Source organism: Streptomyces sp. MUM 203J (genome assembly GCF_022414595.1).
In the GTDB taxonomy this organism is placed as follows: Bacteria; Actinomycetota; Actinomycetes; order Streptomycetales; family Streptomycetaceae; genus Streptomyces.
Map to the genome: position 1 here is coordinate 1 of NZ_JADWYO010000043.1, position 51587 is coordinate 51587.

Genomic DNA, 51587 nt, shown 5'->3' on the forward strand with positions numbered 1-51587 from the left:
CGCCCCGGACTGTGGGCGTACTCCGGCACCGGCGTCGCGCGTCCGGCGCGGCACCTCGCGCGGCTCCGTGCCGCCCACCGGCGTGGCGCGGCCGGGTTCCCGGTCGCGGACCGACGTTCCGTCGGCGCTGTGCCGGACGCCCCGGCGGGCCGGGGTGAGTGCCGGCCGCCGCGGGGACCCCGGCCCGTCCGGTGTGTCCGCCGCCGTCGGGGAGCCGCTCACAGCTTCCGGCCTTCCTTCGTGTCACGGCCGTCCACGAACGTGGTGACGACCTCGATGTCCGCGATCCGGGAGGTGTCGACGCGGCGCGGGTCGTCGCCCAGGACGACGAGGTCGGCGCGCTTCCCGGGGGCGAGGGAGCCCGCGCTGTCGTCCCAGCGGCAGGCGGCGGCTCCGGCGACGGTGTACGCGTACAGCGCCTCGTCGACGGTGACGGCCTCGTCGGGCCCGATCGGCCGGCCCGAGGAGGAGGCCCGTTCGACCATGAACTGGACGGCCCGCAGCGGAGCTCCGTCGGTCACCGGCCGGTCGGAGCTGCCGACCAGGGGGACGCCGTGGTCGAGGAACCCCCGGCCCCGGTACATCCAGGGCGCCCGCTCGGGGCCCATGACCGCCGCGTAGTCGTCGCCGAAGGAGTGCAGGAACGCGGGCTGGACGACGGCGCTGACGCCGAGTCGGGCGAAGCGCGGCAGCTGGTCGGGCCGGATGAGCCCGGCGTGTTCGATCCGGTGACGGGCGTCCGGGCGGGACCTCAGCCGCTGGGCCCGCTCCAGGGCGTCGAGGGCGAGGTCGGCGGCGCGGTCCCCGATGGCGTGGACGGCGAGCTGCCATCCGGCGAGGTGGCCGTCCACGATCAGTTCGGTGAGCCGCCCCGGGTCGTCCTGGAGCTGCCCGGTGTGGCTCGTACCCTCGTACGGAGAGGTCAGCGCGGCCGTGCGGGCCATCATGCCGCCGTCGGTGTAGACCTTCAGCGCGCCGACGGACAGCCAGTCGTCCCCGAACCCGGTCCGCAGCCCGAGGTCCAGCGCCCGCGGGATCCCGTCCGCGTGGTGCGCGTCGCGTGGGCGCAGGGTGTCGGCGGCGGCCATGAGCTGGACCCGCAGCGGCAGGCGGCCCCGGTCCCGCAGTAGCTGGTAGGCGCCCAGCTCGACGGGGCTGTGGCCCAGCAGACCGCCGCCGACTCCTGCCTCCGCGCAGGCGGTCACGCCCTCGGCCAGGCAGACGCGGCCCGCGTGCTCGATGGCGTCGGCCAGCTCCTCCTGCGAGTAGGGCAGCCGGAGCCTCCGGACGGCGCTCATGGCGCTCTCCACCAGGACGCCGTCCTCGTGCGGCACCTCGGCCGGTAGCAGGTCCAGGACCGCGCTGTTGACGACGCAGGCGTGCCCCGAGTCGTGCATCAGGAACACCTTGCGGCCGCGGCCGACCCGGTCCAGCTCTGCGGCGGTGAGATGGCGTCCCAGTGCCCGCTGGTCGTATCCGCCGAGGTCCACCCAACTGCCGGGGGCCTTGCGGGAGGTGGCCTCGTCGACGACCGCGAGGACGTCGTCGGCGTTCTCGCAGGGCGCGACACTGGGGCTGCCCGCCTTGAGCCCGGCCCAGGCGAGGTGGACGTGACTGTCGATGAAACCAGGGAGCACGGTGGCGCCTTGGAGGTCGACGACCTCGCGGGCGGGGAGGCCTGTGACGGTGTCGTCGAGCCCGACGATCCGGCCGTGCCAGATGCCGAGGTCGTGGGCCACCGGGTGGCGCGGGTCCATCGTGAGGATGCGGGCGTTGGTGAGCCTGGTGCAGAGCATGGGCGTCCGTCCGTCGGTGGTGTCTTCTTCCCGTCCCGCCCTTGCCCGTTCGGGGTGCCGCCCCCACCGGTCCCCGCGCCCCTCCCGGTACGGGAGGAGCGGAAGCCCCGGCCCGTCCGGGGTTCGGGGACGGGCGCCGCCGGGCGCTCCGGAGCCCGAGGCGGAGCGCCGGGAGCACACGCCGGCCCCGCCCGCTGCTCGGGGGCGGGACCCGTTCAGGCCCGGACGGGGGATCTGGGAGCGGAGCCCCCGGCCTCGGCGAGGGACGGGGCGGGGGACTCCGCTGCGGCGTACCGCCTGGGCGCGGCCGGGACCATCAGGGGGGTGCCCGTCTCCGGGTCCGGGATGATCCGGCAGGGCAGGCCGAACACGTCCTCGACCAGCTCCGCCGTCATGACGCCCGCCGGGGCGCCCTGCGCCGCGACGACGCCGCCGGGGCGCATCACGATCAGGTGAGTGGCGTACCGGCAGGCCTGGTTGAGGTCGTGGAGGACCGCGACGACCGTGTGACCCTGCTCCGAGTGCAGCCGGGCGCACAGGTCGAGCACCTCGACCTGGTGGGCGATGTCGAGGTAGGTCGTGGGCTCGTCGAGCAGCAGGACAGAGGTCTGCTGGGCCAGCACCATGGACAGCCAGACGCGCTGCCGCTGCCCGCCGGAGAGGTCGTCGACGGGACGGTCCGCGAGTTCGAGGACACCCGTCTGCCGCATGGCGTCGGCCACGGCGGTCTCGTCCTCGGCGGACCACTGCCTGAGCAGCCGCTGGTGCGGGTAGCGGCCACGGGCCACGAGGTCCCCGACGGTGATGCCGCCGGGCGCGGTGGAGGACTGCGGGAGGAGTCCGAGGCGGCGGGCGACCTCGCGGGAGCGGTACGAGGAGATGGCGGCGCCGTCCAGGTAGACCTGTCCGGCTTGCGGTTTCAGCATCCGCGCCAGGGCCTTGAGGAGCGTGGACTTGCCGCAGGCGTTCGGCCCGATGATCACCGTGAAGGAGTGGTCGGGGATGGCGACGCTGAGGTCCTGCGCGACGCTCCGCTGGTCGTACGACAGCGTCAGGCTCTCGGCGCGCAGCCGGGATTCGGGGGTGGGCGTTCCAGTCATGCGCGGCTCTTTCGCGACTCGGAGATCAGCAGCCAGATGAGGTACAGCCCGCCGACGCAGCCGGTCGCCGTGCCGACCGGGAGCAGCGCGGGGGCGAAGAGACGCTGCACGGCGAGGTCGCTCAGCGCGAGCATGAGCGCGCCCGTCAGGGCTGACGGCAGCAGCGCGGGTCCGGCGGAACGGGTGAGGGTGCGGGCGACCTGGGGCGCGGCCAGGGCGACGAACCAGATGGGGCCGGTGACGGCGGTGGCGAAGGCGGCCAGGGCGACGCTGATGACGAGCAGGGCCGTGCGGGTGCGGGACACGTCGACGCCGAGCGCCATGGCCGTGGTGTCGCCCATCTCGACCATCGACAGGCGCCGGGACAGGAGGAACGCGAGCGGCAGCAGCACGGCGACGGCGGTGCCGATGGCGGCGGCGTGCAGCCACAGCCGGTTGCCGAGGCTGCCGATCAGCCAGGCCTGCGCCTCCAGGGCCTCCTGGAAGGTGGCCCTGGTGATCAGGTACGAGTTGACGGCGAGGAGCAGCGCGCTGACGCCGATGCCGATGACGACCAGACGGAAGCCCTGGAGGCCCCGGCCGATCATGAGGAGGTGGACGGCGAGGGCGGTGGCGAGGCCGCCGACGAGGGCGCCGAGCGCGATCTGGGTCATGCTGCCGTGCAGCAGGATGATGACGACCAGGGCGCCCACGGCGGAGCCGTTGGTGAAGCCGATGATGTCGGGGCTGCCCAGCGGGTTGCCGGTGAGGCTCTGCAGGATGGCACCGCTCACGGCGAGTGCCGCGCCGACGCAGAGCGCGGTCACCAGGCGCGGCATGCGCAGGGTGTTGACGACGAAGTCCGCGATCGGCGACCCGCTGCCGGTGAGGGCCTGGAGGACCTCACCGGCGGACAGGTCGATGTCGCCGGTGGCCAGGGTGACGCCCATGACGGCGACGAGAACGGCGGCCAGGGCGGCGGTGATGACGACGGCCCGGCCCTGGACGCGCAGCGAGACGGCGCCCGAGCGGGTGCGCAGGACCCGGCCGCTGACGACGCGTGGCGGGACCGGGCCGTGCTTCTCGGAGACGGAGGCGTTCTCCTCCCGTACGGCAGTCACAGCATGACCAGCTTTCGGCGGCGGCACAGCGCGATGAACAGGGGGGCGCCGAGGAACGCGGTGACGATCCCGACCTGCACCTCGCCGGGCGCGCCGAGCACGCGGCCCAGCACGTCCGAGCCGATGAGCAGGACCGGTGCGAGCAGCATCGAGTACGCGAACACCCAGCGCTGGTCGGATCCGACGACGAACCGGGCGACATGCGGCACGGCGAGGCCGACGAAGCCGATCGGTCCGGCGGCGGCGGTGGCCGCGCCGCACAGCAGCATCACGGCGAGGGCTCCGGCGGCGCGGGTCCGGCCGACGTTCACACCCAGGGCGCGCCCCACCTGGTCGCCCATGGCGAGGGCGTTCAGGGACGGGGCGAGGAGCAGGGCGATGAGGAGGCCCGTGGCGATGAACGGCAGGGCCATGAGCACGATGTCGTAGTAGCGGCCCGCGAGGGAGCCGACCGTCCAGAAGCGGAACGCGTCGAACGCCTCGGGGTCCATCAGCAGGACAGCCCAGTTGAAGGCGTACAGCACGGCGGTCACGGCGGCGCCCGCGACGACGAGCCGTTCGGGGGTGGCGAGTTTCCGGCCGGAGGAGCCGAGCAGGAACACGCCCACGGACGCGGCGGCGGCGCCGACGAGCGCGAACCAGACGTAGCCGAGGGGAGTCGCGATGCCGAGGAAGGAGATGGCGACCACCACTCCGGCGGAGGCGCCGAGGTTGACGCCGAGCATGCCGGGGTCCGCCAGCGGGTTGCGGGTCAGGGCCTGCATCAGGGCGCCGGACAGGCCGAGGGCCAGCCCGACCAGGAGGCCGAGGAGCGTGCGGGGGACGCGGTAGTCGTGGATGACGGTGGAATTCTCGGACGCGTCGGGGTGCCAGAGGAGGTCCCAGGTCTGGGTGAACGGGATGCCCCTGGTGCCGATCCAGATGCTGGTGAGCGACACGAGGACGAGCGCGGCGAGCGGGACCAGCAGGCCGAGGCCGCGCCAGGCCACAGCGGCCGGGCGTGCCGTTGGTGCGGCGGGGGCCGCCTGGGCTTCGACCGACAACGACAACTCCCCCTGGCGGCGGTTCACCTACGGCGCGAGATACAACTTAGGTGAGGCTAACCGTACATCCGCGAGCAGGTCAACGCGGGACCCCCGCGAACCCTTGGCGTGCATTTTGATTAAGGTAGGCTTACCTAACTACCAACCCTGTTCTTGTGGAGGCACCGCATGCCCGATGGCGGAGTGACGGGGGGCGGCGTCCTCCGGAGAGCGATCGGTGACCAAAGCCGCCGGATCGCCGGAGCATCGCTCCTCGGCATGGCCCACCAGGGGTGCGAAGCCCTCGTCCCGGTCGTCATCGGACTCGTCATCGACGAGGCGGTGGCGACCGGTTCGTCCGGGGCCCTGCTGCGCTGGCTGCTCGTCCTGGCCGTGCTGTTCCTGATCCTGTCCACCTGCTACCGGAACTCGGCGCGGCTCACCGAGGGGGCCGGCGAGCGGGCCGCTCACCGTGTCCGGCTCGACCTGGGTGCCCGGGTGCTCGACCCGCGCGGCGGCGCCGACGCGGGGCGGCTGCCCGGTGCGCTGACCGCCGTCGCGACCGGGGACGCCCGCCGGGTGGGCTCGGTCGCCTCCGCGCTGCCCTACGCGATGTCGGCGGTCGCCGGACTGGCCATCAGTGCCGTCGCGCTGCTCCGCATCTCGGTGCCGCTCGGCCTGCTCGTGCTGCTCGGTGTGCCGCCGCTGCTGTGGATCGGTCACCGGATCAGCCGCCCGCTGGAACGGCGCAGCGAGGCCGAGCAGGAGCATGCTGCGCACGCCTCGGGAGTCGCCGCCGACCTGGTGTCCGGGCTGCGCGTCCTGAAGGGAATCGGCGCCGAACCCGCGGCGGTCGCCCGCTACCGGGGCACCAGCCGCACCTCGCTGGCCGCCGCGCTGCGGGCGGCCGGCAGCCGGGCCTGGCACGACGGGGCCATCCTCGCCCTGACCGGCATCTTCATCGCCGTCATCGGCCTGGTCGGCGCCCATCTGGCGATGCGCGGCTCGATCAGCGTGGGCGACCTGGTGGCGGCGGTGGGCCTGGCCCAGTATCTGCTCGGCCCGTTCCAGCTCCTCACGTATGTGAACGGGGAGTTCGCGCAGGGCCGTGCCTCCGCCGACCGGATCGCGGAGGTGCTGGCCTCCCCGCCCTCCGTCACGGCGGGGGCAGCCGCGCTGCCCGAGCCGGTGGCCGGGCGGCTGCGGCTGCGCGGGGTCGCGCAGGGCGCGCTGCGCGGCGTGGACCTGGACATCGCGCCCGGCAGCCTGGTCGGAGTGGTCGCCAGGGACCCGGCCGCGGCGAACGACCTTCTGCTGTGTCTGGGCCGCGAACTCGACCCCGCCGAGGGGACCGTCGAGCTGGACGGAGTACGGCTGCGAGACCTCGACCCCGGTGACGTGCGGCGCGCGATCCTGGTCGCCCACCATGACGCCGACCTGTTCGAGAGCAGTCTGCGGGACAACGTCCGGGCCGGAGCACACGGTTCCGGGGACTCCGTGGACATCGCGCCCGCGCTGGCGGCCTCGGCGGCGGACGATGTCGCGCACGCTCTCCCGCAGGGCGTGGACACCGTCCTCACCGAGCGCGGCCGGTCCCTGTCCGGCGGCCAGCGCCAGCGCGTGGCCCTCGCCCGGGCACTGGCGGCCGATCCGCCGGTGCTGGTCGTGCACGACCCGACGACCGCCGTGGACACGGTCACCGAGGCCCGAATCTCCGCACGCCTGCGGGAGCTGCGGCGGGGCCGCACGACGCTCCTCGTCACCACCAGCCCCGCGCTGCTCGCCGGCGCGGACCGGGTGCTGATGCTGGAGGACGGCGCGGTGACGGCTGAGGGCAGCCATCCGGACCTGGTCGCCGCCCACGAGACGTACCGTTCGGCGGTGCTGGCATGACGGATCCGTACGACCGCACAGACGCAGCCGCGCAGGCGAAGGACGAAGAGGGACTGACCCCGATGAGCGAACCGAGCGGAGCCGCCGCGGCCGAGCGTGAGCTGCTGCCCACGGCCACCGGTGCCGAGACCTTCTCGGTCGTACGGGGCCTGCTGCGCCGTCACCGGATGCTGACGGCGGGCGCGGTGAGCGTGCTGGTCGTCGGCACCGGCATCGGGCTGCTGACGGCCCCGCTGCTGGGACATGTCGTCGACCTGGTGGTGGGGCGGAAGGGCGCGGCGGCGCTGACCGTGCCGATGGTGCTGCTGCTCACGGTGGCCGTGGCCCGGGGCGTCGCGACGGCGATCGGCAAGTCCCTGGTGGCACGGCTCGGCGAGACCGTCCTCGCGGACCTGCGGGAGCGGTTCATCGCGCGGGCGCTGCGGCTGCCCCTGGAGCGGGTCGAGAAGGCCGGATCGGGCGACCTGACGTCCCGGGTGACGGGCGATGTGACGCTCATCGCGAAGGCGGTGCGGCAGGCGCTGCCCGAGTTCACCAGCGCGTTCCTCACCATCGTCCTGACCCTGGCGGGCCTCGCGGTCCTCGACTGGCGGTTCCTGGCAGCCGTGCTGGTCGCGGTGCCGGTGCACGTGCTGACCGTGCGCTGGTACATCCCGCGCGCCGCGACGGTCTACGCGGCGCACCGGGTGGCGACCGGCGCGCTCCAGCACCAGCTCCTCGACAGTGTCGGCGGGGTGCGTACGGTGCGGGCGTTCCGCCTGGGCGGGCGTCACGCGGAGCAGCTCGAGCGGCGGTCGGGCGAGGCCGTGGACCTGGCGGCGCGCGGAATGCGGCTGGTGTCGGGCTTCTTCTCCCGTCTGAACGTGGCCGAGTTCATCGGCATGGCCTCGATCCTCGTGACCGGCTTCCTGCTGGTCGACGCCGGGGCGGTGAGCATCGGCACGGCGACCGCGGCGGCGCTGTACTTCCACGGGCTGTTCAACCCGATCAACGCCGCGCTGTTCCTGATCGACGACGCCCAGTCGGCCGGGGCGAGCCTGGCGCGGCTGGTGGGCGTGTCGGGGCTGCCCTCGGAGCGGGAGCCGGAGCGGCGGACGGTGCCGGCGGACGGATCCGTGAAGGTGTCGGGCCTGGGTCACGCGTACGTGGACGGCCATCCGGTGCTGCGCGGAGTCGACCTGGAGGTACGGGCGGGGGAACGGGTCGCGCTGGTCGGTGCGAGCGGCGCGGGCAAGACCACGCTGGCGAAGCTGATCGCGGGCGTGCACGAGCCGTCGCGCGGCTCGATCTCCCTGGGCGGGGTGGACGCGAGGGAGCTGGGCCCCTCAGGCGTCCGCCGGGCGGTGACCCTGATCAGCCAGGAGGTCCATGTGTTCGCCGGCCCGCTGGCCGAGGACCTGCGGCTGGCCCGCCCCGAGGCGACCGACGAGGAACTGCGCGCGGCGCTGGACCGCGTCGGGGCGCTGGAGTGGGTGGACGCGCTGCCCGAGGGGACGGCGACGGTCGTGGGCGAGGGCGGTCACCGGCTGACGGTGACCCAGGCGCAGCATCTGGCGCTGGCGCGGCTGGTGCTGACCGATCCGCCTGTCGCGATCCTGGACGAGGCGACGGCGGACGCGGGCAGTGCGGGGGCGCGGGTCCTGGAGACCGCCGCACTGCGCGCCCTGGAAGGACGCACGGGCCTGATGGTGGCGCACCGCCTTCCCCAGGCCGCCACGGCGGACCGTGTGGTCGTGCTGGACCGGGGCCGTGTGGTGGAGACCGGGACGCATGACGGACTGGTCGCCGCGGGCGGGCGGTACGCGGAACTGTGGTCCGCGTGGTCGGCCAGCCGCCGCGAACCGGCTGTGCCGGCGTAGCCCACCCACGGGGCTGCGCCCCGCCTCCAAGGCCCCCGCCCCGAACCCGGCGGGGGCCTTGTCCTGCCCGGCCACGGAGCAGCCCTCTCCACTGGTACCCGAAATTCGTACGACACTGGTACCGTTTTTCCGTACGACTCGGAAAGAGGTGCCGCTCATGACCATAAGCGCCAGCGAGGCCCGCAAGGACCTCTTCCCGCTGATCAAGCGCGTCAACGACGACCACGTACCGGTGCGCATCAGCTCCAAGAGCGGTGACGCCGTCCTGATGTCCGCCGAGGACTACGACTCCTGGCAGGAGACCGTCTATCTGCTGCGCTCCCCCGAGAACGCACGTCGCCTGATGGAGGCCGTCGCCCGTGACCGCGCCGGGGCGCCCACGGTCACCAGGACGATGGAGGAGCTGCAAGCCATGGTGGGTGACGAGTGAGGAGCGTCCACTTCGACCCGGCGGGCTGGGAGGACTTCCTGTTCTGGATGGCCTCGGACCGCAAGGTCGCCCGCAGGATCGCCCGGATGATCGGCGAGATCCAGCGCACCCCCTTCACCGGCATCGGCAAGCCCGAGCCCCTGAAGGACGGCCTGTCCGGCTACTGGTCGCGCCGCATCGACGACGAGCACCGGCTCGTCTACCGGGTGGACGAGAAGGAAGTCAAGATCCTCAAGGCCCGCTACCACTACTGACCCGTACACGCACACACGCCGTCGCCCGTGGAGAATGATCTCCACGGGCGGCGGCGTGCGGGGCGCGGGTGTCAGGACTGCGCGGCTGTCAGGCTGGCCGGCCGGAGGTCGGTCCAGTGGGACTCGACGTACTCCAGGCAGGCCTCCCGCGGCTCCGGGCCGAAGGCCGTGCGCCACCCGGCGGGAACCTCCGCGAAGGACGGCCAGAGCGAGTGCTGGTTCTCGTCGTTGACCAGGACCAGGAACGTCCCCTGCGGGTCCTCGAACGGGTTCGTGCTCATTCGGTGTCACTCCTTGTGGAAATCGCGGTCAGCCGCAGTTCGGGTTCGGCCGCCACGGTGTGCAGCAGCCTCAGAATTTCGTCGGCCAGTCGCCTGGCCCCGGCCTCGCTCAGCAGGTCCGTCGCGTGGATCAGCCCGCAGTGGACGGGGCCGTCGCCGCGCGGCTCGTAGAAGCTGAGGGTCAGCCGGGCACGGACGGCGCCCGTCGGTACGGCCTCCAGGGAGCCGATGCCGCCCTCAAGCTGTTCCAGGTCCGCCTGTTCATGGTGGACGACCATGACCTGCGGGCCCTCGGGGGCGAGCCCGGCGGCCTTCACCACCTCCTCGAACGGGACCTCCTGGCGGTCCAGGGCGCTCAGTGTCGTCTCCCGGACCCGTGCCAGCAGTTCCGCGAACGTCGGGTCGCCCGCCGTGTCGGTGCGCAGCACCACGGTGTTGAAGAAGCAGCCCACCAGGTCGGCCAGCTGGTCGTCGGCGCGGCCGGCGACCATCGTACCGATCGGAAGATCGGTTCCCGCGCCCCGGGCGGTGAGCACCGCCGCCAGCGCGGAGTGCAGCACCATGAACATGCTGGTGCCGGTCGCCCGGGCCAGGTCGTCGACCGCGGCGTGGAGCTTCTCGTCCAGGACGAAGCCCACATGCCCGACGCCGGGCCGTGCGCCGCCGTCCGTCGGCAGCGAGGGCACCGGCGGCGCACCCTTCAGCGCCCGCCTCCAGTACGCGAGCTGCTTCCCGCCCCGGCTCTCCGGATCGTCCAGGTCGCCCAGGACCCGGCGGGCCCAGCCCGCGTAGTCGGTGTACGTGACGGGCAGCGGCTCCCAGGCGGGTGCCGTGCCGGAGACCCGGGCCGCGTACGCCGCCGTCAGGTCCCGGAACAGCGGGACCACCGACCACTCGTCGACCGCCAGGTAGTGCATGGCCAGCAGCATCGCCTGCGTCCCGTCCGGCGCCGTCAGCAGGTGGGCCCGCAGCGGGGCCTCCCGCTCCAGGTCGGGCGTCTGTCCGGCCAGCTCGGCCAGCCGGGCGTCCAGGTCCGCGCACCGCTGCACGGTGAGGGCCGGACCCTCCACGGCCTGGTGCCATACCCGGCCGTCCCGCTCCGCGAACGCCGTACGCAGCGGCTCATGGCGGTTCACCACATCGGCCAGCGCGGCCGACAGGGCCTCGGCGTCCACACCGCCGGCCGTCGCGCGCAGCACCAGAGCGTGGTCGAAGCGCGGCGCGCGCCGGTAGCCGTCCCACTGCCGGCGCTGGACCGGCGCCGCCACCGGCAGGCCCGGCTCCCGCTCGCCGGCGCGCAGTGCGGGGCGGGCCCGCCCCGCACCCTCCAGCTTGCCCGCGAGCCCGGCCACGGTCAGTGCGTCGAACACGTCACGGATGCTCAGCTCCACCCCGAACTCGGCGCGGATCCGGCCCAGGAGCCGCATCGACGCCATGGAGTGGCCGCCCAGCGCGAAGAAGTTGTCGTGGACGCCGACCCGGTCCAGCCTGAGGATCTCGCAGAACAGGTCCGCCAGCCTCGCCTGGGTGCCGGTCGCCGGGGCCGCGTCGCCGGTCATCGCGGACCAGTCGGGCGCGGGCAGCGCCTTGCGGTCAAGTTTGCCGTTGGGTGTCAGCGGCAGCGGGCCGTCCAGCGGCACGACCAGCGCGGGGACCATGTACTCGGGCAGGGCGCCCGCCACGTGTGCGCGCACCTCCCGGGTGTCCAGCCCGCCCGCCTCGGGCACCGTGTAGGCGACCAGGCGCACGATGTCGCCGTCCCGGTCGGGCAGCACGGTGGCCTGGGCCACCGACGGGTGCGACACCAGTGCCGCCTCGATCTCGCCCAGTTCGATGCGGAAGCCCCGCACCTTCACCTGGGTGTCGACCCGGCCGAGGAAGTCCAGGTTCCCGTCGGCGCGCCAGCGGGCGCGGTCGCCGGTCCGGTACATGCGGCTGCCGGGCGGGCCGTACGGGTCGGCCACGAACCGCTCCGACGTGAGCCCCGGCCTGCCGAGGTAGCCGCGGGCGAGACCACGTCCGGAGACGTACAGCTCGCCCGCCACACCGGGCGGCACCGGCCGCAGGTGCTCGTCGAGCACGTAGGCGCGGGTGTTGGGGTCCGGGCGGCCGATCGGCACCCGGCCGGAGGGCCGGCCGCCGTGCTCGCGTGCGGCCCACAGAGTGGAGTTGACGGTCGCCTCCGTCAGGCCGTACGCGCAGATGAGGTGCGCGGTGGTGCCGAAACGCCCGAACAGGTCCGGCGGCACGGTCTCCGTGCCGACGAGGACGGTCGAGCCCTCGGGCAGGGTGCAGCCGGGCGGCAGCGCCGACACCAGGGACGGCGGGAGGATCATGTGGGTGATCCGCTGATCCGCGAGGAAGTCGGTCAGCGCCGGTCCGGCGACCCGGGCCTCTTCGGTGATGAGGACGAGCCGTCCGCCGTGGCACAGCGCCATGGCCAGTTCGAAGACGAAGACGTCGAAGCCGATCGAGGCGAACTGCAGGACACGGCTGTCGTGTTCGAGGCCCATCCGGTCGACCGCGGTGGCGACCAGGCTGGAGATGCCCTCGTGCGGGACGACGACCCCCTTGGGCCTGCCCGTCGAGCCGGAGGTGTAGATCACATAGGCGGCCTGGTCCAGGAGGACCGTGCCGTTCCCGGGGGCCGTCGCTGGCAGGGCGGCCAGCTCGGCGGCCACCGGCGGCTCGTCGAGCAGGACGACCGGGACGCCCGGCAGCGCCGGGATCTTCCCGGAGACGGGCTCGGTGCCGACGACCAGCGCCGCGCCCGAGTCCTCGATCATGTACGTGAGCCGGTCCCCCGGGTGGACCAGGTCCAGCGGCAGGAACGCCGCGCCCAGCTTGAGCGCGGCCAGCACCGTGGCCACCATGTCCGCCGAGCGGGGCACGGCGACGCCGACCACGCTCTCGGCCCTCACGCCCCGAGCGGCCAGCAGCCGGGCGAGCCGGTTGGCTCGGGCGTCGAGCTGCGCGTACGTCACCGAGCCGGACTGCTCGACGACCGCGACCGCGTCGGGCCGCTCGGCCAGCCGTCGCGCGAACAGGGCCGGGAACGTGGCCTCGTCCACCTCACGCGCGGTGGCGTTGAAGTCCTCCAGGACCAGCTCCCGCTCGTCGGCGGCGAGCACCGGCACCTCCGACACCGGCCGCCCGGGAGCGGCGACGACCGCCGCGGCCAGCGCCCGCAGCCGCTCGCCGAGCCGCTCCGCGGTCTCCTGGTCGAACAGCTCGGTGGCGAACTCCAGGCGGCAGACGAGGGATCCCCCGGCGCCGTCGGCGGAGGTGTGCTCGGTGAAGCTGAACACCAGGTCGAACTTGGCCGAGCCGATCCGGAACGGCACGTACTCGGCTCGCAGAGAAGGCAGTTCGAACCCGTCGCCGGTGCGGGCGTGGTAGCCGACCATGACCTGGAACAGCGGGTTCCGGGACAGTGAGCGGGTCGGGTTGACCTTCTCCACGACCGCCTCGAACGGTACGTCCGCGTGCGAGAACGCGGCCAGGTCGGTCTCCCGGACCCGGGCGAGCAGGTCGGTGAAGCTCGGGTCTCCGCTCAGGTCGGTGCGCAGCACCAGAGTGTTGACGAAGAAGCCGACCAGATCGTCCAACGCCTCGTCGCCGCGCCCGGCGATGGGCGAGCCGAGCGGGATGTCCGTCCCGGCGCCGAGGCGGTGCAGCAGGGCGGCGACGGCGGCGTGCACCACCATGAACATGCTGGCGCCGGTCTCCCGGGCGAGCCGCTTCAGGCCCTCGTGCACTTCGGGGTCGAACGGGATGTCCAGTTCGGCGCCGGAGAAGGACGGCCGCGCCGGACGCGGCCGGTCCGTGGGCAGTTCCAGTTCCTCCGGGGCGCCGTCCAGGGCCGTCCGCCAGTACTCCAGCTGGCGGGCGGCCAGGCTCTCCTTGTCCGCGGGGTCACCGAGCAGCCGCTGCTGCCACAGCGCGTAGTCGGCGTACTGGACGGCCAGCGGCTCCCAGCCGGGCGCCGCGCCCGCGGCACGGGCCTCGTAAGCGGTGGCCAGGTCCCGCAGGAACGGACGGTCGGACCACTCGTCGGTCGTGATGTGGTGCAGCAGCAGGACGACGACATGGTCCTCCGGCGCCAGCTCCACGACGGTCGCGCGCAGCGGCAGTTCGGCGGAGAGGTCGAAGGGCCGGCTGACCGCCGCGTCGACGATGCCCGGTATCTCGCCCTCGTCGGCGCGGAGGTACGTCACCTCGGGCCGCGCCCCGTCGGCGGGCAGCACCCGCTGGCAGACCTCGCCGTCCCGCTCCGTGAACACGGTGCGCAGCGCCTCATGACGGACCGTCACATCGGCCAGGGCCCTGCTCCACGCGTCGACATCGAGGGCGCCGCGCAGCCGCATGACCAGCGGGAAGTTGTACGCGGCGGAGGTGTCCTCCATCTGCTGGACGACCCACAGCCGCTGCTGGGCGTGGGACAGCGGCAGTTCGGCGGGCCGCTCCGCGGCGGTGAGAGCCGGGCGGGCGGCGCCGCCGGAGCGGGCCACGCGCTCGACGAGTTCCGCGACGGTCGGCGCCTCGAACAGGTCCCGGATGGCGAGTTCGGCGTCGAGGGCGGTGCGGGCGCGGCTGACGAGGCGGGTGGCCAGCAGGGAGTGGCCGCCCAGCTCGAAGAAGTCGCTGTCGATGCCGACGCCGCCCCCGGGCAGGCCCAGCACCTCCGCGAACAGGGCGCAGAGCGTCTCCTCCTGCGGCGTGCGCGGGGCGCGGCCGGTGCCCCCTGGACTGCTGAGGAGGGCGGGGGCGGGCAGGGCCCGTACGTCCAGCTTGCCGTTCACGGTCAGTGGCAGGGTGTCCACCGCGACGAGCGCCGACGGCACCATGTAGTCGGGCAGGCCCGTCTTCAGGTGGTCGCGCAGCGCCTGGAGCAGTTCGTCGCCCACGGCCTGGTCCGCGTCGGGTACGAAGTAGCCGACCAGCCGCTTCGTCCCGGTCGCCTCGTTCACGACGACGGCGGCGTGCGCGACCGCGTCGTGGGAGGAGAGGGCCGTGGCGATCTCGCCCAGCTCGACGCGGTAGCCGCGGATCTTGACCTGGTCGTCGGTGCGGCCGAGGAAGTCCAGCAGGCCGTCGGGCCGCTGCCGTACGAGGTCGCCGGTGCGGTACATGCGCTCCCCGGGCTCCCCGAAGGGGTCCGCGACGAACCGTTCGGCGGTCAGGCCCGGCCGGTCGTGGTAGCCGCGGGCCAGGCCGGTCCCGGCGATGTACAGCTCGCCGGGGCAGCCGGGCGGGACCGGGCGCAGCATCGCGTCCAGCACGTAGGCGCGGGTGTTGCGGATGGGCAGGCCGACGGTCGGGGAGGCGCTGTCGGCGGTCGAGCCGCCGAGGGTGTTGATGGTGTACTCGGTCGGCCCGTACAGGTTGTAGCCGTAGGTGCCCTCGGTGTCGCGCAGCCGGGTCCACACGGTGTCGGAGACGGCCTCGCCGCCGAGCAGGACCAGGGCCGGGCGGTGCTTCCCCGCTGCCTCGTCCTGATCGAGCAGGCCCTCCTCGATGAGGAGCTGGGCGTAGGTCGGGGTGACGTTCACGACGTCGACACGGTGCCTGTCGCAGTAGGCGACCAGGGCTTCGGCGTCACGGCGCAGCTCCTCGTCGCAGACGTGCACCTCGTGGCCCTCGACCAGCCAGAGCAGCTCCTCCCACGACATGTCGAAGGCGAAGGAAACGGTGTGCGCGATGCGCAGCCGCCGTCCGCCCGCCGAGGCGATGGCCGGGTCGAAGATCTCCTTCTGGTGGTTGAGCTGCATGTTCGTCAGGCCCCGGTAGGGGGTGACGACGCCCTTGGGACGGCCGGTGGAGCCGGAGGTGTAGATGACGTACGCGGGATGCTCCAGCCGGTCCGCGGTCCCGTGCGCGAACGCGGGCCGTTCGGCGTCCGTGACGGCCTCGCCGGACAGTGCGGCCAGCTCGGCGGCCACGGTCGCGTCGTCCAGGAGGAGTTCGGGCGCCGCCGGGCCCCCGGCTCCGCGCAGAGCCGGGGCCACGGCGGTGGTGGACACCAGGCACAGCGGGCCCGTGTCCTCGGCCATCATCCGCAGCCGGTCGGCCGGGTGGTCCAGGTCCATCGGCAGGTACGCGGCGCCGGTCCGCAGTACGGCGAACAGCGCGGCCACCATGTCGATGGAGCGCGGCAGCGCCAGTGCGACGACCTTCTCCGGGCCCGCGCCGCGGGCCAGCAGCAGCCGGGCGAGCCGGTTGATGTGCGCGTCGAGTTCCGCGTAGGTGAGGGCTCGGTCACCGAACACGAGCGCCACGGCGTCCGGGGTGCGGGCGACCTGCGTGGCGAGCATGTCGGCGATCGTCTCGTTCGGCACCGGCTCGCGGCTGCCCGCCCAGCCGGCCTCCAGGGACCGCCGCTCGGCGGGCAGCAGCAGATCCACACCCGCCCACGTGGCGGAGGCGCCGTCCGGCGCCGCCAGGGCGGCGGCGATCCGTTCCAGCACCTGTGCGAACCGGGCGAGGATCGTGATGGCCGCGTCCGCGTCGAACAGGTCGGGCCGGGCCGCCAGCGTGACCCGGAGCCGGGTCTCGGGTGTGACGATCAGGGTGAGCGGGAAGTGGGTGCCGTCCACGTTCGACACATCGGTGATGCCGTGCCGCTGCCGCAGCGCGGCGGCCCGGTCCTCGCCGTCGGCCGAGCGGAGCACGAACAGCGTGTCGAAGAGGCGGCGGTGGCCGGTCTCCTGCTGGAGGGTGCCGAGGCCCACGTACTCGTACGGCATGACGGCGGCGCGCTCGGACTGCATCCGGCGCAGCAGGGCGAGCAGCGGCTCGTCCGGGGCGAGGGAGACCCGGGCGGGGACGGTGTTGAGGAACATGCCGATGATGCCGGCGACGTTCGGCACGTCGGCGGGCCGTCCGGCGACCGCTGTGCCGAAGGTGACGTCGGCGCGGCCGGTCATGGCGGAGAGGACCATGCCCCAGGCCGCGTTGAGGACCGTGTTCAGGGTGAGCCCGTGCCGCCGGGCGAGGGTGCGCAGCCGGTCGCTGGTCTCCCTGGTGAGGACGGTGTCGTGGTCGACGGGGATCACCGGGCCCGCGTCGCGGCCGGCCGGGGCGACCAGGGTGGGCTCGTCGATCCCGGCGAGCGCCTCGCGCCAGGCGGCGGTGGCCCGTTCGGTGTCCTGGCCGTCCAGCCAGGCGAGGTAGTCGCGGTAAGAGCCGGGGGCGGGCAGTCCGGTGGTGTCGCCGGCCCGCTCGTACAGGGTGAACAGCTCCTCCAGGAACAGCCACGCGGACCAGCCGTCCCACAGGATCAGATGGTGGGTGACGACGAGCCGGTCCCGGCCGTCGGCGAGCCGGATGAGCTGGAGGCGGCACAGCGGCGGCGCGGAGAGGTCGAAGCGCTGCCGCCGGTCGGCCGCCAGCAGCTCGTCCACGCAGGTGCGCTGTTCGTCGGCGGACAGGCCGGACAGGTCGGTCTCGACGAGCGGGATCCCGGCGCCGTCCGCGATGAACTGCACGGGCTGGGGCAGTCCGTCGCTGGTGAACCCGGCACGCAGGCTGGTGTTCCGCTCCAGCAGCGCACGGCAGGCGGCGCGCAGCCGGTCCGCGTCGAGGCGGCGGTCGAAGTCCAGGGTCTCCTGGGAGAGGTAGACGTCGAGGGCGTCACCCGCGTCGTAGGTGGCGTGGAAGTACATGCCCTCCTGGAGCGGGGACAGCGGCCAGATGTCCGCGACGGGCAGCCCGGCGGCGGCCTCCACGCGGGCGGTCTCCTCCTCCGTCAGCTCCGGTCCGCCCAGCGGGGGTTCCGCCGGGGGCTCCGGGGCGGGCGAGGCGGCGGTCAGCTGGGCCAGCAGGGCCTGGAGGGCGGGGTCGACGGCGGCGCCGGACCGCTGTTGCCGGGCGAGCATCTCCTGGAGCGCGGCGGCGGCCTGGCCCGCGTCGGCGGCGGACACGGTCACGCCGTCGGCGGGGGCCTCGGCGGCGGGTTCGGGAGCCGTCTCGGCGGCCGCCGCGGCGAGCGCGGCGGGCGTCCGGTGCTCGAACACGTCACGCGGGCTGATGGTCAGTCCTCTCTCACGGGCCTGGGTGGCGACGGCGATCGACGTGAGGCTGTCGCCGCCGAGCACGAAGAAGTCGTCGTCCGCGCCGATCCCCGGCAGGCCGAGGACGGTGGTGAAGATCTCGCACAGGGCCTGCTCCCGCTCGCCGCGGGGCGCCCGGCCACCCGTCCTCGGGGCGACGGAGGGCGACGGCAGGGCGTTCTGGTCGAGCTTGCCGCTGGGCGACAGGGGCAGGGCGTCGAGCGGCAGGACCGCGCTCGGCACCACGGCCGCGGGCAGCACGTCGGCAAGCGCCTCGCGCAGGGCGTCCTGGTCCAGCGGTCCGGCGGACGGGACCGCGTATCCGAGGAGTGCGCCGTCCCGCACGATGACGGCGGCGCGGGCGACACCCGGAAGCGCGGCGAGCGCGGCCTCGATCTCGCCCAGTTCGATCCGGTTGCCGCGGATCTTCACCTGGCGGTCGGTGCGGCCGAGGTACTCGACCGCGCCGTCGGTGCGGCGGCGCACCAGGTCGCCGGTGCGGTACATGCGGGTGCCGGGCTCGCCGTACGGGTCGGCCACGAACCGCTCGGCGGTCAGGGCGTGCCGGTCGTGGTAGCCGCGTGCCAGCTGGACACCCGCGAGGTACAGCTCGCCGGGCACGCCGTCGGGGACGGGACGCAGGAAGGAGTCCAGCACGTACAGGCGGGTGTTCCACACCGGGCGGCCGATCGGTACGGCGAGCCCGTCGCCGCCCTCGTAGGGGAAGTACGTGACGTCGACGGCGGCCTCCGTGGGGCCGTACAGGTTGTGCAGCGGCACCGGGCCGCGCCCGTGGCGGGCGGTCAGCTCGGTCCAGCGCCGCGCGTCCGGGCCGGTGAGCGCCTCGCCGCTGCAGAACACCCTGCGCAGGCTCGCCGCCCAGTCGGGGAGGTCGGCGACCTCCATGACCTGGACGAACGCGGCCAGCATGGACGGCACGAAGTGCATCGTGGTGACGCGCTCGGCGCGGATCAGCCCGGCCAGGTAGGCGGGGTCGCGGTGGCCGTCGGGCCGGGCGAGGACGACGGTCGCGCCCTCGACGAGGGCCCAGAAGAACTCCCACACCGACACGTCGAAGCTGGACGGGGTCTTCTGGAGGATCCGGTCGTCGGGACCGAGCCCGTACTCGGCCTGCATCCAGGCGAGGCGGTTGACGATGGCCCGGTGGGTGACGGCGACGCCCTTGGGGCGGCCGGTGGAGCCGGACGTGTAGATCACGTACGCGGGGTGGTCGGGCCCGGCCTGGGCGGAGGCGGGCGCGTCCGGCACGTCCTCGTCGTGGTCGGCCATCACGTGGTCGAGGCCCGGCAGGCCGGGCAGCCGGCCGGCCGCGTCGGCCGTCGTGACGACGGTGCGGGCGCCGGAGTCGGCCAGCATGAACGCGACCCGGTCGGACGGGTAGTCCAGGTCGACCGGCAGGTAGGCGGCGCCGGCCTTGTGGACGCCGAGCAGCGCGACCATCAGCTCTGCCGAGCGGGGCACCGCGACCGCGACGAACTGCTCCGGTCCCGCGCCGCGCGCCCGCAGCCGCCGGGCCAGGGCCTCCGCGCGCCGGTCGAGTTCCGCGTACGACAGGGTCGTGCCCTCGCACACCACGGCGGGCGCGTCGGGGGTCCGGGCGGCCTGGGCGGCGAACAGGGAGGCGAGCGTGGCGTCCGGATCGGGCAGCGGCTGCGCGGTGTCGTTCAGCGCGGCGAGCCGCTCGCGCTCCCGCTCGGACAGGAGCGCGACCCGGGCGACCGGGCGGGCCGGATCGTCGGCGAGGGTGCGCAGGAGGGCCTCGAAGCGGGCGGCGAGGACCGCCACGGCCGACGTGTCGAGCCGGGCCGCGTCGTACCTGAACCGGAGCGCCAGGTGGCCGTCGCGCGGCTCGACGATCAGGGCGAGCGGATAGTGGACGGCGTCGTACACCTCCACGCCGGTGACCGGGGACTCCCCGTCGGCGGCTGAGCCGGTGCCAGGGTGGTTCTCGAACACCACGAGGGTCTCGAACAGCTCCTCGCCGCCGGAGCCGGACGCGAGGCGCTGGATCTCCGCGAGCCCGAGGTGCTGGTGGTCCAGCAGGGCCGCGTGCTCGTCCTGGACGCGCCGCAGCAGTTCGGTCAGGCTCTCCCCGGCGTGCAGGGTGACGCGGGCGGGCACGGTGTTGATGAACAGGCCCACCGCCGCGTCCAGGCCGTCGACCTCGGTGGTGCGGCCGGACACCGTGGTGCCGAACACCAGGTCCCGGCTGCCGGTCAGGCCGCCCAGCAGCAGCGCCCAGGCGCCGTGGACGACGGTGCTGAGGGTGAGGCCGTGGGCCCGGGCGCAGGCGGCGACCTCGGCGCTGAGGTCCTCGGGCAGCCGGACGTCGACGTGCTCGGGCCGTGCGGTCGCCGTACCGGCACCGGCGTCCGTGACGAGTGCGCCGGGCAGCCGGGTGGGCTCGTCCAGCCCGGCCAGGGCCTGCCGCCAGGCATCCCGGGCCGCGTCCCGGTCCCGGCCGGCGAGCCAGGCCAGGTAGGGCTCCGGGGGGACGGGGGCGGGCAGCGCCTCGCCCCGGCAGGCCGCGCTCAGTTCGCGCAGCAGCACGGACACCGACCAGCCGTCCGCGATGATGTGGTGCAGGGTCAGCAGCAGCCGCCGGCGCTGCCCGTCCCGCACCAGTGTGGCCCGCATCAGCGGCGGCTGCGCGAGGTCGAAGCCCAGGGCCCGGTCCTCCCTCAGCAGTTCCTCCAGCGGTGTCCGCGCCGTGTCTGCCTCCTGCCACGGCAGCACCACCCGGTCGGCCAGCCGCTGCACCACCCGCCCGCCGGGGAGCTGGCGGAACGCGGCCCGCAGGAGGGCGTGCCGCTCCAGCAGCCGCTGGAGCGCCTGGCGCAGCCGCTCCGGGTCCACCGTGTCCGCCAGGTCCAGCAGTTCCTGCACGACGTACAGGTCGGCGGCGTCCTGGTCGAACCGCGCGTGGAAGAAGAAGCCCTCCTGGAGGGGGGACACCGGCAGGGCGTCGGCGTCGAGCCGCACCGCCGGGGCGGCCGGTGCCGGGCGGGCCTCCCCCGCGGCCCGGGCCAGGGCCGCGACGGTCCGGTGCCGGAACACGTCACGCGGGGTGAGCGCGAGCCCGGCCTCGCGGGCGCGGTTCACCAGCTGGATGGCGACGATGCTGTCGCCGCCGAGTTCGAAGAAGCTGTCGTGGACGCCGACCGCCGGCAGCCCGAGAACGTCCGCGAACAGTGCGGCGAGCGCTGTTTCGGCGGGGGTGGTGGGCGTGTCGTCGCCGGCCATGGCGGTCCACTGCGGGGCCGGCAGCGCACGGGCGTCGAGCTTGCCGTTGGGGGTGAGCGGCAGCGGCCCGTCGAGGCGTACGAGGGCGGACGGCGCCATGTAGTCGGGCAGGGTGTCCGCGATCCGGGTGCGGGCGCCGGCCACGGCGGCGTCGGCGTCCACGCCCGTCTCGGGCACCAGGTAGGCCACGAGCCGCCTGGCCTCGCGATGGTCCTCGCGGACGAGGACGGCGGCCTGGGCGATGCCCGGGCAGGCCATGAAGGCGCTCTCGATCTCGCCGGGTTCGATCCGGTGTCCGCGGATCTTGATCTGGCCGTCGGCGCGGCCGAGGAACTCCAGGTTGCCGTCGGCGCTCCAGCGGACGCGGTCGCCGGTGCGGTACATGCGGGCGCCGGGCTCGTCGGCGTACGGGTCCGCGACGAACCGCTCGGCGGTGAGCCCGGGGCGGCCCAGGTAGCCGCGGGCGAGGCCGCGCCCGGAGACGTACAGCTCGCCCTCGGCTCCGGTCGGCACGGGGCGCAGGGCCGAGTCGAGCACGTAGGTGCGGGTGTTGGGGTCGGGCACGCCGATGGGCGCGGGTCCGGGCCGCCCGGCGTCCGCGAGCCACAGCGTCGAGTTGACGGTCGCCTCGGTGAGGCCGTAGGCGACGACGACCTGGAGGCGGTCGGACCAGCGGGCGATCAGTTCGCTCGGCACGGCCTCGGTGCCGACGATCAGGACGGCGCCCTCGGGGAGTTCGCAGTCCTGTGGGAGTGCCGAGACGAGGGACGGCGGCAGGATCATGTGGGTGGCGCGGTGGCGGGCGATGTAGTCGGTGAGGGCGGGCCCGGCGACACGGCGCTCGGTGGGCACGACGACGGTCCGGCCGCCGACGCACAGCGACATGATCAGGTCCCAGACGGTGACGTCGAAGCCGACCGACGCGAACTGCACCACGCGGCTGTCGGCGGTGACGCCGATGCGCTCGGTGGCGGTGGCGACGAGGCTGCCGACTCCGTCGTGGGTGACGACGACGCCCTTGGGGCGGCCGGTGGAGCCCGAGGTGTAGATGACGTACGCGGCCCGGTCCAGGCCGATGGAGAGACCCGGGTCCGACGGGTCCTGCGCGGTCAGGGCGTCGGCCGTGGACGGTTCGTCGAGCAGGAGGCGGGCGACGCCCGGGGTGCCGGGCAGCGCGGCCGACAGCTCGCGGGTGGTGACGACGGTACGGGCTCCGGCGTCGTGCAGCATGTAGGCGATGCGGTCCTGCGGGTGGTCGGCGTCCAGGGGCAGGTAGGCCGCCCCGGCCTTCATCACGGCCAGCAGGGAGACGACGAGTGCGGGCGAGCGCGGCACGGCGACACCGACGACGTCCTCGGCGCGCACGCCCCGGGCGACGAGGATCCGGGCGAGGCGGTTGGCGGCGGCGTTCAGCTCCTCGTACGTCAGCTCGTCGTCCTCGCAGACCAGCGCGACGGCGTCGGGGGCGCGGCGCACCTGCCGCTCGAAGGCGTCGGGCCAGCTCAGCTCGGGCGACTCGCTCGGGGACACGCCGAACTCGCCGAGCAGCCGGTCGCGTTCCGCAGCGGAGGTGAGGTCGAGGTGGCCGACCGGCCGGTCCGGGTCGTCGGCCAGCGCGTCCAGCAGGGTGAGGAAACGCCGCTCGTGGTCCCGCAGGACGTCCTCGTCGCAGGCTGCGGCGTCGGCGTCCAGGTGCACGCGGATGCCGCGCCCGCCGTCGGCCTCGGCGAAGCTCACGGCCAGGTCGCTGACCGGGCCCAGCCAGACCGGGCGCAGTTCGGCGGTGTGGTCCGCGAACCGCATGTCCTCGGGGCGGGGCAGCACGTTGACGGTCGGGCCGACCAGTTCCTGCACGCCGTCGGGCAGGCCCAGTTCGCGGGCCAGGTCCTCGGCCCGGTAGCGGCCGTGGGTGACGGCGGCGGCGATCTCGCGGTGTGTGTGGCCGAGGAGTTCGGTTCCGGTGGTGCCGGGGCGGACGGTGAGGCGCAGGGGCACGATGTTCGACACCATGCCGGGGACGGCGGCCGACACGTCGTCCCGGCGGGCGGCGACGGGCAGGCCGAGCACGAGGTCCTGTTCGCCGCTCGTACGGTGCAGGTAGGCGGCGACGGCGGCGACGAGGAGGCGGGAGGTACGCACTCCCGCGCGCCGCGCGGCGGTGTCGAGCCGGGCGGTGTGGTCGGCGGTCAGCTCGACGGTGCGGCGCAGGCGGCGGGTCATGGCCGCGGGGGCGCGCTCGACGAGGCGGACCGGCTCGGGGCGGCCGGCCATGCGGTCGAGCCAGTAGGCGCGGTCCTGCTGGTGCTGTGCGGAGGCGCGGTAGTCGCGGTCGGCGGCGACGAGCCGGGGCAGTGCCCAGTCGACGGCGGCGGGCTGCCGGCCCTCGGCGGCGGCGGTGTAGAGCTCTCCGGCGCGGCGGGTGATGAGGGCGACGCCCATGCCGTCGGTGGTGATGTGGTGGTAGCGCTGGTACCAGAGAACGCGGTCGTCCGCGAGGCGCAGTACGGCCTGGGCGAAGAGCGGGCCGCGGGCGAGGTCTACGGGCCGCTCGCGGTCGGCGGCCATCCAGTCGGCGGCGGCGCGCTCGGGGTCCCCGGCGGAGCGCAGGTCGACGGTGGTGACGTCGGCGGCTGCGGGCACAGGGGTCTGGCGGGGACCGCCGTCGGCGGAGGTGACGGTGACGTGGAGGCACTCGGCCTCGGTCACGGCCTGCCGTACGGCGGCGGTGAGCCGGTGGAGGTCGAGGGTGCCGCGCAGCTCCAGGGCGAAGACGATGTTGTAGGCCGTGCTGTCCGGCTCGATCTGCTGGGCGAGCCAGACGCCCGACTGGCCGCCCGTGACGGGTATGCCGGAAGCGGACGTGTGGTCCGACTCGACGTCAAACATCGTTCGTGGGGCCTTTCCCTGGTGGTGCGTCGGTGAGTACGGCGGGGGTCGCGGCGTGAGGTGGGGGACGGCGTGTGTCCCGCCCGTCCGCGGGGCCGGTGGGCGGACGGGCGGGACACACGGTCAGGAGGGGCCGGGGCCTACTTGATGTCGGCCAGCAGCGGCTCGATCTGGTCGAGCGCGTAGGGGATCGACAGGACCGTGTTGAAGGAGAACGCGGCGCCGATGTCCGGGTCCTGGTAGGGCACGAACAGGTCGCGCTTCTCCTGGTTGACCTTCAGCTTCTTGTACAGCGGCTCGGCCTTGATGCGGTCGTTGGCCTCGGTGCTGGAGGTGACCCAGACGAGCCGGTCGACATCGAGGACGTTGAGCTTCTCGGCGCTCAGCTCGGCGACGTTCCAGCCGGGCTTGGCCATCGAGTCGATCTCGGGCTTGAGCTTGAAGCCCAGCTCGTTGAAGAAGATCGCCTTGGGGTCGGTCTTGGTGAAGGCCGAGTACTTGCCGGCCTCGAAGCTGTCGGCCACGGCGATGGTCATCCGGGCGTACTCGGGGTGCTTGTCCCGTGCGGCCTTGAAGCGTGCGTCGACGTCCGCGATCAGCTTCTCGGTCTCGGCGTCCTTGCCGAGTGCCTTGCCGATCTGCTGGGTCATGACCTGCCAGGGGGCACCGTAGTCGGGGTGGTCCTTGGGCTGGGCGACGACCTTGGTGAACTTCGAGAGGGTGTCGTACTGCTCCTTCTTCATGCCCGAGTACTGGGCGATGACGAGGTCCGGCTTCAGTGCGGCGATCTTCTCGATGTTGTACTCGTCGCGCTCACCGACGATCTCGGGCTTTGCGCCGCCCCACTTCTCCTCCGCCCACGGCCACTTGCCGTACGGGTCCTCCTTGAACCAGTCGACGGCACCGACCGGCTTGACGCCGAGGGCCAGCACGGCGTCCTGGTCGGAGAGGCCGAGGGTGACGATCTTCTTCGGCTCGGTGTCGACGGTGGTGGAACCGTACTTGTGCTCGACGGTCACCGGGAAGGCGCCGGACTCGGTGCCGGCCTTGGCGGTGCTGTCGGCGGCGGGCTTGGCGGACTTGTCGTCACCGCCCCCACAGGCGGTCAGGGCGAGTGCGGCAGCGGCGGCGACGGCCACGCGGGGTACGTTTCTGACGAGTCGCGTCAGCGCGGGGCGTGTACCAGTGGACACGGATGTTCCTTTCGCGGGGGTTTCACTGTGCGATGCCCCGCCCGCCCGGTATGACGGCGCTACCGGGCCGGGCGCGGCAGTGGGGGGGGGTGAGGACGGAAGGACGAGCGGCGGCGCCCGCCGTCAGCGGGCGGTGCCGACCGGGCGGGCCTCGTCGCCGGCGGCCTTGAGGTCGCGGTCGACGATCGAGTCCAGGATCTCCCCGACGCGGATTGCGGTGTTGGAGAGCAGGGCCGAGGTGATGCCGTGGGTGTGCTCGGTGCCGCCCTGGAGGTAGATGCCGCAGCGCAGCGCGTCGTCGGTGGTCACGCGGTAGTCGCGGGCGACGCGGACACGGCCGTGCTCGTCGCGGTGGCAGCGGTCCGCGACCGGTCCGAGAAGGCCGAGCGGGTCGGCGGGGCTGTAGCCGGTGGCGTAGACGACCACGTCGGCGTCGAGGGTGCTCTCCTCGCCGGTGACGAGGGAGGTGACGGTGGCGCGGACGCCGTCCGGGCCCTCCTCGACGCCGGTCACGCGGGACACGTTCACGAAGCGCAGCCGCTCGGTGCCGAGGACCTTTTCCTGGTACGCCTGCCGGTACAGGTCGTCGATCAGGTCGATGTCCACCACGGAGTAGTTGGTGTTGCCGTGGTAGTCCATCAGCTTGCGCTTGACGGCTTCGGGGGCGGCGAAGTACTCGTCGACGGCCGTCGGGTCGAAGATGCGGTTGGCGAAACTGCTGTCGTCGGCGGGGCTGTAGCCGTAGCGGGAGAAGACGGAGACGACCTCGGCCTCGGGGAAACGGCGGTGCAGGTAGGCGACGTTCTCGGCGGCGCTCTGCCCGGCGCCGACGACGACGAAGCGGGAGGGATCGGCGCCCTCAAGGGAGCCGACCTTGCCGAGCAGCTCGGAGTTGTGCCAGACGCGCTCTCCGCGCTCGACGCCCTCGGGCATGAGGGGGCGCAGTCCGGTGCCTATGACGAGGTTGCGGGCCCGGTGGACGACGGTCTCGGTGCCGGAGCGGGCGGTGACGTCCAGGTACTCGATGACGCCGTCGCGGACGACGGGTTCGACGGCGACGACCTCGTGGCCGTACGAGACCATGTCGTCGACCTTGGCGGCGGCCCACTCGAAGTAGTCGTGGAACTCGACGCGCAGCGGGAAGAGGTTCTTGTGGTTGACGAAGTCGACGAGACGGCCGCGCTCCTGGAGGTAGCACAGGAAGCTGTACTCGCTGGCCGGGTTCCGCAGCGTCACCAGGTCCTTGAGGAAGGACACCTGCATGGTGGCGTCGTCGATGAGCATGCCCCGGTGCCAGCCGAAGTCCGCCTGGCGCTCGAAGAAGTGGGCCGTGACCGCCTCCTGCCTGCCGACGCGTGCGTTGTGCTCGCTGAGCGCTATGGCCATGGCCACATTGGACGGGCCGAAGCCGATGCCAATGAGGTCGTGGATCAGAGGTGCGTCGCCAGGAAGAACCTGAGACATGTCACTCCCATCGTGCGGGACAGCCGCCTGCCGGGCGCGGGGCCTCTCAGGCGTGGGGATACAGGGAGCCCAGGACACACCGGTGAACGGCGGCCGAGCGGAACTTAGGTAAAGCTAACCTGATCTGGCCACGCTGTCGACGCGGACAAAACAGACAATTCGTAGATCACTTCCCCAAACGAGCCGCGAAACATGGCGCGTTGCACCCTTAGGTAAGGCTTGCTTTACTTGACCCCGTCCCATCGCTCTTCTGAGGAGGAACCCCATGCGGGTCGTCATGTTCGGTTATCAGACCTGGGGCCATCGCACCCTGCAAGCGCTCCTGGACTCCGAGCACGACGTGGTGACGGTGGTGACGCACCCCAAGAGCGAGCACGCGTACGAGAAGATCTGGAGCGACTCGGTCGCGGAGCTGGCCGAGGAGCACGGCGTTCCGGTCGTCATCCGCAACCGGCCGGATGACGACGAGCTGTTCCAGATCCTCAAGGACGCCGACCCGGACATCATCGTGGCCAACAACTGGCGCACGTGGATCCCGCCGCGCGTCTACACGCTCCCGCGCCGGGGAACGCTCAACGTGCACGACTCGCTGCTGCCCAAGTACGCCGGGTTCTCCCCCATCATCTGGGCCCTCGTCAACGGCGAGCAGGAGGTGGGCGTCACCGCGCACATGATGGACGAGGAGCTGGACGCGGGCGACATCGTGCTCCAGCAGGCGGTCGCCGTCGGGCCGAAGGACACGGCGACCGATCTGTTCCACAAGACGGTCGGCCTCATCGCCCCGGTCACCATCGGCGCGCTCGATCTGATCGCCTCCGGGCAGACCGAGTTCACCAGGCAGGACCGCTCCCAGGCCACGTTCTTCCACAAGCGGGCCGAGGAGGACATCCGGGTGAACTGGGACTGGCCGGCGGAGGACCTGGAGCGGCTGGTGCGGGCGCAGTCGGCGCCGTACCCGCAGGCGTTCACGTACCACAGGGGCAAGCGCCTCGAGATCGTCTCCGCCGTGGTGTCCCAGGGGCGCTACGGGGGGACACCGGGGCGGATCTTCTACCGCGAGGGCGAGGGCGTCGTCATCGTCGCCGGTGCGGATGCCCGCACGGGGCGCAACCACGGGCTGGCCGTCACACGCGTCCGCACGGAGGACGGCCGTGAGCTGCCCGCGACGGAGTACTTCACGTCCATGGGCGGCTACCTGACCGCCCGCCCCTGAACCGGCCGGGCGCCGGAGGGGGTGATGCCCAGCCCCTCCGGCGCCTGGGGAGGAGTGCTGCCGCACTCCTGCGGCAGGCGGTCCGCCAGGGCGTGGCACCGGTCCGGGGGCGGAACCCCCAGGGGGTCAGCGGACCGGTGGGGTCACCCCGCCCTGGTGGGCCTGCTCGGCGTCGGCCGCCTGGTAGATCCGGCCCTTGAACCCCTCCGGGTCCGGCACGTGCCGCAACGTGAGCATGCCCTGCTCCGACGCGGACTGGATGGTCAGCGTGCCCTCCCGGAGGATCCGCTCCCACAGCGTGGCGCGGAACGACACGTCGTTCACCCGGACCAGCGGGATGCTGCGGCCGGTCTTCGTCAGGAAGCCGCTGCGCTTGTAGATCCGCTTGGTGGTCAGGACGTAGACCGTGCCGCGCCACTGGAGCAGCGGGATCAGCCAGAGCCAGAGGGAGGCGGCCAGCGCGAGGCCGAGGACCGCGTACACAGCGACACGGCCCCAGTCCTCACCGCTCGGGACGGCCCAGAGGAGCGCTCCCGCGACGGTCCAGGTGACCGCGAGCAGCACGAACTCACCGACGAGCTCCGTCCAGTGCTGACGCGTGGCGTACACCAGTTCTTCGTCTTCGGCGAGATAGCGATGCGCGTAGTGCATGCGCGGCATCCTGACACACCCGCTTCCCGCGGGCGCGCCCGGCCCGCCGTCAGCCCGTCGCGGGGGGACGGCGGGCCGGGCCACCGGACCGGCTCCCGGTCAGTGCGCCGTGCCCGTGTGCCAGACCACCCGGCCGTCCGACGCGTACAGGACCACGTTGCCGTCGGCCTGGACGGACAGGGTCGCGCCCGGGTTGCCGCTGGTGCGGGACTTCCAGACGGGCTGGTCGGCCGCCTCGGTCAGGACGATGTCGCCGTCCTCCTGGAAGGTCATGCGCACCGCTCCCGTACCCGCCGTGCCGGACTCCCACCGCTGCCAGCCGGTCTCATCGAGCACGACGAGGTTGCCGTCGGGCCGCATCACGAGCCTGGCCCGGCCCGCGTCCACGGAGTCATGACCGCCGCCACCGAGGGTGAAGGGGGGCTGGAGGTTTCTGGTGCCGCCCTCCTCTTCTTCGAGCCTGCCGTCCGCGAGCCGGCCGAGGGTGGACAGGGAGGGCGCGAAGGCGTACACGGCGCCCTCGGTCCGGACGAACTGGGCGAAGGAGACGGGGGTGCCCTTGAAGTTCACCACGGTGTCGGAGCCGATGTCCGGGTCGTTGCCGACCTTCGGGTTCCGCGGCGGGAAGTCCGGGTCGTTGACCCAGTCCTTCTGGATGAACTCGAACTGCCGGACCAGATCGCTCTGGTAGCAGACGAAGACCAGGCCGCGCCGGGCGTCCGGGCCGTTCCCCTCACCCGCCGCCGGGTCGAACGGCAGCCCGTAGGGAACTCCGCGCCGCATGATCCGGCGGCTATCCAGGTCGCCCTTCTCCGGGACCTGCCTCCCGTCGATGACGAGGCCGTCACGGGGGTTGGTCTTGCGCAGGTGGGAGAACAACGGGGTGATCTCGCCTTCGGGATCGTCCTCGTACGAGATCTGGTTGTCCCGTCCGGCCTCCGCGTCGGACGGCGCGTCGGCGTGCGGGCACTTGTGCAGCGGGGTGCCGGAGCGCCAGCGGCCGACCACCCGCGCGGCCAGCCACTCGGTCGTAGCCTCGGGAGGCACCGCCTCCGCCTTCTCCAGCTCCTTCACCCGCTGGGCGATCTGGGCCCACCAGCCGGGCACGTCCTGGGCGAGTCGTCTGATCACCTGGAAGGAGCCGCCCCGCGCCCACTCGGGCAGGCCGTGCGGGCGGTCCCCGACACGCGGCTCGCCGACGACGAACTCGCCCGCCGGAATCAGCCGGGTACCGGGGTGCCCCCTGACCCACTCGGGGTTCTCCGGGTCGGGCTCGTCGAACCCGATGACCCCGGGCTCGCTGATGCCGTCCTTGAAGCCGAAGTGTTCTTTGCCCCTGCGTTCCCCCTCCAGGGTCGCCCCGTCCTGCTCGAAGACGATCACGATCTTGTGCTCGGCTGCTTCCTGCCGCTCCTGGCCGAGGGCCGTCCGCAGGTCCTGGGGCCGGTCGGCGGCGATGGTGAGCACGGCGTGGACGGTCTGGCCCCTGCCGTTGCCGAAGAGCCACTTCTCCGGCGAGTTGTCGCCGGAGTCCCCGAGCATTCCGGCCCGGTGGGCGGGCCCCTGGACGAACGCCTCCTGGCTGCTGCCCCGCGGGACGGACGGGAAGGGCTCCTTGCCGCCGGTGAGGGTCTTCAGGCCCTCGTAGGTGAAGCCGATGCCCCGCCAGAGGGCGTTGAGCTTCACCGGGTCGTCGCCGCCGGAGTGGCTGCGGGCCCTGCTGAACTCGGCGTTGAAGGAGGCCACCTGGCGCGTCGTGGCGATCCTCGGGCGCAGCCGCTTCAGCCACACGCGGGCGCGGGTCTCGTCCTCGAACTTCAGGAAGAGCAGCTGGACGTGGTCCTTCCTGAAGCCGGCGAGGATGTCGCCCTGGATCTCGGCGCTGCGGCGCAGCGGCAGGTCGGTCGTGGTCTGGCCGGTCACGTCCTCATCCCTTCGGCCGGAAGGAGACCCACCGCGCGATGCTCGGGGTGCCCTCCTCGCTGAGCAGGAACAGCATGTAGTTGGACTCGATGCGCTCGAAGGAGAACAGCAGCACCTTGCCGGTCGGCAGCATCGCCACGTGGACGCCGAAGTCCGGCGAGCCGAAGTACTCCCTGAACGCCCCGAACTCGGCGGGGTCAAAGGCGGCGTTGTGCCTGGTCTGGGACTCGGTCAGCGCTTTGAACCGGGCTGTGCGCGTGGACTGCGGGTAGTCCTCGACGAGGGCCTGCGCGGCACGGCGCTGCCGGGCGTGCTCCTCGGCGTGCTCCCTGCCGATGGCCTCGGCCTCGCCCGGTACGGCGCCGGAACCTGCGGTGTGTCCGGCGCCGCCCTGTGCGCTGCCGTGGTCGTGGCCGCCGTGCGCGGTGGCCGGTACGGCGGAGAGCAGGCCGGTGGCGGTGACGGCCAGGACGACGGCGCAGGTCGGCATCAGGGCGGCGGAACGCCTGGGACGTGGGGGACGGATGGGTTCGGGCCTGCGTCTTCTCCGGGGAGCGGATGGGGTGCGGGGAGACGTCAGCGAAAACCCGAGCGAACACTGACAGTGATAGCGAACCGCGATCCGTAGTGATTCGCGTGGGCACCCCGACCTCTTCGCCCGATCGGAGTGGCGCATCCGCGCACCCCCGCCGCCCCGGGATCCGCCCACGCGACGGGTCGCGCATCCCGCGCCCCGGCCGAGAGAACCCACGAACGGGCGATCCCGCCAACGGCGCGCCGGCGCGGCGGAGGCAGGGTCGCGCCGGAGCCGTACAGCGCACACCCCTTGCCTATTGGTATGGACCAATGCCAGGCTCTGAGGGACGCCGCACATGAGGTCAAGTTCCTTGTGCAGCAGGTTTCTTGGCTGCCCCCAGGCCACCCCTCCCCCGCCGTACCCCCACTCCCCACGCACGAGAGAGAGCCGCGCATGCCCCCGTCCCGCCGCCCCTCCCCCGCCCGCCGTGCCGCCTCGGTCACCGCTGCCGCTCTGGCCGCAGCCGCGGCCGTCCCGCTCATCCCGGCCGCCGCACACGCACACGGCGCCGTCTTCAACCCGGTCAGCCGAGTGGCCGCCTGCTACGCCGAAGGACCCGAGAGGCCCGCTTCCCAGGTGTGCAAGGACCTGGTGGCCGACTCCGGTACACAGCCGCTCTACGACTGGAACGAGGTGAACATCGCCGACGCCGCCGGACGGCACCGCGAGATCATCCCGGACGGCAAGCTCTGTTCGGCCGGCCGGGAGAAGTACCGTGCGCTGGACTGGGCACGCGCCGACTGGCCGTCCACGGCCGTCGCCCCGGGACCGTTCGACTTCAAGGTGCGTGTGACGGCACCCCACTCGGGCACCATGACCGTGTACATCACGAAGGAGGGCTTCGAGCCGACGCAGCCACTGACGTGGGCGGACCTGGACGAGACCCCGGTGGCCTCGTACGACACGACGCGCACGGCGGCGGACGGGTACTACTCCTTCTCGGGCGCCCTGCCCGCCCGCACCGGCCGCCACATCATCTACAAGGTGTGGCAGCGCGACGACAGCCCCGAGGCCTTCTACAGCTGCTCGGACGTCACCTTCGGGGCGCCCTCCACCGCCGCGGACGCCCCGACGGAGCAGGAGATCGCCGCGGGCGCGGAGCGGTCGACGGTCAGCCATGCGGGCCACGGCGGGGACGAGCGGCCTCCGGCCCTGTCGGCGGCACCGGCCGAGCCCGCCGCCTCCCCGCTCCCGCTCGCCCTGGCGGGAGCCGGCGCGATCGCCGTCTTCGCGGTCGGCGGCCTGGGCCTGAGCCTGCGGCGCCGCCCGTGAGCCGTCGGCGCGGCATGGACTGACCCGTCCCGCCAGCGGTCGGCCGCCGCCCCGGGACCGGGGCGGCGGCCGACCGGCTCGCGGCTCAGCGCAGGGCGTACTCCCGCAGGTTCGCCGGTTCCAGACCCGCCGCCTCGGCCGCCTCCAGCGCCCGGGTCAGATCGGCTTCCAGCTGGGGCCCCATGTGCAGCAGGACGATGTCGCCGGCCCGGAGCCGGGGCGTGGGGGGCGTCCATTCACCCCAGGTGGTGAAGTCGTGGGTCCAGGTGACCACGGCCTCGGCACCGCAGGCGCGGGCGGCGGTGAGCGTGTCGTCGTTGCAGTACGGCCAGCTGTATGTCGGGCCGCCCGCCGGGCGCAGCAGCCGGGGGCTGTCCCCGAAGGCCGCCAGCTGGCGGTCGCGGGCACCGCAGATCTCGGCGCGCTGCCCGGCCTCGCCGAGGGTCGTCAGGTCGGGGTGGCTGACCGTGTGGTTCTCGACCCGGGACGGCCCGTGGGCGAGAAGGGTCCGGTAGTAGTCCATCTCCCGCTCGTACGCGCCGGGCAGCAGGAACAGGGACGCGGGTACCCGCCGTTCGAGCAGAAGCCGCTGGGCTCCGGCGGCGTTCCCGGTGCCCCATCCGCCGTCGACGGTGAGGAAAACGACCGGATCGTCGGTGTCCACCCGGGAGATGACGGTCGCGGCCTCGGAGTCCGCGGCGACGGCCTGGGCGGATCCTGGGAGGAGCGCGAGCGGAAGGAGGGCGGCGGCGAGCGCGGCACGCACGAGGCGGCCCCCACGAGTACGGGATCTCGGCACGGCCGGCATGATCGGCCTAGACCAACTGCGCTGTCAATGGCGGGAGTTGCGGCACTCCGCCGCCCGCACAAACGGACCGCCCGGGTCCGGCCGTCGCAGGCCGGACGGCCCGGAGTGGAGGAGCCCTTGCCACCACCCGCGGCGGATGGTGCAATGTCACATATCGCATTCCCTCTGCTCCCGCTCCGCCTTTCCCTTGCGAGGTCCCCTCCGTGACCGCCGTCCGCACCATCGACTACCACACGGCCGGTGAGCCGTTCCGCATCGTCCACGACGGCCTCGTTCCCACCCCCGGCGACACCGTCGCGGAACGCTTCGCCACCGCCGTCGGCGTGGGCGGCTCCCCCACCGCGCCCCGCCGCGGCCCGCTCGACGAGGTCCGCCGCCTGCTGGTGCGGGAGCCGCGCGGGCACTCCGGCATGTACGGCGGGTTCGTCGTCCCGCCCGACGACGACGGCGCCCATCTGGGCGTGCTCTTCTGGCACAAGGACGGCTACTCCACCGCCTGCGGCCACGGCACCATGGCACTCGGGGCATGGGCCGTCGACGAGGGGATCGTCAAGGCGCCCGCGGACGGCACGGTCCAGGTCCGGATCGACGTGCCGTCCGGGCGGGTCGGTGCCACCGTGCGCCGCGAGGGCGGCCGTACGACCGGGGTCACCTTCCGCAACGTACCCACCCGGGTCACCGCCAGGGCCGTGCGCGTCACCACCGGGCTCGGCCCCGTCGACGTCGATCTGGCGCACGCCGGGGCCTGTTACGCCTCCGTGTCCGCCACCGCGCTGGGACTGATCGTGGAGCGCGCCTCGCTGCCCCGACTCGTCGCCGTGGGGCGGGAGATCCGGTCCGCGCTGGCCGGTCACCCCGGCACCCGGCACCCCGCGCGCCCCCTGCTGTCGGGCGTCTACGGCGTCATCCTCCACGAGGAACTGCGCGCGGAGGCGGGCGGGCTGGCCCAGCGCAACGTCACCGTGTTCGCGGACGGTCAGTTCGATCGCTCCCCCTGCGGCTCCGGGACCTCCGCCCGGCTGGCCCTGCTGCACGAGGAGGGCCGCCTCGCGCCGGGCGACCTGCTGCACCACGAGTCGGTCGCAGGCACGGTGTTCACGGGCCGGGTGGTCTCCCGTACGGACGAGGGCACGGTCACCGACATCAGCGGCGCCGCCCACCGCACCGGTGAGCACCGGTTCGTGCTCGACCCGTACGACGACCTGCCGGAAGGATTCCTGCCGTGACCCCGCCCCTGCCCCCGCCCCCGCCCCCGCCCCCGGTGCTCGACGCCGGCACGGTCGATCGGCTCCTGGGACACCCGGCCGCCGCGGACGCCCTGGAGGAGGCGCTGAGGGCCGGGCTCGACCCGGAGCTGACGCCGCCCCGCACCGTCACGCCCGTACCGGCCGGGCAGTTGCTGCTCATGCCGGCCGCGTGGGGCCGGTACGCGGGGGTGAAGGTCGCGGGTGTCGCGCCCGCCAACCCGGCGCGTGGCCTGCCCCGGATCACCGGCGGTTACCTGCTGCTGGACGGCCGGACGCTTATGCCGCTGGCCCAGCTGGACGGCGCCGCGCTCACCGCGCTGCGCACCCCGGCGGTGTCCGCCCTGGCGGTACGGCTGCTCGCCGTGCACGACGCCCGGCATCTGGTGCTGTTCGGCGCGGGGCCGCAGGCCTACGGACACCTGCGGGCGCTGCGCGCCGAACGGCCCCTGCACCGCGTCACCGTCGTCACACGGACCCCGGAGGGCGGCAAGGCGCTGGTGGAGTACGCCCGGACGGACCTCGGGCTGGAGGCCCGTACCGGCACGCCCGGAGCGGTGGCCGAGGCCGACCTCATCGTCTGCTGCACCACCGCCCGCGAGCCGCTGTTCGACGGCGGGCTCGTGCCGGACCACGCCACGGTCGTGGCGGTCGGCTCACACGAACCGGACGCCCGGGAGACCGACACCGCGCTGGTGCGGCGGGCGGCGGTGTTCGTGGAGGCGCGCGCGGCGGCGTACGAGGAGGCGGGCGACCTGATCATCCCCGCGGCCGAGGGGGCCATCGGGCCCGGGCATGTCGCCGGGAACCTGGCCGACCTGGCCACGGGCCGGGCTCCGGTCCCGGTGGACCGTCCCCGCCTGTTCAAGAGCGTGGGCATGGCCTGGCAGGACCTCGTGGTCGCCGGGGAGGTGTACCGGCGGCTCGGCTGACGGCGGCCGGGCGGGAACCTGCAGCGGGGGCCGGGCCGTTCTGGTCCCGGCCCCCGGTCGCGCGGGTCGTCCCCGGGCGTTCCCCCTTCCGGCCGGTGACGGGCCGTGGCAGATCCGGCCCGGAGCCACCCGGCCGCGTACCGGAAGCCGCCCGCACGCCCTGCGGTCTTGGTCAGGGAACTTCTCTGCGTCAGGCCACTCCGCCTTGGGGCAGGTCCGGCGCATGGGGCTCGTTCGTCCAGTAGGGAGGACCGGGGGAGGCGCACGGTGAGTAACGAGTGCGCCGGGTGGCGCTGCTGTTCCTCGCTCGCCGACGACACCGCGCGCGGACGATCGGCGCTCCCGAGCGGCTGGTCAGGCAAGGCGCCGGGCCCGCCGAACAGGCACTCGCCGCCGAGCCGCCTCCGGCAGCGGCTCAGCAGCCACACGGTCGACGGCCTCCTCCAAGAGCATTTGTCGTATTGCCTCACTAGTCCTGGTCCTCTTGTCCTGCCCCGCCCCTGTCCGGCTTCCTGTCCACGGAGCCGCTCGCCGTTCGCAGGCGTTCAGCGAGCGGGTCCGCAGACAGGAGTCACCGACCTGAGGAGAGGTTGATGAAGAAGGCGTACGAGGCTCCGACCCTCGCCCGGCTCGGCACGTTCCGGAAGAAGACCGGGCTGCTGAGCCGCCACGGCAACGACCGTCTGATCCTGAGCAAGAACTGACGATCCCCGCCACGGCGAAATGACCCCACTGCACGAGAGTGCGGGGACGGGCCCCGGCGGCGCGTCCTTCACGGTCCTCAGCGACCGTGCGGACGCCGCCGCCGTGGCCCGCTCCTTCCACCGCACCGGTACGCGTGTCCTGGAACACGCCTCGGGCCGGCCGTGGCTGGTGGGCCGCTGGAGCGACCACGAACTGGTCACCGCCCGCGTCCGCACCACGTCCCTCGCCCTCATCGGCACCTCCCCCGTCGACAGCCGTGAGCTGGACCGCCTGGCCGCCCGGCTGCGGGACCTCGCGGAACTCGACACCTGGGTCCGTTCCGTCCCCGGCAGCTTCCACCTGGTCGCCTCGCTCGACGGCCGGCTCCGGGTGCAGGGCACCGCCTCCGGGCTCCGGCTGGTCTTCCACGCGGCCGTCCGGGGCGTGCGGGTGGCCGCGACCCGCGCCGACCTGCTCGCCCCGCTCCTCGGCGGCCCCCCGGACCCGAAGGAGGTGGCCGTACGGCTCCTCTGGCCCACGCCCCACCCGCTGTCCGAGCGCCCGCTCTGGCCCGGCATCACCGCGGTTCCCCCGGACGAGGCGCTGCTCGTCGGGCAGGACGGGCGCACCGCGCGCCACTCCCGCTGGTGGACGCCCCCGGAGCCGGTCCGCACCCTCGCCGCCGGGGCTCCCCGGGTGCGCGAGGCGCTGGTCCGGGCCGTCGAGGTGCGCACCCGGTCCGGCGGGGTCGTCAGCTGCGACCTGTCCGGTGGCCTGGACTCGACCTCCGTGTGCTTCCTCGCCGACCGGTCGCCCGCCCGGGTGGTGGCCAGCACCTGGCCGGGCCGCGACCCCGCCGACACCGACCTCCAGTGGGCCCGGCACGCGGCGGCCTGGCTGCCGGACGTCGAACACGTGGTGTGGGACGCCGACGCCTCGCCGCTGGTCTACACGGACCTGCTCGGCATCGACGACGTGCTGGACGAGCCGACCATCGGCGTCATGGACCGCTCCCGGGTGCTCCGGCATCTGCCCGACATGGCGGAGCGGGGCAGCAGGATCCATCTGACGGGCATCGGCGGTGACCATGTTGCCTGGTGCTCGGAGGCGTACTACCACCGGCTGGCGCGGACCCGGCCGCTGTTCGCGCTGCGGCAGTTGCGGGGCTTCCGGGCCCTGTGGCAGTGGCCGCTGGGCGGGGTGCTGCGCGCACTGGCCGACTGCCGGCCGTACCGGACGTGGCTGCGGGACTCGGCGGGGCGGCTGCGCGGTCCGCTGCCCGGGACGGTCGGCGCCGGGCTCGGCTGGGGCATGCCTCCCCGGCTGTTCGGCTGGGTGACCCCGGAGGCGGAGCGGCTTGCACGGCTGGCACTGCGGGAGGCCGCCGCCGAGGGGTGCCGGCCTCTGCACCCGGACCGGGGGCTGCACGGGGACCTGGAGCAGCTGCGCTCCTGCGCCCGGATCATCCGCCAGTGGGACCACATGGCGGCCCGTGCCGGGCTGCCGATGGGCCATCCGTTCCTCGACGACCGGGTGCTGGAGGAGTGCTTCGCGGTGCGCCCGGAGGAGCGGGTCACTCCGTGGGCGTACAAGCCGCTGCTGACCTCCGCGATGCGGGGGATCGTGCCGGAGGCGTGTCTGCGCCGCAGCAACAAGGCCACGGCCGCGATGGACGCCGCCGACGGGCTCCGGGAGCACCGCGCCGACCTGGCGGCGCTGTGGGAGGACTCGCGGCTGGAGCAGCTCGGGCTGGTGGACGGCCGGGTGCTGCGCAGCCTCGCGCGGCGGCCCGCCACACCGGAGCTCCGGGACGCGGTCCTGTACTCGACGATCGCCGCCGAGGTGTGGCTGCGCGCGCTCGAACGGACGGCCTCCGGCCGCCGCTGATTCCACTTCCGAGATCTGAGAAGAGAGGGAGCCGCTCATGGCGCTGCGTTTCGCCGCCGATGTGTCCACGGCGAGGACCGACCACGGCACCGTCCTGCTGGACGAGCGCGGCGGTGACTACTGGGAGCTGAACCCCACCGCGACCCTGGTGGTGGACGTCCTGCTGAGGGGCGGCGACGAGGTCGCGGCGAGTGCGGCGCTGGTGGCCGAGTTCGACATCGACGCCGAGGCCGCGCGGCGGGACGTCGACGTGCTCGTCCGGCAGCTGCGGGCCTCCGGACTGGCCGAATGACCACGCCCAGCGCCCTTGAGCGCCCGCAGGGAGTGCCCTTCGCCCGCCGTCTGGCGGCCCGGCTGGTGCTGGGCCCGGCGCTGCTGCTGTCGCTGCTGCCGCCGCGCCGGATCCGCGCGGTGCTGGGCTGGGCGCGCCGGGGTGCCGCACCCGCCACCGCGGAGGGGGCGCTGGACGCACGGGACGCGCTGTGCGCGGTGAGCCTGCGCTGCGCGGGGCCACAGGGCTGTCTGCCCCGGTCGCTGGGGGCCGCGCTGCTGTGCCGGCTGCGCGGGACCTGGCCGACCTGGTGCACGGGGGTGCGGACGGTGCCGCCGTTCGCCGCGCACGCGTGGATCGAGGCGGAGGGCCGCCCGGTGGGCGAGGGCATGCCGGACGGCTACTTCACCCGGCTGATCACCGTGGGACCCCGACGCCGGCCGACCGGCCGGTGACGCGGTCCGACGAAGGGGTGCCCCGGGCGGACAGAGCGGCGGCGGGCCCGGAGCACCTCACCACGCGGGGCTCGGTCGCCGCCCTGTACCGGCTCACCGCCGGGCATCGCCCGTCGATCGTCCTCGCCACGGTGCTCACGCTCGTGGCTTCCGCGCTGGGACTCGCCCAGCCGCTGCTCGCCGGGGAGGTCGTCGATCTGGGCGGCCGGCCGGAAGGTGAGCGGGGGGCGTTCTGGCTGATGCTGCTGGGGCTCGGCGTGCTGTTCGCCGCGGAGGCGGTCACGGGCGCGTTCGGCAGGTTCCTGCTGGAACGTACGGGTGAGGGGGTGGTCCGGGAGCTGCGCCACGGACTGGTGCAGCGGTTCCTGCGACTGGAGATGCGGGAGTACCACCGGCACCGCGGTGGCGATCTGGTCTCCCGGGTGACCTCGGACACGACGCTGCTGCGGGAGGTGGTGTCCCAGGCGCTCGTCGACCTGGCGACCGGGACCCTGGTGGCGGCGGGGGCGCTCGCGCTCATGGCGTGGCTCGATCCGCTGCTGCTGGCCGTCGTCGCGGTGACCGTGCTCGCGGCGGCCGGCGTGGTGGCGGTGCCCATGCGGGGGATCCGGGCGGCTTCGGTGCGGATGCAGGGATCCGTCGGGGCGGTGGCCGCCGAGCTGGAGCGGGCACTCGGTGCGATCCCTCTGGTGCGGGTGCACAGGGCCGAGGACCGCGAGGCCGCGCGCATCGGGGAGCGGGTCGACGGCGCCTACGGGGCGGGGGTGCGCATCGCCCGGCTGTCGGCCGTGATGGGCCCGGCCGTGGAGCTGGCCGTGCAGGGCTCGCTCCTGCTCGTGCTGGTGATCGGCGGGCTCCGGGTGGGCGGCAGTGGGCAGTCGCTGGGTGACCTGGTCGCGTTCCTGCTGTACGCCTCCTATCTGGTGCTGCCGCTGTCCTCGGTGTTCCACGCGGTCGGGCTGATCCAGCGGGGGGTGGGCGCCCATGAGCGGGTGCGGCAGGCCCTGTGCCTCCCGGCGGAGCGGCCGGAGCCGTGTCCGGCCCCGGTCCCCGGGCCGGGGGGTGCGCCCGTGCTGGCGCTGCGCGAGGTGCACTTCGGCTACACGTCCGGACAACCCGCCCTGCGCGGGGTGTCCTTCACGGTGCCGCGGCGCGGGCAGATCGCGCTGGTGGGGCCATCGGGGGCGGGAAAGACCACTCTGTTCTCGCTGATCGCCCGCTTCTACGAGCCCGACGCCGGGACGCTGCTGTTCGACGGGCGGCCCGCGGCCGGGCTCGGCCTCGCCGCGTGCCGCGCGCGGATCGCCCTCGTGGACCAGAGCCCGCAGGTCTTCCACGGCACCCTGCGGGACAACCTGGTGTACGCCGCGCCGCACGCCACGGAGGCCGAGATCGCGCGGGCCGTCCGGCTGGCCCGGCTCGACGGAGTCGTACGACGGCTGCCGGGCGGCCTGGACGGGGAGGTGGGCGAGCGCGGGGGGACCCTGTCGGGGGGTGAGCGCCAGCGGGTGGCGCTGGCCCGCGCCCTGCTCGCCGGACCGGCGCTGCTGCTGCTCGACGAGCCGACGTCCCACCTGGACGCGGTCAACGAGGCCGCGCTGGCCGGGGTGCTGCGGGACGTCTCCGGAGAGTGCGCGGTCCTGGTGATCGCGCATCGGCTGTCGACCGTGCAGCACGCGGACCGGATCATCGTCCTGGAGGAGGGCAGGGTCACCGCGACAGGGCGGCACGAGAGCCTGCTGGCCGGCTCTCCCACGTACCGGGCGCTCGCGGAGGGGCAGATGCTGCGGACCGCGGGCCGCTGACGGAGGGCAGCCGGAGCCGGTCGGCGTTACTTTTGCAGTGCGGGCGTGGTCACCACCCGCGGTGCTCCGGAAAGGGCCAGGACCCATGCGTGTGATCGCCTACTTCATGCATGAGGGGGAAGCCGCCGAGGCGCTGCGGATGCTCAGCAACGTCTCGGCCACCGGCAGTTTCGTCGTCGGTGACATCGACGAGAGCGAGCTGCCCCGGCTGGCCGCCGCCGGGCTGACGGTCGACCGGCTCGACGCGGACGCCCCGGTCGAGACCCCCGCCGTCGCCCGCGCGGACCGGGGCCTGGTCCCGGAGGGGGCGGCGGTCGGCATCGCGGAGGGCGTGCGGGGCGAGCCGCTGCCCAGGGAGCCGGACGCGCCCGCGCAGTGGGTGCTGCGGCTGGGTCAGCCGCTGCTGGAGGAGCACCGTCTGGAGATCACCGCCCGGGGCATGGTGCTGCACCGTGCCGTCCCCACGCACGCGTATCTGGCGACGGCCACGCCGGAGCAGGCGGAGGACGTGCTCAATCTGCCGTTCGTGCGGTCCGTGGAGCGGTACGGCCCCGAGCTGGCGGCGCCGGTCCGGCTCGCGGGCGCGGAGGAGGCGGTTCCGGGAGCCCCGGTCACCCGGACCTGGGACCTGGTGCTGGACGACGCGGCGGCGCGGCCCGGGGTCCGGGAGTGGCTGGACCGGCACGCGGAGGAGCGGGACGCACTGACCGTCGAGGCGGAGGGCGGGCGTCGGCTCCGGGTGCGGCTCGCCGCCGGTTCCCGGCTGGAGACGGCGATCCCGCAGCTGCCCGGTGTGATGGGGATGACCGAGTACGTGCCGCCGCAGTTGTTCAACGACGTCGCACGGGTCCTGCTGGGCGTGGCGTCGCCGGGCGGTTCCGGTGCCGGGCTGCCGTTCACCGGCCGGGACCAGATCGTGGCCGTGGCGGACACCGGACTGGACGCCACGCACCCGGACTTCGCCGGCCGGATCGTCGACACGGTCGCCCTGGGCCGCCCCGGCGACCCCTCCGACCGGCACGGGCACGGCACACATGTGGCGGGCTCCGTGCTGGGTGACGGCTCCGCGTCCCAGGGCGCGGTCCGGGGGGTGGCGCCCGAGGCGCGGCTGTACTTCCAGTCGGTGATGGACGCAGGCGGCGGGCTCGGCGGTCTGCCGCTGTCCCTGGAGGACCTGTTCGAGCCCGCCTACCAGGCCGGGGCGCGGATCCACAACAACAGCTGGGGTGCGCCGACCGAGGCCGCGTACACGGCGAACTCCGACGACGTGGACGCGTTCGTGCGGAGCAGGCCCGACATGCTGGTCGTCATCGCCGCGGGCAACAACGGCACGGCGGCGGTGAGGCTGCACTCGGACAGAGGGTTCGTCGACTGGCTGTCGCTGGGTTCCCCGGCGTCGAGCAAGAACGCGCTGACCGTCGGCGCGGCCCGGACGAGCCGCACGGACGGGCCGACCGCCGGACTGACCTGGGGGCAGTGGCACTCGGGGGTGCCTTTCCCGGACAGTCCGATCGCGGACGAGCCGGTGTGCGGGGACCCCGAGGCGCTGGCCGCGTTCAGCAGCCGGGGCCCGTGCGACGACTGGCGGGTGAAGCCCGACGTGGTGGCGCCAGGCACGGACATCCTGTCGACGCGGGCGTCGACCGCGCCGGAGCACAGTTTCTGGGGGCTGCATCCGAACAGCCGGTACGCCTTCATGGGCGGCACCAGCATGGCGACGCCGCTGGTCGCGGGCTGTGCGGCGCTGGTGCGGGAGTTCTACGTACGGGAACGGCGGACCCGGCCCAGTGCGGCGCTGCTCAAGGCGACCCTGATCAACGGGGCCAGGACGCTCACCGCGGCGGACTCGGCGGCCAGGGACCCCCACTTCCACCAGGGGTTCGGGGCGGTGCACCTGCCGTCGAGTCTGCCGCACCCGGGGCGGCCGGAGCTGTCCCTGGAGTTCGTGGACACGTGGGAGACACCGGAACGGCAGTTCCAGCGGACCGGGGAGCGGGTGCTGTTCTCCGTGGAGGCGGCCGCGGGCACACCGCTGCGGGTGTGCCTGGCGTACACGGATCTGCCCGGCCGGTCCCTGCAGAACGACCTGAGTCTGCTGATGGAGACCCCGGACGGCACGAAGCTCGCGGGGAACGGCGGCCTGCCGAACCGGCTGCTGCGCACGGACAGCACCAACAACGTGGAGGCCGTTCGGATCCCGGACCCGGCGCCCGGCAGATACCTGCTCCAGGTCTTCGCCCGCAGCCTGCTGAAGGGCCCCCAGGACTACGCCCTGGTCGTGACGGGTGACCTGACGACGCCGATCCGCCGGGTCCTCGGCTGATCGCCCGAGGGTGTGCGTCCATGTGCCGTCGCCGACCGGCTGGTCAGCCTGTCGCGCGGCAGGCAGCGGTCCCCGCGCAGGCCGCGCCGGTCCCGCGCCCTGGCGGCAGACTCACGCCCGCGGACCGGGTGACGGAACGCCCGCCGCGCCCGAGGCGGTCACCGTGCGGGCCGCTTCCTGTCGCGGCGCGCCCGTGCCCCGAGAGCCGGTCGCGGTGTCAGGGGCGTCCGCCTGCTCGCCCTCTCCCCCGGGCGCCGGTCCCGTTGCCGCCGGGACCGGGTCAGCCCCAGGGGCAGCGGGGCAGGCCCGGGAACGGGTCCTCGTCCGTCCACACGTGGTTGGCCGGGATGGCGCCCCGTGCCTCGATCGACGGCAGCTGGACCGTCTCGTCGCCCTGGGTGTAGTACCAGACGTTGTTGCCGCCCGGGTGGGGTTCCCCCATGGTCCAGCAGGTGAACCAGCTGGTCGTGGTGTGGAGCAGCCCGGTCACCGGGGCCGTGTACGAGGGGCGTCCGTACAGTTTGCCGGGACTGTTCTCGCAGTACAGGTCCTTGGTGTAGGTGTTGCCTGTGTGGTCGGCCAGGTGCGTCGGGCCGCTCACCGCGGCCGCTTCCCAGGGTCTACAAGGGGGCCTGACATCCCGCTGACACGCGTCCGGACCGCTGACCCGGGTCCGGCGGATCAGGCCCGGACCACGGGGCCGCCGGACGCTCGTCGGCCCTCCTCACCCTGCTCGCTCTTCTCGGCCGCGAGCACGATCTGGGTCTGGGTGGTCTGGCCGACGAGCCGGTCCCGGTCGTCCCGCAGGTCCGTCTGGACCACGACGAGGGTTCCGCCGGCATGCAGCGGACGGGCCGTGGCGTGGACGCGGCCGGAGGCGGCACGCAGGAAGTTGGTCTTGGACTCGACCGTCGACGTCCCGGCCCCGGCAGGGAGGTTGAGGAAGGCACACACGGCGCCGACCGAGTCGGCCAGCGTCATCAGCGCCCCGCCGTGCAGGACGCCGCCGACGGTGCACGCCTCGGGCGACCAGGCCAGGCTGCCCACGGCCCGCTCGGGCGTGGCCTCGTGCAGCTCGATGCCCAGCCGCGCCGCGAAGGGCATGGCGGCGAGGAGGTCGGCGGGGCGGGGGGCGGCCGTCTCGGATGAGGACATGGGGTGCCGTCCTTTCAGGTGCGGATCCGGATCTCTCGTGCGCTCGGTGGCGATCCTGCGCCACACCGGCCCGCGTTGTCGCGCCCGGGCGCCGGATCGGCCGGTTCGAGGGACGAGTTCACGCCGTGCCGCCGGGGGAGCCGCCCCGGCCGGTCAGTCCACCGCCGCTCCGGCCAGCAGCAGGCCGCCGACCGCGAGGAGCAGCATGGCCATCAGGGGGGCGACGAAGCGCAGATAGCGGTCGTAGCGCACCTCGGCGAGCGCGAGTCCGCCCATGACGACGGCGGACGTGGGGGTGATCAGGTTCACCCAGCCTGAGGCGGACTGGTAGGCGGTGACGACCACGTCCCGGCCGACCCCGGCGAAGTCGGCGAGGGGGGCCAGGATCGGCATGGCCAGGGCGGCGTGACCGGAGGACGAGGGCACGAGGAACGCGAGCGGGATGTTGACCAGGAACATCAGGATCGCGAAGAGTCCGGACGAGGTTCCGGACACGGCGCGGTGCAGGACGTCCAGGACGGTGTCGGTGACCGCCGCGTTGTTCATGAGGACCGTGACCCCGCGTGCCAGCATCACGATCAGCGCCGCTCCGGCGAAATCGCCTGCCCCGGCGGTGACGGCACTCGCCGTGCCCTTCTCTCCCAGTCCGCCGACGAGGCCGACGACGACGGCGGCGACGAGGAACAGCGCCGCGAGTTCGGGGAAGTACCAGCCGAGTGTGGGCAGGAAGGTGACGCCCAGATCGGACCACGGCACCACCGCGAAGATCATGAAGAGGAAGGTGCTCGCGAAGAGGCCCAGGACGGTCCTCAGCCGGGCGGAGAGCACCGCGGCCGGCTCGCCGTCCCGGCCCGTGCCCGCCCCCGTGTCGGCGTCCGCGGGCGACCGGTCCCCGTCGGTGGCGGGCACCAGGGACCGGGACGGGTCGGCGTGGACGCGCCTGGCGTACCGGACGACATAGGCGGCGGTGAGGGTGGTGAGAACCGCCCACATCGCGAGCCGGAGCAGGATGCCGTCGCCGGTACCGATGCCCGCGCTGTCGGAGGCCACGCCGGTGGCGAACGGGTTGACGGTGGAGGCGAGGGTGCCGACTCCGGCGCCCACCATGACGACGGCGACGGCCACCATCCGGTCGTACCCGAGTTTGAGCATGAGCGGGACGGTCAGCGCGTAGAAGCCCAGGGTCTCCTCGGCCATGCCGTAGGTGGTGCCGCCGAGGGAGAAGACCGTCAGCAGGACCACGAGCAGAAGCGTGCGGTGGTGCCGCAGGCGATGGGCGAGGCGGGCCACGCCGAGGCCGAGGGCTCCGGTGCGCAGCGTCACGGTGACGAAGGCGCCGACCATCAGGATGAAGAGGAACACTCCGGCCGCGCCCGCGAAGCTCCCGTCGGCGCCGGGCGCGGTGAGGCCGCTGCCCGGGTCGGTGACGCCGTACAGCCCGTTGACCGGTGCGAGGAACAGGTCCTTCAGCCGGTCCCAGAAACCTGACGGGGCCTCCACGGGGTGGTAGGTGCCCGGGACCGGGCTGCCGTCCCGGGTGTCGTAACGGCCGGCGGGTATCACGAAGGTGAGTGCCCACACGGCGAGGGTGACGGCGATCAGCACCGTGAACGCGGACGGAAAGCCGCGGTGCCGCCGTCCGCCGGGACGGCGTTGCGCGTCCGGGCCGGTTCCGGTGGGGCCGGCCGCGGGGGACGTGTTCTCGCTGATCGTCATCTCGTCTCCCGACGGACGTGCGGGCGGCGTCCCGGGAGGCGGCCGCCGGGGGTGACGACGGTGCCGGTGGCGCCGTCGAGGAGGGCCTGTGCGTCGCCGAGGGCGCCGATGGCCGCGAGTCCGCCGGTCCGTTCCACGAACCGGCACGCCGCGTCGACCTTGGGGCCCATCGATCCGGCAGCGAACCGCTGGGACCGGAGGCGGGCGGCCGTGGTGAGGCCGATGGGTGCCGCTTCGGGGGTGCCGTGGCCGCGTTCGACGTGGGTCACGTCGGTGAGCAGGAGGAGCGCGTCGGCGTCCAGCGCCTCGGCGAGCAGGGCCGCGGTGAGGTCCTTGTCCACGACGGCTTCCACGCCGCTGAGCCGCCCCTGCGCATCGCGGACGACGGGCACTCCCCCGCCTCCTGCGCACACGGCCACGGCGCCGGAGTCCAGCAGCAGGCGTATCAGCCGCGTCTCCACGACGCACAGCGGGCGGGGCGAGGGCACGACACGCCGCCAGTGAGGGCCGTCCCGGCGGACCGTCCAGCCGTGCGCGGCGGCCAGCCGCTCGGCTTCCGCCCGTTCGTGGACGGGCCCGACGAACTTCTGCGGGTCGTCGAAGGCGGGGTCGTCGGCGGCGACCAGGGTCTGGTTGAGCAGGGCGCAGATCTGCCGGCCGGGCAGGGCGTTCTGGAGGGACTGCAGCAGCCAGTACCCGATCATGCCCTGTGTCTCGGCTCCGAGGACGTCGAAGGGATACGGCCTGCTCAGTGCGTGGTCGGCCGCGCTCTCCAGGGCCAGTACACCGACCTGAGGGCCGTTCCCGTGGGTGATGACGAGCTCGTGGTGGTGAGCCAGGGGGGCCAGGGCGGCGACGGCCGTACGGAGATTGGCGAGCTGGACCGAGGCGTCCGGACGTTCCTTGCGCCGGAGCAGGGCGTTGCCGCCCAGAGCGACGACGACACGCATGGGGTGTTCTCCAACGTGCGAGGGGGACGGGGTGTGCGGGAGGGTCAGTCGGCGAGGGTGGCGACGAGGATCGCCCTGATGGTGTGGAGCCGGTTCTCCGCCTGGTCGAACACGATGGAGCGGGACGACTCGAACACCTCGTCGGTGACCTCCATGGCGGTCATGCCGGTGCGGGCGGCGATCCGCGCGCCGACGGTGGTGTCGCTGTCGTGGAACGCCGGCAGGCAGTGCATGAACTTGACGCGGGGGTTCCCGGTGGCGCGCAGGACGTCCATGGTCACCTGGTACGGCTTCAGGAGCGCGATCCGCTCGTCCCAGAGTTCGGCGGGTTCACCCATGGACAGCCAGACGTCGGTGTAGACGAAGTCGGCCCCGGCGACACCTTCGGTCAGGTCGTCGGTGAGGGTGATGCGGGCTCCCGAGGAGGAGGCGGCGCGGCGGGCCTCCGCCACCGTGTCCGGGGCACTGTGCAGACTGCGGGGCCCGGCCATCCGTACGTCCATGCCGAGCATCGCGGCGGTGACGAGCAGGGAGTTGGCGACGTTGTTCCTGGCATCGCCCAGGTACGCGAACGACACCTGGCTGAGCGGCTTGTCGGTGTGCTCCCACATGGTGAGCACGTCCGCGAGCGACTGGGTGGGGTGCCACTGGTCGGTCAGGCCGTTCCACACCGGCACGCCGGCGTGGCGGGCGAGTTCCTCGACCAGTTCCTGGTCGCTGCCCCGGTATTCGATGCCGTCGTAGTAGCGGCCCAGGACCCGGGCGGTGTCCTTGACGGACTCCTTGTGGCCGAGCTGTGAACCGGCGGGGTCCAGGTAGGTGACGTGGGCGCCCTCCTGGTGGGCGGCGACCTCGAAGGCGCAGCGCGTACGGGTCGAGGTCTTCTCGAAGATGACCGCGATGTTCTTGCCGGAGAGCCGAGGCCGACCGGTGCCCGCCCTGCGGGCGGCCTTGAGTTCGGCGGCGAGGTCGAGGAGGTGGTGGAACTCGGCCGGAGTGAGGTCGAGTTCCTTGAGGAAGGGGCGGTGGCTGAGAATGCCGGGCACGGTGTGCTCCTCGGGGGTCGGGCGGTGGTCAGACGGCTTCGCGTTCGATGGGGCAGGTCATGCAGCGGGGCCCGCCGCGGCCCCGCCCGAGTTCGCTGCCGCGGATGGTGATGACCTCGATGCCGCTCTTGCGGAGGTGCGTGTTGGTGGTGACGTTGCGTTCGTATGCGACGACGACGCCTGGTTCGACGGCCAGCACGTTGCAGCCGTCGTCCCACTGCTCGCGCTCGGCGGAGCGGATGTCCTGACAGGGGGTGAGCACGCGTACGGAGCCGAGGCCGAGGGCGTCCGCGATGACCTCGTCCGTCTGTTCGGGCTCATGATCGGTGATCGTCAGTCCCTGTCCGCCGGGGCCGGGCTCGATGGTGGAGGCGGGGAGCGGCCCGAGGCCGGCGTAGCGGGTGAAGGTGTCGCCGCTCACCATGGTCATGACCGTGTCCAGGTGCATGAAGTTGCGGCTCTTGGGCATGTCCAGCGCGACGACCCGGCAGGCGGAGCCCGCGGCGAACATGCGCAGGGCGAGCCTCTCCACCGCCTGGGGTGTGGTCCGTTCGCTCATGCCGACGAGCACGGCCCCGTTGCCGATGACCAGGACGTCCCCGCCCTCGATGGTCGCGGGGTGGTCGGCCTGCCCGCCCGACCACCGCGGGAACTCCCCCTTCTCGAAGAGGGGGTGGTGCCCGTAGACCGCCTCGAAGTGCACGGTCTCGCGGCGGCGCGCCCATTTCTTCATGGGGTTGACGCTGACCCCGTCGTACACCCAGCACGAGGTGTCCCGGGTGAAGAGGTGGTTCGGCAGCGGATGCAGGACGAAGTCGTCGGGGTCCATGGTGTGCAGACGGACGCTGGGTACGGTACCCGTCCGGGAGAGCAGCTCACGCCTGGTCATTCCGCCTACGAGGCCCGCGGCGAGCTCGGACGGCTCCAGGGAGTCGAGGAACGCGCGGACACGGTCCGTCGCCAGCGGGCCGAACTCGCGCTCGTCGCAGACCCTGTCGAGGACCAGCGTCCTCGCCGCGGGCCGCTCCAGGGTCTCGGTGAGCAGGTCGGCGAAGAGGTGGACCTGGACGCCGCGGTCGCGCAGGGTGTCGGCGAACGCGTCGTGCTCGTCCCTGGCCCGTTTGACCCACAGCACGTCGTCGAAGAGCAGTGCGTCCTTGTTGCTCGGGGTCAGGCGTTTCAGCTCCAGGCCGGGCCGGTGCAGGATGACCTGCTTCAACCGGCCCGTCTCGGACGCGACGTGAAAGGGCATGGGCTTCCTCGGGAGGGAGTGCGGGCAGGAGTGGGCGGGGGTGGGGACCGGGCCGTGCGTGAGGTGACCGGGCGGGCGGTGTCCGGCCCCGGACCCGCCCGGTCGCCGCTCCTACGCCTCCGCCGTGCCGTAGTAGGCGGTGCGCATGATCTCCTCCATGTCGTCGAGCATGGGCATGCGCGGGTTGGCGGGGGCGCACTGGTCCTCGTACGCGTTCAGCGCCTGGCGCGGAAGCGCGGTGACGAACGCCGTCTCCTCGACCCCGAGCGCGCGGAAGGACGGCTCGATGCCGACGGCGTCGCGGAGCCGCTCGACCGCGTCGGCGTAGGACGCCACTCCTTCGGCGGGGGTCGCGGCGGGCAGACCGAGGGCGCGGGCGATGTCCTGGAAGCGTTCGGGCGCCCGGTAGCTCTCGTACTTGGGCCAGCCGGTGAGCTTGCCGGGGACGGTGCCGTTGTAGCGGATCACGTGCGGCAGCAGGATCGCGTTGGTGCGGCCGTGGGCGATGTGGAAGGTGGCGCCGAGGGTGTGGGACATGGCGTGGACGATGCCCAGGAACGCGTTGCCGAAGGCCATTCCCGCGATCGTTCCGGCGTTGTGCATCTTCTCCCGGGCCCGGCGCCGCGCGGCCGGGTCGCCGGCGACGGAGGCCTCCAGGTTCTCGAAGACCAGCTTGACGGCGTGCAGGGCGAGCCCGTCGGTGAAGTCGTTGGCGTACACCGACACGTACGCCTCGGTGGCATGGGTCAGCGCGTCGAAGCCGCTGTCGGCGGCGAGGGACGCGGGCAGTTCGTCCGTGAGGACCGGATCCACGATGGCCACACTCGGGGTGAGGGCGTAGTCGGCCAGGGGGTACTTCTTGCCGGTCGCGGGATCGGAGATGACGGCGAACGGGGTGACCTCGGCTCCGGTGCCGGAGGTGGTGGGGACGCAGACGAGGCGGGCCCGCTCACCGGGAACGGGGAAGCGGAACGCGCGCTTGCGGATGTCGGAGAACTTCTGGCGCATGTCGGAGAAGTCGACGTCCGGCCTCTCGTAGAGCAGCCACATGACCTTCGCCGCGTCCATCGGGGACCCGCCGCCCAGGGCGATGATCGTGTCGGGGCGGAAGTCGCGCATCAGGGCGGCGCCGCGCCGCACGGACTCGATGCTGGGCTCCGGCTGGACGTCGTCGATGACCTGGACGGTCACCGGCTCCCGCCGCTGCCGCAGGACCCTGCTCACCCGGTCCACGTAGCCGAGGCGGGTCATGGTGGCGTCCGTGACGACGGTGACCCGCGAGACGCCCGGCATGGAGGCGAGGTAGCGGATGGACTGCGGTTCGAAGTAGATCTTCGGGGGCACCTTGAACCACTGGAGGTTGTTCTGGCGGGTGGTGACACGTTTGATGTTGAGAAGCTGGGCCGCTGAGACGTTGTCGGAGACCGACGTGCTGCCCCACGAACCGCACCCCAGGGTCAGGGACGGCAGCAGGTGGTTGTAGATGCCGCCGATCGCCCCTTGTGAGGAGGGGGAGTTGACGATGATCCGCACGGTCTTCATACGCCGCCCGTAACGCTCCGCGAGGTCCGGGTCGCCCGTGTGGATCACCGCGCTGTGGCCCTGCCCGTGGAAGGCCACCATGTCGGCCGCCAGGTCGAATCCCGCCTCCTCGCTGCCGGCGCGGAGCACGGCGAGGACGGGGCAGAGCTTCTCGCGGGTCAGCGGCTCCTCGCGGCCGACCCGGGCGGCCTCGGCCAGGATGAGGGAGGTGTCGCCCGGGACCGCGAAGCCCGCCTGCTCCGCGATCCAGGCCGGGCTCTGCCCGACGGCCCGCGGGTTGACGCGGCCCCGGCGGCCCCCCGGGTCGGGTGGGAAGAGGTAGTTCTCCAGCTTCCGCTTCTCGTCCGCCGTCGCCACGTACGCGTGCAGGGTGCGGAACTCCTCCAGTGCCTCGTCGTAGATCTCGTCGTCGAGGATGACCGCCTGCTCGGACGCACAGATCATGCCGTTGTCGAAGGACTTCGACAGCACCAGGTCGTTGACCGCCCGGCGCAGGTCGGCGCTGCGGTGCACATAGGCCGGTACGTTGCCGGCGCCGACGCCCACGGCGGGCTTGCCCGCCGAGTAGGCGGCCTTGACCATGGCGTTTCCGCCGGTCGCGAGGATCATGGCCACTCCGGGGTGGCGCATCAGCAGTCCGGTGGCCTCGGCCGAGGGCGCCCCGATCCACTGGACGCAGTGCTCGGGCGCGCCCGCGGCGACGGCCGCGTCCCGCACGATCCGTGCCGCTTCGGCGCTGCACTGCTGGGCGGACGGGTGGAAGGCGAACACCACGGGGTTGCGCGTCTTCAGGGCGAGGAGTGCTTTGAAGACGGTGGTCGCGGTCGGGTTGGTGACGGGGGTGATCGCGCACAGCACGCCGACGGGCTCCGCGATCTCGATGACGCCCTCGATGTCGTCGCGGGCGATCACCCCGACGGTCCGGGCGTGGGACATGCTGTGGGTGACGTGTTCGCAGGCGAACATGTTCTTGGCGGCCTTGTCCTCGAAGACGCCGCGGCCGGTCTCCTCGACGGCGAGCCCGGCCAGTGCGGTGTGCTGTTCCAGCGCGGCGACGGAGGCCTTGGCCACGACGTGGTCGACCTGCTCCTGGGTGAGGGACTCGAAGTCGGTGAGCGCCTTCAGCGCGTTGTCCACCAGCTGGTTCACGGCGATGTCGGTGTCCGACGGACCGGTCTCCCCGCTGGGGCGCGGTCCGCTGTCCGGCTTCGTCATGGAGAGCTCCGTAAGTTGTTAGGCGGCCCGGGAGGGCCGGATGTGGCTGATGGGGTCTTGCCAGTCGTGGCTC

General features: G+C 73.3%; 33 protein-coding genes and 1 pseudogene. 14 read left to right on the forward strand and 20 right to left on the reverse strand.

Annotated features, from left to right (window positions below; translation table 11 throughout):
* The 5 genes and pseudogenes from I3F58_RS20425 to I3F58_RS20445 all read right to left on the reverse strand — a co-directional run.
* Positions 1 to 222: pseudogene (locus tag I3F58_RS20425) on the reverse strand (hypothetical protein); the annotation flags it as partial.
* A complete protein-coding gene (locus I3F58_RS20430) occupies positions 219 to 1796 on the reverse strand; it encodes an amidohydrolase (protein ID WP_240110104.1) in 1578 nt (525 codons plus the stop codon). The gene I3F58_RS20430 and the pseudogene I3F58_RS20425, both read right to left, overlap by 4 nt.
* A 215-nt stretch (positions 1797 to 2011) precedes the next feature.
* On the reverse strand, positions 2012 to 2896 hold the full coding sequence (locus tag I3F58_RS20435) for an ABC transporter ATP-binding protein (protein ID WP_240110105.1): 885 nt from the start codon (positions 2894 to 2896) through the stop codon (positions 2012 to 2014).
* On the reverse strand, positions 2893 to 3996 hold the full coding sequence (locus tag I3F58_RS20440; protein WP_240110106.1) for an iron chelate uptake ABC transporter family permease subunit: 1104 nt from the start codon (positions 3994 to 3996) through the stop codon (positions 2893 to 2895). The genes I3F58_RS20435 and I3F58_RS20440 overlap by 4 nt, the downstream gene beginning before the upstream one ends.
* Positions 3993 to 5039 (reverse strand): iron ABC transporter permease, encoded by a 1047-nt coding sequence (locus I3F58_RS20445; protein WP_240110107.1) that lies wholly within the window; start codon positions 5037 to 5039, stop codon positions 3993 to 3995. Before I3F58_RS20445 ends, I3F58_RS20440 begins: the two co-directional genes overlap by 4 nt.
* Positions 5040 to 5207: 168 nt before the next feature.
* Here I3F58_RS20445 and I3F58_RS20450 point away from each other — a divergent pair, with 168 nt between their 5' ends.
* From I3F58_RS20450 to I3F58_RS20465, 4 genes are all read left to right on the forward strand, one after another.
* On the forward strand, positions 5208 to 6911 hold the full coding sequence (locus I3F58_RS20450; RefSeq protein ID WP_240110108.1) for an ABC transporter ATP-binding protein: 1704 nt from the start codon (positions 5208 to 5210) through the stop codon (positions 6909 to 6911).
* Positions 6908 to 8770, forward strand: coding sequence for an ABC transporter ATP-binding protein (locus tag I3F58_RS20455; protein WP_374208009.1), 1863 nt, complete (start codon positions 6908 to 6910; stop codon positions 8768 to 8770). The genes I3F58_RS20450 and I3F58_RS20455 overlap by 4 nt, the downstream gene beginning before the upstream one ends.
* A 157-nt stretch (positions 8771 to 8927) precedes the next feature.
* Complete coding sequence (locus tag I3F58_RS20460; protein WP_240110109.1) at positions 8928 to 9200, forward strand: type II toxin-antitoxin system Phd/YefM family antitoxin; 273 nt, start codon at positions 8928 to 8930, stop codon at positions 9198 to 9200.
* On the forward strand, positions 9197 to 9454 hold the full coding sequence (locus I3F58_RS20465) for a Txe/YoeB family addiction module toxin (protein WP_308355045.1): 258 nt from the start codon (positions 9197 to 9199) through the stop codon (positions 9452 to 9454). The genes I3F58_RS20460 and I3F58_RS20465 overlap by 4 nt, the downstream gene beginning before the upstream one ends.
* Positions 9455 to 9525: 71 nt before the next feature.
* Here I3F58_RS20465 and I3F58_RS20470 read toward each other — a convergent pair whose 3' ends face one another.
* From I3F58_RS20470 to I3F58_RS20485, 4 genes are all read right to left on the reverse strand, one after another.
* The gene (locus tag I3F58_RS20470; RefSeq protein WP_240110110.1) at positions 9526 to 9735 is read right to left on the reverse strand and encodes an MbtH family protein; all 210 of its coding nucleotides are present in this window, start codon (positions 9733 to 9735) and stop codon (positions 9526 to 9528) included.
* The gene (locus I3F58_RS20475; protein ID WP_240110111.1) at positions 9732 to 23936 is read right to left on the reverse strand and encodes a non-ribosomal peptide synthetase; all 14205 of its coding nucleotides are present in this window, start codon (positions 23934 to 23936) and stop codon (positions 9732 to 9734) included. The genes I3F58_RS20470 and I3F58_RS20475 overlap by 4 nt, the downstream gene beginning before the upstream one ends.
* A 140-nt stretch (positions 23937 to 24076) precedes the next feature.
* Positions 24077 to 25129, reverse strand: coding sequence for an iron-siderophore ABC transporter substrate-binding protein (locus tag I3F58_RS20480; RefSeq protein WP_240110112.1), 1053 nt, complete (start codon positions 25127 to 25129; stop codon positions 24077 to 24079).
* A gap of 123 nt (positions 25130 to 25252) precedes the next feature.
* Positions 25253 to 26593, reverse strand: a complete 1341-nt coding sequence (locus I3F58_RS20485) for a lysine N(6)-hydroxylase/L-ornithine N(5)-oxygenase family protein (protein WP_240110113.1) — start codon at positions 26591 to 26593, stop codon at positions 25253 to 25255.
* A 265-nt stretch (positions 26594 to 26858) separates the two neighbouring features.
* On the opposite strand from I3F58_RS20485, the gene I3F58_RS20490 reads away from it, so the two are divergent.
* A complete protein-coding gene (locus tag I3F58_RS20490) occupies positions 26859 to 27806 on the forward strand; it encodes a methionyl-tRNA formyltransferase (RefSeq protein WP_240110114.1) in 948 nt (315 codons plus the stop codon).
* A 126-nt stretch (positions 27807 to 27932) separates the two neighbouring features.
* On the opposite strand, the gene I3F58_RS20495 is transcribed toward I3F58_RS20490, so the two are convergent.
* The 3 genes from I3F58_RS20495 to I3F58_RS20505 all read right to left on the reverse strand — a co-directional run bounded on the left by I3F58_RS20495 (position 27933) and on the right by I3F58_RS20505 (position 30870).
* Complete coding sequence (locus I3F58_RS20495) at positions 27933 to 28457, reverse strand: PH domain-containing protein (protein ID WP_275678744.1); 525 nt, start codon at positions 28455 to 28457, stop codon at positions 27933 to 27935.
* A gap of 99 nt (positions 28458 to 28556) precedes the next feature.
* The gene (locus I3F58_RS20500; RefSeq protein ID WP_240110115.1) at positions 28557 to 30380 is read right to left on the reverse strand and encodes a Dyp-type peroxidase; all 1824 of its coding nucleotides are present in this window, start codon (positions 30378 to 30380) and stop codon (positions 28557 to 28559) included.
* Positions 30381 to 30384: 4 nt separating this feature from the next.
* The gene (locus I3F58_RS20505) at positions 30385 to 30870 is read right to left on the reverse strand and encodes a hypothetical protein (RefSeq protein ID WP_240110116.1); all 486 of its coding nucleotides are present in this window, start codon (positions 30868 to 30870) and stop codon (positions 30385 to 30387) included.
* A gap of 480 nt (positions 30871 to 31350) precedes the next feature.
* Between I3F58_RS20505 and I3F58_RS20510 the strand changes: the two genes are divergently transcribed.
* Positions 31351 to 32229, forward strand: a complete 879-nt coding sequence (locus I3F58_RS20510; protein ID WP_240110117.1) for a lytic polysaccharide monooxygenase — start codon at positions 31351 to 31353, stop codon at positions 32227 to 32229.
* Positions 32230 to 32314: 85 nt separating this feature from the next.
* Here the strand turns inward: I3F58_RS20510 and I3F58_RS20515 are convergent, their stop codons facing one another.
* Entirely contained in the window at positions 32315 to 33028 is a 714-nt protein-coding gene (locus tag I3F58_RS20515) for a polysaccharide deacetylase family protein (protein ID WP_240110118.1), read from the reverse strand.
* Positions 33029 to 33240: 212 nt separating this feature from the next.
* Here I3F58_RS20515 and I3F58_RS20520 point away from each other — a divergent pair, with 212 nt between their 5' ends.
* The 8 genes from I3F58_RS20520 (at position 33241) to I3F58_RS20555 (ending at position 42638) form a co-directional block, all read left to right on the forward strand.
* On the forward strand, positions 33241 to 34263 hold the full coding sequence (locus I3F58_RS20520; RefSeq protein WP_240110119.1) for a proline racemase family protein: 1023 nt from the start codon (positions 33241 to 33243) through the stop codon (positions 34261 to 34263).
* On the forward strand, positions 34260 to 35213 hold the full coding sequence (locus I3F58_RS20525; RefSeq protein WP_374208010.1) for an ornithine cyclodeaminase family protein: 954 nt from the start codon (positions 34260 to 34262) through the stop codon (positions 35211 to 35213). Before I3F58_RS20520 ends, I3F58_RS20525 begins: the two co-directional genes overlap by 4 nt.
* 593 nt (positions 35214 to 35806) lie before the next feature.
* On the forward strand, positions 35807 to 35917 hold the full coding sequence (locus tag I3F58_RS20530; protein ID WP_240110120.1) for a keywimysin-related RiPP: 111 nt from the start codon (positions 35807 to 35809) through the stop codon (positions 35915 to 35917).
* A 19-nt stretch (positions 35918 to 35936) separates the two neighbouring features.
* Positions 35937 to 37784, forward strand: coding sequence for a lasso peptide isopeptide bond-forming cyclase (locus tag I3F58_RS20535; RefSeq protein ID WP_240110121.1), 1848 nt, complete (start codon positions 35937 to 35939; stop codon positions 37782 to 37784).
* Positions 37785 to 37821: 37 nt separating this feature from the next.
* Positions 37822 to 38076, forward strand: a complete 255-nt coding sequence (locus I3F58_RS20540; protein WP_240110122.1) for a lasso peptide biosynthesis PqqD family chaperone — start codon at positions 37822 to 37824, stop codon at positions 38074 to 38076.
* Positions 38073 to 38510: a lasso peptide biosynthesis B2 protein gene (locus I3F58_RS20545; protein ID WP_240110123.1), complete on the forward strand. Its 438-nt coding sequence runs from the start codon at positions 38073 to 38075 to the stop codon at positions 38508 to 38510. Before I3F58_RS20540 ends, I3F58_RS20545 begins: the two co-directional genes overlap by 4 nt.
* Positions 38507 to 40315: an ABC transporter ATP-binding protein gene (locus tag I3F58_RS20550; RefSeq protein ID WP_374208011.1), complete on the forward strand. Its 1809-nt coding sequence runs from the start codon at positions 38507 to 38509 to the stop codon at positions 40313 to 40315. The genes I3F58_RS20545 and I3F58_RS20550 overlap by 4 nt, the downstream gene beginning before the upstream one ends.
* Positions 40316 to 40400: 85 nt before the next feature.
* Complete coding sequence (locus tag I3F58_RS20555; RefSeq protein ID WP_240110124.1) at positions 40401 to 42638, forward strand: S8 family serine peptidase; 2238 nt, start codon at positions 40401 to 40403, stop codon at positions 42636 to 42638.
* Positions 42639 to 42918: 280 nt separating this feature from the next.
* On the opposite strand, the gene I3F58_RS20560 is transcribed toward I3F58_RS20555, so the two are convergent.
* The 7 genes from I3F58_RS20560 to adhE all read right to left on the reverse strand — a co-directional run bounded on the left by I3F58_RS20560 (position 42919) and on the right by adhE (position 51514).
* Positions 42919 to 43239, reverse strand: coding sequence for a hypothetical protein (locus I3F58_RS20560; RefSeq protein ID WP_240110125.1), 321 nt, complete (start codon positions 43237 to 43239; stop codon positions 42919 to 42921).
* Positions 43240 to 43319: 80 nt separating this feature from the next.
* Positions 43320 to 43793: a PaaI family thioesterase gene (locus I3F58_RS20565; protein ID WP_240110126.1), complete on the reverse strand. Its 474-nt coding sequence runs from the start codon at positions 43791 to 43793 to the stop codon at positions 43320 to 43322.
* Positions 43794 to 43946: 153 nt separating this feature from the next.
* Positions 43947 to 45509 carry a YfcC family protein gene (locus I3F58_RS20570; protein ID WP_240110127.1) on the reverse strand — a complete coding sequence of 521 codons (1563 nt, stop codon included), beginning with the start codon at positions 45507 to 45509 and terminating at the stop codon, positions 43947 to 43949.
* The gene (locus tag I3F58_RS20575) at positions 45506 to 46459 is read right to left on the reverse strand and encodes a carbamate kinase (protein ID WP_240110128.1); all 954 of its coding nucleotides are present in this window, start codon (positions 46457 to 46459) and stop codon (positions 45506 to 45508) included. Before I3F58_RS20575 ends, I3F58_RS20570 begins: the two co-directional genes overlap by 4 nt.
* A 44-nt stretch (positions 46460 to 46503) precedes the next feature.
* Complete coding sequence (gene argF / locus I3F58_RS20580; RefSeq protein ID WP_240110129.1) at positions 46504 to 47505, reverse strand: ornithine carbamoyltransferase; 1002 nt, start codon at positions 47503 to 47505, stop codon at positions 46504 to 46506.
* A gap of 28 nt (positions 47506 to 47533) precedes the next feature.
* Positions 47534 to 48757 (reverse strand): arginine deiminase, encoded by a 1224-nt coding sequence (locus I3F58_RS20585; protein ID WP_240110130.1) that lies wholly within the window; start codon positions 48755 to 48757, stop codon positions 47534 to 47536.
* A 111-nt stretch (positions 48758 to 48868) separates the two neighbouring features.
* A complete protein-coding gene (gene adhE, locus I3F58_RS20590) occupies positions 48869 to 51514 on the reverse strand; it encodes a bifunctional acetaldehyde-CoA/alcohol dehydrogenase (RefSeq protein ID WP_240110131.1) in 2646 nt (881 codons plus the stop codon).
* Positions 51515 to 51587 lie beyond the last annotated feature (73 nt).

Excerpts from the sequence above, each read along its gene's own strand:
- I3F58_RS20430 (WP_240110104.1), bottom strand. The coding sequence starts at position 1,796 with ATGCTCTGCACCAGGCTCACCAACGCCCGCATCCTCACGATGGACCCG.
- I3F58_RS20435 (WP_240110105.1), bottom strand. The coding sequence starts at position 2,896 with ATGACTGGAACGCCCACCCCCGAATCCCGGCTGCGCGCCGAGAGCCTG.
- I3F58_RS20450 (WP_240110108.1), top strand. The coding sequence starts at position 5,208 with ATGCCCGATGGCGGAGTGACGGGGGGCGGCGTCCTCCGGAGAGCGATC.
- I3F58_RS20455 (WP_374208009.1), top strand. The coding sequence starts at position 6,908 with ATGACGGATCCGTACGACCGCACAGACGCAGCCGCGCAGGCGAAGGAC.
- I3F58_RS20460 (WP_240110109.1), top strand. The coding sequence starts at position 8,928 with ATGACCATAAGCGCCAGCGAGGCCCGCAAGGACCTCTTCCCGCTGATC.
- I3F58_RS20470 (WP_240110110.1), bottom strand. The coding sequence starts at position 9,735 with ATGAGCACGAACCCGTTCGAGGACCCGCAGGGGACGTTCCTGGTCCTG.
- I3F58_RS20475 (WP_240110111.1), bottom strand. The coding sequence starts at position 23,936 with ATGTTTGACGTCGAGTCGGACCACACGTCCGCTTCCGGCATACCCGTC.
- I3F58_RS20485 (WP_240110113.1), bottom strand. The coding sequence starts at position 26,593 with ATGTCTCAGGTTCTTCCTGGCGACGCACCTCTGATCCACGACCTCATT.
- I3F58_RS20490 (WP_240110114.1), top strand. The coding sequence starts at position 26,859 with ATGCGGGTCGTCATGTTCGGTTATCAGACCTGGGGCCATCGCACCCTG.
- I3F58_RS20495 (WP_275678744.1), bottom strand. The coding sequence starts at position 28,457 with ATGCACTACGCGCATCGCTATCTCGCCGAAGACGAAGAACTGGTGTAC.
- I3F58_RS20505 (WP_240110116.1), bottom strand. The coding sequence starts at position 30,870 with ATGCCGACCTGCGCCGTCGTCCTGGCCGTCACCGCCACCGGCCTGCTC.
- I3F58_RS20510 (WP_240110117.1), top strand. The coding sequence starts at position 31,351 with ATGCCCCCGTCCCGCCGCCCCTCCCCCGCCCGCCGTGCCGCCTCGGTC.
- I3F58_RS20530 (WP_240110120.1), top strand. The coding sequence starts at position 35,807 with ATGAAGAAGGCGTACGAGGCTCCGACCCTCGCCCGGCTCGGCACGTTC.
- I3F58_RS20535 (WP_240110121.1), top strand. The coding sequence starts at position 35,937 with ATGACCCCACTGCACGAGAGTGCGGGGACGGGCCCCGGCGGCGCGTCC.
- I3F58_RS20540 (WP_240110122.1), top strand. The coding sequence starts at position 37,822 with ATGGCGCTGCGTTTCGCCGCCGATGTGTCCACGGCGAGGACCGACCAC.
- I3F58_RS20545 (WP_240110123.1), top strand. The coding sequence starts at position 38,073 with ATGACCACGCCCAGCGCCCTTGAGCGCCCGCAGGGAGTGCCCTTCGCC.
- I3F58_RS20555 (WP_240110124.1), top strand. The coding sequence starts at position 40,401 with ATGCGTGTGATCGCCTACTTCATGCATGAGGGGGAAGCCGCCGAGGCG.
- I3F58_RS20565 (WP_240110126.1), bottom strand. The coding sequence starts at position 43,793 with ATGTCCTCATCCGAGACGGCCGCCCCCCGCCCCGCCGACCTCCTCGCC.
- I3F58_RS20570 (WP_240110127.1), bottom strand. The coding sequence starts at position 45,509 with ATGACGATCAGCGAGAACACGTCCCCCGCGGCCGGCCCCACCGGAACC.
- I3F58_RS20575 (WP_240110128.1), bottom strand. The coding sequence starts at position 46,459 with ATGCGTGTCGTCGTCGCTCTGGGCGGCAACGCCCTGCTCCGGCGCAAG.
- I3F58_RS20585 (WP_240110130.1), bottom strand. The coding sequence starts at position 48,757 with ATGCCCTTTCACGTCGCGTCCGAGACGGGCCGGTTGAAGCAGGTCATC.
- adhE (WP_240110131.1), bottom strand. The coding sequence starts at position 51,514 with ATGACGAAGCCGGACAGCGGACCGCGCCCCAGCGGGGAGACCGGTCCG.